Below are 56357 nucleotides of genomic sequence, written 5' to 3' on the forward strand. Positions count from 1 at the left end.
TCGACTACCGCGGCTTCGACACCCTGGGCGAGGAGTTCATCCTCTTCGCCTCGGTCATGGGCGTGGCGGTGTTGCTGCGGCACAGCGAGGAGGAAGACGAAGGCGACGAGCAGGAGGAGCAGGACGAGGCGGGCGATCGCGCCGCGCCCCCCGAGAGCGACGCCGTACGGGTGATGGGTGTCATCCTGGTGGGCATCAACGTCACGTTCGGCCTGTACATCGTCACCCATGGCCAGCTCACTCCGGGCGGCGGCTTCCAGGGAGGCGTCATCCTGGCCACCGCGCCGCTGCTGGCGTACCTCGCCGGGGACCCGAGGAAGTTCCTGCGCATCGCGCCCCCCTGGCTCGTCGAGCTGGGCGAGGCGTGCGGCGCCGCCGGGTACGTGCTGCTCGGGATGCTGGGCCTGATGAGGGGCGGCATGTACCTCCAGAACGTCCTGCCGCTCGGGCCGGCGGAGACCAAGGTGACCTCGGGCGGCACCATTCCGCTCATCAACCTGAGCACCGGCCTCGAGGTCGCCGGTGGCTTCGTCTTCCTGCTCACCGTCTTTCTCGAGCAGGTCATCGCGCGCCGGACGAAGGGGGAAGAGAAGTGAGAGCCCTGCTCGACCACATGCCCTACTACGTGGCCGCGTGGATCTTCGCCTGGGGCCTGTATGGCGTGGCCACCAGCAGGAACCTGGTCCACCTGGTCATCGCCCTGGCGGTGCTCCAGAGCTCCACCTACGTGCTGCTGCTGGCCATCGGCTACGAGCGGGGAGCGATCGCCCCGGTGTTCGTGGACAGGGACCCGAGCACACCGGCGACGGATCCGGTGGTGCAGGCGCTGATGCTCACCGACGTCGTGGTGGAGGCCACGGTGATGGCGCTCTTGCTGGCGCTGGCGGTGCAGGCGCACAAGCGGACGGGAACGCTCGATCCGGGCGCGCTGACGATGCGGAGGATGCGCGGGTGAAGCCCGAGGTACTGGCGCCGCTCCCAGTCGTCCTTCCGCTGCTCATGGCGGCCTTCCTGGCCGCCGCGGGCAAGCACCTGCCCCGGTGGCTCGCGGATGCCCTGGCGCTGCTCACCTCGGGCGCGGCGGCCCTCCTGTGCGGAGTGCTGCTGTTCGCATCCCGGGAGAACCCGCTCGTGTATTGGTTTGGCGGATGGTTCCCTCGGGGCAACCTGGCGATCGGCATCTCGTTCGTGATCGATCCCATCGGCGCGGGGCTGGGTGCGATGACGGGCGTGCTGAGCGTGGCCGGGCTCGTGTTCTCCGCGCGCTACTTCGACACGCTCGGGGCGATGTTCCACGTCCTGCTGCTCATCTTCCTGGCGGCGCTCTGCGGCTTCGGGCTCACGGGTGACTTCTTCAACCTCTTCGTCTTCTTCGAGCTGATGAGCGCCTCCGCCGTCGCCCTGTGTGGCTACAAGAGCGAGGAGCCCTGCCCCGTCCAGGGCGCGCTCAACTTCGGCATCACCAACACCCTGGGCGCGTTCCTCGTGCTCACGGGCATCGCGCTGCTGTACGGCAAGACGGGTGCGCTCAACATGGCGCAGATGGCACGGGGGCTCGGGACGGCGAGGGACGGGCTGGTGCTGGTGGCCTTCGCGTTCGTCACCTGCGGCTTCCTCGTGAAGGCCGCGGCGGTGCCGTTCCACTTCTGGCTGGCGGATGCACACGCGGTGGCGCCCACGCCCGTCTGCATCCTCTTCTCGGGAGTGATGGTGGAGGCCGGGCTGTACGCGGTGGCACGCGTGTATGGCGCGGTCTTCGTGGTACCGCTCGGCTCGCACGACGCGCGGCTGCGCCTGCTGCTGGTGGGCATGGGGGCGCTGACGGCGGTGGTGGGCGGCCTCATGTGCTTCGTCCAACGGCACCTCAAGCGGCTGCTCGCGTTCTCCACCATCAGCCACATGGGAGTGATGCTGTGCGGCTTCGGTCTGCTCTCGGGGCGCGGACTGGCGGGCGCGGCGGTGTACGCGCTCGGGCACGGGGCGGTGAAGGGCTCGCTGTTCCTCTGCGCGGGCGTGCTGCTCCATCGCTACCGCACGGTGGACGAGCTGGCGCTCCGGGGCCGAGGCCGGCGGCTTCGCGTGCTGGGGTGCATGTTCATCCTCGGGGGGTTGGGGCTCGCGGGCCTGCCCCCATTCGGCACGTACCTGGGAGAGAGCGCCATCGACGAGGCGGCGAAGGCGGCGGGCTACGCGTGGCTGGCGATGCTGTTCCTGGCCGTCTCGGTGCTCACCGGAGGCGCGGTGCTGCGGGCCACGGGGCGCATCTTCGCAGGCTGGGGTCCGGCCCGGGAGGAGGTCCCAGGCATCGGTGGCGAGACGACTGAGCCCCCGGAGACGCCCAAGTCCCGCACCATCCCCGCGTCGATGCTGGGAGCGGCGGTGGGGCTGCTGCTCGCCGGGCTGGCGGTGGGACTCTTCCCGGCACTGCGCCACGGAGCAGAGGCAGCGGCGGGCCGCATGTTGAACGCCGAGGGCCAGGCGGCACGGGTCCTCGATGGAGTGCCGCTCCCGCCAGCGGGGGTGGAGCCCTCCGAGCCGCTCGGGAAATCCGCCCTCCACGGACTGCTGTCGAGCGTGGGCGCCACGCTCCTGGCCGAAGTGACGCTGTTCCGCGAGCGCCTGCTTCCGAAGGCGGTACGGGAGGGATTGAAGCAAAGCCTCGGCGTGGCACTGCGAGGCTTGAGGGAGTTGCACAGCGGACACGTCGGCGACTACGTGACCTGGCTCACACTCGGAGTGGCCGGCTTCGGCGGGCTCTGCGCGCTGTTGCTGCGGTGAAGCACCGCGCGTCCATCCAGCGGCCGGGCGAGCGTGACAGCTACCTCACTTCCGAAGTCATGACCCCTCGCTTTCCGGCCCGGGCGTCCCCACCTTGCTCTCGAAATTCCGTCCGCCCGGAGGCAAGCCTTGGGACTCTTCGACCTGCTCTCACGCTGGCCCTTCATCCGCCAGTTCCAGGAGAAGGACTCCACTGCCCTCGGAGACACGGCCATGTCCGAGCGCAGCCGGCAGCTCGAGCCGCGCACCGTCCAGGCCGACAAGGTCGTCCCCTCCATCTGCCCCTACTGCGCCGTGGGCTGCGGCCAGCGCGTCTACGTGAAGGACGGGAGGATTCTCGACATCGAGGGCGATGAGGACTCGCCCATCTCGCGCGGCCGGCTGTGCCCCAAGGGCGCCGCCACCTTCCAGCTCGTCACCGGCAGCCACCGGCTCGACCACGTCCTCTACCGCCGTCCCGGCGCCATGCAGTGGGAGCGCCTCCCCCTCCACAAGGCCATGGAGATGGTCGCCGAGCGCGTGAAGAAGACGCGCGATGCCACCTGGGAGGCCAGGGACAGCAAGGGCCAGTGGGTCAACCGCACGCTCGGCATCGCGCACCTGGGCGGCGCCACGCTCGACAACGAGGAGAACTACCTCATCAAGAAGCTCTTCACCGTGGGGCTCGGCATCGTCCAGGTGGAGAACCAGGCCCGAATATGACACTCGTCCACGGTGCCCGGTCTGGGCATCTCGTTTGGCCGAGGCGGTGCCACCACGTTCCAGCAGGACCTGGCGAACGCGGATTGCATCATCATTCAAGGCAGCAACATGGCCGAGTGCCACCCGGTGGGCTTCCAGTGGGTGATGGAGGCACGTGAGCGCGGCGCCACCGTCATCCACGTGGACCCGCGCTTCACGCGCACGAGCGCCATGGCGGATGTCCACGTGCCCATCCGCCCGGGCTCGGACATCGCGTTCCTGGGAGGCATCGTCCACTACATCCTGGAGAACGAGCGCTACTTCCACGACTACGTCGTCCACTACACCAACGCGCCCGCCATCCTGCGCGAGGACTTCCAGGACACCGAGGAGCTCGACGGCCTCTTCAGCGGCTACGACCCGGAGACGGGCAAATACAGCCCGCACACCTGGCAGTACGAGAACATGGACGGCGTGGTGCCGGCCGCGGGCCACAAGGAGATCTTCGCCGAGCCGGGCGCTGGTGGTGAGGGGAAGGTGCGGGGCAAGCACATCACCGAGGTGCCCAAGGACAAGACACTCCAGCACCCGCGCTGCGTCTTCCAGGTGCTCAAGCGCCACTACGCGCGCTACACGCCCGCCGTCGTCTCGCGCATCTGCGGCGTGCCCGAGGAGCTCTTCCTGAAGGTGGCGAAGACGCTCTGCGACAACTCGGGCCGCGAGCGCACCAGCGCCTTCTGCTACGCGGTGGGCTGGACGCAGCACTCGGTGGGCGTGCAGTACATTCGCACCACCGCCATCATCCAACTGCTGCTCGGCAACATCGGCCGGCCCGGCGGCGGCATCATGGCCCTGCGCGGCCACGCCTCCATCCAGGGCTCCACGGACATCCCCACGCTCTACAACCTGCTGCCCGGCTACATCCCCATGCCGCACGCGCCGGACGCGCAGCGCTTCGAGCAGTACGTGCACAACAACGAGTCCGCCAGCGGCTGGTGGAGCGAGTTCCCCAAGTACGTCGTCTCGCTGTTCAAGGCGTACTACGGCGACGCCGCGACGAAGAAGAACGACTGGGGCTTCCATTGGATACCGAAGCTCACCGCGGACCACTCGCACATGACGACCGTGGCCGACATGGCCGACGGCAAGGTGAAGGGCTACTTCGTCCTGGGAGAGAACCCCGCGGTGGGCTCGATGAACGGGGCCCTCCAGCGCAAGGGTTTGCGGAAGCTCGACTGGCTGGTGGTGAGCGACTTCACCCTCACCGAGACGGCCGAGTTCTGGCGCACCGCCCCCGAGGTGGTGCGCGGCGACGTGCGCCCCCAGGACATTCAAACCGAGGTCTTCTTCTTCCCCTGCGCCGCGCACACGGAGAAGGACGGCTCGTTCACCAACACCCAGCGCCTGCTGCAATGGCACCACAAGGCCGTGGAGGCGCCCGGCGAGGCGCGCAGTGATTTGCACTTCATCTTCGACCTCGGGCGCCGGATGAAGCAGCTCTACGCGGCCTCCACCGAGGACAAGGACCGCGCCATCCAGGCCCTCACCTGGGACTACCCGACGATGGGCCCGAAGGAGGAGCCCGACGCCGAGGCCGTGCTGAAGGAGATCAACGGCTGGACCGTGGCGGACGGAAGGCCGGTGAGCGGCTACACGGACTTGAAGGACGATGGCTCCACCGCGTGCGGCTGTTGGATCTACTCGGGCTGCTACAAGGACGGAGTGAACCAGCCGGCACGCCGGAAGCCGGGCCGCGAGCAGACATGGGTGGCCTCCGAGTGGGGCTGGGCGTGGCCGTCCAACCGGCGCATCCTCTACAACCGCGCCTCGGCGGACCCCGAGGGCCGCCCCTGGAGCGAGCGGAAGAAATACGTCTGGTGGAACGAGCAGCAGGGGAAGTGGACAGGCCTGGACGCGCCCGACTTCATCGAGGACCGGCCACCCTCGTACCGCGCCGACAAGGGAGATAAGGGGCTGGATGTCATCTCCGGGGATGATCCCTTCATCATCCAGGCGGACGGGAAGGGCTGGCTGTTCGCGCCGAGCGGCATGGTGGATGGCCCGATGCCCACGCACTACGAGCCGCTGGAGTCGCCCGTCCGCAACTTCCTCTACGGGCAGCAGTGCAATCCGGCGCGCTACGAGTGGCGGCGCAAGGACAATCCCTATCACCGTGCATGGGGCGACCCGCGCTACCCGCACGTGCTCACCACGTACCGGCTCACCGAGCACCACACCGCGGGAGGAATGACGCGCTGGCTGTCGTGGCTGAGCGAGCTGCAACCGGAGCTGTTCGTCGAGGTGTCTCCGGAGCTGGCCGCCGAGGCGGAGCTGGAGAACGGCGGCTGGTGCACGGTGTCCACGGCGCGCGGAGAGCTCGAGTGCCGGGTGCTGGTGACGGAGCGCATGCCGCCGCTGCAGCTCGACGGCAAGCGAGTGCACCAGGTGGGCCTGCCCTACCACTGGGGCTACACGGGGCGGACGAAGGGCGAGATAAGCAATGACCTGATCGCGTTCTCGGCGGACCCGAACGTCTCCATCCAGGAGTCCAAGGCGCTCACGTGCAACATCCTCCCGGGAAGGCGCAGCCAGGGCCGGCGCGCGGCCGTTGGATGGGAGCCGTGGCCCCTGCCGCCGGGCGTGGTGGAGGTGCCGAGGGACCTCGAGGGCGTGGGCCCGCCCACGGACCAACCCCGGCAGGAGAAGAAGGAGTAGCGCTCCATGGGACAGAAGGGCTTCTTCACCGACACCACGCTGTGCATCGGCTGCAAGGCCTGCGAGGTGGCCTGCAAGCAATGGAACCAGCTTCCGGATGACGGCTTCCGGTTCACCGGCATGTCGTACGACCACACGGGGCACCTCGGGTCAGCCACCTGGCGGCACGTGGCCTTCGTGGAGCGGCCGGTGCCGCTGCCAACCCAGACGATCGGCCGGGTGGACTTCTCGTGGTTGATGAGCTCGGACGTGTGCAAGCACTGCCAGCGCGCGGGATGCCTGGAGGCCTGCCCCACGGGCGCCATCATCCGTACCGAGTTCGACACCGTCTACGTGCAACCAGACGTGTGCAACGGCTGCGGCTACTGCGTGGCGGCGTGCCCCTTCGGAGTCATCGACCGGAGCCAGGACGACGGGCGCGCGTGGAAGTGCACGCTCTGCTACGACCGGCTGGGTGAGGACATGACCCCCGCCTGCGCCAAGGCGTGCCCCACCGCGTCCATCCAGTTCGGAGACGTGGATGAGCTGCGCGAGCGGGCCGAGCGCCGGGTGGAGCAACTCCATGACAAGGGATTGGAGCAGGCCTACCTGTACGGCGCGGACGCGGAGAACCAACCGGGCACCGGAGGGCTCAACGCGTTCTTCCTGCTCGTGGACAAACCCGAGGTCTACAACCTGCCGCCGGACCCGGTGGTGCCGACGATGAAGGCGAAGGAGGCCTGGGCGTCGATGGGCTGGGGAGCGCTGGGCATGGCGGCGCTGGCGTTTGGGGCGGTGCTGTTCGGACGCGAGGTGACGCGTGGGTGACATCCGGCCCGAGGACCTGGAGAAGCGGCGAGACGGGCGAAACATCGACTCGCGGCTGGGAGTGCTCGCCGGCGAGGGCGCACAGCAACGAGTGAGAGACATCGGCGCGGCCAATCCCGCTCGCGAGGTGTTGAGGACGAGGCCCTCGCAGTCGGGAGTGTCCGCTGAGTCGCCGAGCTACTACGGCCAGCCGGCCATCAAAGAGCCGGTGTGGATCTGGAGCATCCCGCTCTACTTCTACGTGGGCGGAGTGGCGGGAGCGGCGAGCGTGCTGGGCGCGGCGGCCGATTCAGCGGGCGGTGACGGGCTGAAGGCCCTCGGACGCAAGTGCCGGTGGGTGGGCACGGTGGGAGACATCGTGAGCTCGGGGTTGCTCATCTACGACCTGGGTAGACCCGAGCGCTTCCTGAACATGCTGCGAGTGTTCCGGCCCACGTCCCCCATGAGCGTGGGCTCGTGGGTGCTGGTGACCTCGGGGGCGATGAACACCGCGTCCCTGTTGTTCGCGGGCCGGCGCGGCTGGCTGGGACGCTCGGGGGAATGGGCCGCACGGATGGCGGGCCTGCTCGGGCTGCCGCTATCCGGGTACACGGCGGTGCTCATCTCCAATACGGCGGTGCCTGTGTGGCAGGCCACGCGCAAGACGCTGCCGTTGCTCTTCATGTCCTCGGCGGCGGCGGGCGTGGGAAGCCTCCTGGAGCTGCTGCCACACTCGCGCGAAGAGGAGCGGGTGCTGCGCCTGTTCGGCACGGTGGGCAAGGTGGGCGAGCTGATGGCGGGCGTCGCGGTACAACACGATGCCTCGCGGCTGGAGGTGCTGGAGCGGCCGCTGAAGCACGGGCCCTCGGGGCGGATGTGGATGGCGGCGAAGGCGTGCACCGCGGCGTCACTCGTGCTGGGCCTGTGGCCGGGACGGCGGAAGTGGACGAAGGTGGCGGGGGCGCTGCTCGGCACGGCGGGCGCAGTGCTGACGCGCTTCGCGGTGTTCCACGCGGGCAAGGCGTCCGCGAGCGACCCGCAGGCCACCTTCCAGCCGCAGCGACAGGGACTGGGTGCGGCGGAGGTGACGGGGCATACGCACGCCGCGGATGGGAAGCCACTCAAGTTCCCGCTGTCCGTGCTGCACGAGGCGCCAAGAGAACCCCAGCAGCCCACGCCGCCGGCCTGGGCAGAGGAGCCGAAGGTTCCCGCCCCCTGAGGCGCATCACGCGCGTGTCAGGTCGGCCGCTTCATCTTCTTCCCTGAAGCGGCCCCAACCAGCCACCGCAGCTGTTACTGCGTACTGTCCGCGAACTGTGCGGTCGTCTGCTGGATCCACTGAGAGAAAGCGGAAACGTTGGTGTACACACCGTACTTCTTGGGACGACCACAGCCCGCCCCCCAACTCACCACTCCAGCCAGGTACTTGTTGGCTCCCTCCTTGACGACAAGGGGGCCCCCGCTGTCACCCTGGCAGGAGTCATTCTGACCGTCGCCCGCACAAAGCATACGCTCGGTGATCACCCCACCGTAGCTCTCCGGCGCATTGCACTGTGGGTTGCCGACGACCTTCACTGTATTGAAGAGCAGCTCATCCGGCTTCTGGCGCCCCCCTTCACGCGTAGCGCCCCACCCCGAGATGACCACGCTCTTTCCAGCACCAATGAGGTTCTGCTTCTCCGTGGGGAGAGGCGCAATGGCGAGGCTCGAGTCCAGCGGTTCGGCGAGACGAAGCAGGGCGATGTCGTTGTCCATCGTGCCAGGATTGAACTCCTTATGCCGGTAGATCCTGGCCAGATTCACGAGCCGCCCGCCAGCTGACAGCTTCGCAGAGCCCACATAGACCTGGAAGTCCTCGGGCTGGGAGTCCGCATCGATGCAGTGTGCTGCGGTCAGTACCCAGTAGGGGTTGATGACCGTCCCACCACAGAACTGTCCCATGTAGGAAGTGAATGCGCCGGAGAGGACGATGGCCACTTGATACCGGAACTGATCGGATGGAGCTGGCTGTGCACCCGGGCCTACGATTCGAGGATCCGGAACATCGACGAGCAGATCGAGTTGTCTTTCCGTGCGCTCCATATTCGCCAGCGCGGCATTCAACTCATCCGCCTTGTTCTCGCGCCTGGCCGAATCAGCGAGACCCTTGAACCCCTTCTTCTGATAGACCAACTCGAGCAGCAAGCGCTCTTTGACGGAGAGCCGCGACGAAGTGACTTCCTTGTGGGCCTTCTCGGCAACAGTACGCGCCTGGCTCTGCAGGAAACTTTTGCCTGCCGGCTCCGCAACCGCCGAACCAGCAACGAGCAGCGGAAGCATCCACAATCTCATGCCATTTCTGTTCATTATTCCCCTCAAAACATTCTCAAACAATGAATCACAAACAAATACCATGCATCTGCCCACCACCTGCTGCTCGAAGAGTCATTATCGTTACCGGGAGAGCTTGAACCCCTTCCGCGCGCTGCCAGCGGAGACCTCGAGATAGAGACTCTCCACCCCATCCGGCACCCGCAGCAGGGTCTCTCCCTTGCCGGTACTGTCGGTCATGACGCTGCTCGGGAAGAACTCAGCGCTGGGGAAGGTCCGGAACTGCAAGGGGATGTTCGAGGCTGGCTCCGTGCCCGTATTGGCGAAGGCCTCCAACTGGACAAGGCTTCCCGCCGGAGGCAGCGTCACGAGTTCGGGGGGATTGGTCCTCAAGAGCAGACTCAAGGCCTTTGGCTGCACGTTCACGGTCTGCGCGACATCAGCGGTCGTCCCATCGAGCCGTGCCCGGAGCACAAAGGTGGGTGCTGACGTGGCCACGAACAGAACAGCATGGGAGTCCCCATCGCCCAGCAACCGCGAGGGGCAGGGACTGCCGGACTCCAACCCGAGGAGACCTTCCGCCGGTACATCGAGCAGAGTGGCTCCCTCGGCCCATATGCGCAGCTTGCCGGCGTGAGCGCTGGTCTCCACGCAGACCTTGAACCGCGGGACCGCGGAGGCCCACCCTTCCTGAGTGGGCTGAGGCTGGATGGCGACCTTCGGCTCCTTGATGCGGGCATCGCCAGTCGCCTCCATGCCCACCACCGAGGCCCGGACATGCACCCTTCCCGCGCCCGGCGCTCGAAGTTCTACCCTGCCGGCATAGGTGTCTTTCCCTCCATCCGCCTCCAGCCTCGCCAGACGGATGGTGGCGACCCGGCCCTCCACCCCATCCTCCGCGGGAGCCTCGACCGAGACCTCCGCCAGGGGAGCACCATTGAGTTGCGGAATGGTCGCCCGCACCTCTGCGATGAAAGAGAACGTTTCCGGTCGCAATGGAAGGAAGACTTCCCCACTCCCCGCTTCGCTCTCGGTCATACCTTCCGGGAAGCTCACGGCAACCGACAGGGCCTCCTTGTCGAAGGAGGTAATCGGAGTGGGCTCACCACATGCCGCCATCACGAGTAGCGTGGCGACACTCATGGTCGAACGAAAGATCTTCATTTCTTGAACCCCAGGAGCTTCAGCAATTCCTCGCCGCCTTCGGCGAGGAGGCCCATGTCGAGCGCGAAACCAACATTCAGAACAGCCGTGGGCACGCGACGCTGATCCAGGTCTGGAAGCTTGTCATCCGCGCCTCGTGCGACGAGCTGGAGCTCCCCTTCGCGCTCCGGTTGCACCGGAACATCCTCGAAGCGAACCCCGCCGCCGACGGTGAGGTGGAAACCCTGCTTGAAGGCCAGCACACCATGCACCGTCCACTGCCGTAGAGGCTGCAGCTCCGTCCCTACGAGCAGGCTGGGCCCGAAGGCGACACCGACCTGTCCCGAGCCGATGTAGCTGGGGGAAAGGAAGGTGAGCAGCACCGAGGCTGAGGCGTGAGCCAGAGGGTCCTCGACCCGGGAGTATTGGTAGATCTGTTCGGAGCCCGTTGTGCTCCCCACGGGCCGCCAACGCCAACTCTGGAACGGGTGCGACTTCCGGTCCGGGCCGTCATTCAGCATGCGTGCATGAAGGTTGAAACCAAGCGAGAGAGTCATGCGCCAGCTTTCAGCGCGCGTGTGCACCTCCGCCTGCGCGAGCTCCTTCTCGGGCGCCTTGTCCGTGCACTCCTTACCCAGACAGGCCTTCAGGTCATAGACTTCGTGCCCAAGCAGCGGCTCTGCGACATGCACGCGGCTCCCCCTGCTCGCCAGGACTGGTTCTTTGATGTCCAGGTCCTTGGAGTCACAAATAACACGGGTCTCCATCCGCCCCGCGGATTTCATCAGCCCATCGCCGTCCCGGAGTGCGGCCTGGGCAACGAACGTAATGAGTCGGATGAGCGGCTCAAGCGACGAAGTCCGATTTGCTCCGTTCACCTTCCAGGTCACGTCGTAGCTGGAATTGACGGGAACGTCCAGGAGCCAGGTAACCACGGGTTCGCCGACAGGAGCCAGGTCAATGACCCGCTTGGGCTCGCCGAACCTCAACGTATACGTGTCACCCGGCTTGCTCACCGGAAGCTCATTGACGGAGAGCAACACATGCGTAGAGGACTCCATCTGCTCGATCCTCTCCACCGTGAGCGCTTCCTGGCAAAACATCTTCTTGCTCTCAGGGGTGATGCGGGGCAGGCCCTTGAACAACTGGTCATAAGCCTTCCGCCGCTCCTCGAGGGCGGCCATCGACAAGACCTCTCGCAACCCCCGCCCCGCGGCGCAGAACCCCCGGATCTCGGAACGGTCCAGAGCAGAGCAGGACTCTTTCTCGAATGCTTCGAGCGTACCCTTCAATGAGTCTCCGGGCGGGAGCAGTGCTCCATTCGCAGCAAAAAGCTCCTCGGGCTTGTGCTCTCCAAGCAAGAGAAGGGCTTGCTGCATCCATTGCCTTTCAACCTCTGCCAGCCGGCCTTCTGTCAGCTCCCGCTTGCGCATCGCCGCGATTGATGCCTTGTCCCGCTTTTCCTTGTACTGGCCAACGACGGAGACCCTGAGGAAATCTGTCTCTTTCATATGCTCCATCGGCAATCGGAGCATGCCGTTCGCAGGAACCTCCGCGCACCACTGGTTCTTGTTCTTCTCCAGGAGAGGAACGCGCTCGACCAGGACCCAATAGCGATCGCCCTGCTCGCCTGAGAGCTCGAGAGAGCCACGATACTCGACCTTCGTGTGCCGTCGTGAGACAGAACCGTCCGGTTGGATGCGGAACTCTGCGAGTGGAAAATCCACCGGGAGCAGCGGCTCCGCATTCTGGGGACAGGGAGTCGGCGGGGCCGCTTGCGCCACTGCAAGAGGAACCAGAAGCAAATACATCCATACACCAAGGCGAGCCAGGGCCCACCCGCACAACCGGATCTGGTTCAGACTCATCCTCGCTCCAAGTATTCCATGGGCAATCAGACAGGCGCCCTGGTGCACGGCTCCGCCGACTTTCATTCAAGGGGCCTGGAGGTTTTGTGCCAGCATGTCGTCGGAAGGGCGATTACACGCCATTACACGCCCGCCCCAGGAGATCGCAGCTCAGCGCGCCTCTCCGGGCAGGGCGCTCGGGGTGGGCGTGGCCACCGTCTTCTGGCTGGCCTCCTTCGTGGGCAGGGCGCGCAGGACCTCCACGCCCGGCTGCCGCTGGGCGTCCTGGGCCACGCTGGCGCCATCGAGGCCGTTCTTCAGCGCGGCCGGGATTCGCACGGCGGTCTCCAATTGAGCGTGGGGGGCAGGGTCCGTCACGCCGCACGCCGTGAACAGCCCGAGCATCGCGAGCAGCCCGCCGCGCCGTGCCACCTTCGAACCCGCCGCGCCGCGGCGCCGATGGAGCAGACCGAGAATCGTGAGCACGAGGGCCGCTCCCGTCATGTTGGACGTCCCCGCGCCACCGATGGAGCAGCCCTTGAGGGACTCGCAGTACTCCACCGCATCCTCCGCGGCCGATTCACAACTGTACGCATTGCACCGGAAGATCTTCCCATCGGCGTCGTAGTACGCGCCGGCCGCGTTCGCGCAGGCCTTCAGGTCGGTGCATCCTTCAACGTACGTGCTCTCACAGATGGTGTGATCCCCACCCGTCGAAGGAGGCGGAGAGCTCCCGCCACCACCGCAGCCCGAAGCACTCGTCGCGCACTGGCCATTGGAGCAGCACACCGGGTACGCGTTGGAGCAGCAGTACCCGTTGCCGCAGTCCACCGGGTAGCCGGACGGACAACCACCACCACCTCCTCCTCCGCAACCCGAGGAGCTGGTAGCGCACTTACCATTGGAGCAGCACACCGGGTACGCGTTGGAGCAGCAGTACCCGTTGCCGCAGTCCACCGGGTAACCGGACGGACAACCACCGCCACCACCGCCTCCGCCACCGCAACCCGAGGAACTGGTGGCGCACAGTCCATTGGAGCAGCACACCGGATACGCGCTGGAGCAGCAGTAGCCATTGCCACAGTTCACCGGGTAGCCGGACGGACAGGACTGTGCACCCGCGTCACCTGCCACCAACCACACGAAGATTCCCAGCACGGGGACAAGGAAAGACACTCCACGGGCAGCAGGCATGCGGCACCTCGGTTCTTCACTTGCGGATGGATGGAACAGCACACACGCCGCCCCGGCATCGGTAGAGGCGGGAGGGGCCCCCTCCGGCCTGGTACCAGATGCCCATGTTCTGGCTTCCGTCTGGAATGGCGTGACCCTGGCCATGGCTCCCCCCCTCGTACGACCCGGTCACTTCCCGAGGGACGCGGAGAATCTCCGAAGGAAGTCCTCCTCGGAGCGGCGCCCAGGTGAACGAGTCGTACCTAGCGTCCCTCGCTCATTTCGCAAGAGACGAGAGAGTTCTGACAGCAATCACCCGAGAAGGCGATTACGCGCCATTACACGCCGCGCCCGAAGGGCACGGGCAACCCTCACACCGACGCGATGGTGACTCCCATCCCGGGCAACACCTCCGTCCAGGACACCGTGGAGAATCCCGCCTCTGTAAAGAGTTGCAGGAATTCCTCGCCCGTGCGGTGGCGCACGAATCCCGGGTCCGCCAGCACCGAGATGGGCCGGGCCAGTTCGACGAACCACCTGGGCCCCCCGTCCGCCACGAAGACCCGCCCGCCCGGTGCCAGCACCCGGCGAAAGGCTCTCACCGCGGCCTCCCCATCCGGGTAGTGGTGGAAGGACAGGCAGCAGACGATGGCGTCGAAGTACCCCTCGAACGCCTCGGGCGGCTTCCCCACGTCCGCCTGGAAGAAGGCCATGTTGGGGTGGCACCCCGCCTGCCGCGCCACCTTCCAGGCCGTCTCCACCATGCCTCGCGACAGGTCCGCCGCCACCACCTCTCCCTCCGGCACCAGCCTCGCCAGCCTCAGCGCCGCCTCTCCCGGCCCCGCCGACGGATCCAACACCCGGGCGCGCGGCGACAGCGGCTGCATCAGCGCCACCACCTCGTCGATGATGGGCTCGGAGAACGGGCGCACCACCGCCTCGTACACGCCCGCCATCCGGTCGAACTCGCGCACCTCGTGGTAGCCGGCCGGCTCCCCCGGGAGCAGCACCGGCTCCCGGTGCCTCCTCGACAGCTCCGGTCCTCCCCCGCCCGGCACTCCGGGCACCAGCGCCGCTCCCAGCGTCGGCGCCCTGTACAGGCCCAGCCGTTTCAACGCTCGCGCCGGCTCGAAGACATGCACCCGCCATGACAACAGCGACAGCGCCATCGCCTGGTCCAACAGGGGGCGCGCCCAAGGCATGTCCATCACGAGCTCTCCCGCGGGTCTTCCGCCCAGACACGGCGGGAACTCAATGTACCAGGAAGACCCGGGCCGGGTTTCCCTCAATGGCCGCGGAGCTCCGACTGGGGTTCCATTGCACCGCTGTAATGCTTCGGGCAGCCTCTTCTCGTCCCGTCGCCCCCGCCTCCTCACATGCCGCCATCCGACTCCTTCGCCGGTACCAACCGTTTCGAGGTGCGTGCACTCCTGGGCGAGGGAGCCACGGGACGGGTCTATCGGGTCCTCGACCGCGAGATGTCCCGGGATGTGGCCCTCAAGACGCTGCGTCTACCGGCCGCCGAGGCCCTCTACCGGCTCAAGCGGGAGTTCCGCGCCCGTGCCGGCATCGTCCACCCCAACCTCCTCCAGCTCCACGAGTTGTTCGTGGAGGGGGACTCGTGCTTCTTCACCATGGAAGCCATCGACGGCGTGGACTTCCTCCAGTGGGCCCGCGGGGGCCTGGGCCTGGGCGGCACGCGGGGCTCGACGCTGGAGGCCTCCACCGGGGACACGCCGGGCTCGAGCACATCACCGGCCCAAGCGGAGGCACCCGCCCGACAGCCACCGCCCCCGGGCCCGCCCCTGGAAGCGGACGCGGGCTCCTGGGAGCGGCTGCGTCATGCACTGGTGCAGCTCCTCCAGGCCCTGCAAGCCTTGCATGCGGCGGGTCTCGTCCACCGGGACATCAAGCCCGCCAACGTCCTGGTCACCCCCCAGGAACGGGTCGTCGTGCTCGACTTCGGGCTCGCCGCCGCGCTGCATGCGCCGGGCCCCGAGCGCTCACGGCCCCACCGGCCCGTGGGAACTCCCTTCTACATGGCGCCCGAGCAGGTGACGGGCGGCGCGGTGACTCCCGCGGCCGACCTCTATGCCGTCGGGGCGATGCTCTACGAGGTCCTCACCGGGGCACCTCCCTTCGCCGCCCTGGGAGGCAGTCCCCTGGAGCACAAGGTGCACCGGCTGCCGCCGCACGTGCTCGAGCTGGCGCCACAGGCGCCCGAGGACCTCGCCGGACTGGCCATGGAGCTGCTCTCGCCCGACCCGGGGCACCGGCCAGGGGTGAACCCGTGTGGGGCCCGGTTGGCTCCCGCTCCGGGTGGGAGCCCCCGCCCGGTTGCCGCCGCCGAGCAGGGTCAGGGCCAGCTCTTCGTGGGCCGCGCTCGCGAGCTGGAGGCACTGACCCAGGCCCTGGACGAGGTCGCCGGACAGGGTCGCCAGCTCACTGTCCACATCCATGGCCCCTCGGGCATCGGCAAGTCCACGCTGGTGCGGCACTTCCTCTCCCTGCAATCACGGGCCCGCGCCCCCCTCGTGCTCCACGGCCGCTGCCATCCCCAGGAGAGCGTCCCCTACGAGGCCCTGGATGCCTGTATCGACGCGCTGGCCCGGCACCTGGAGGCCTTGCCCGCCGCGGAGGCCGCCTCGCTCGTGCCCGCACGGGCCTCCGTCCTGGCCCGGCTCTTTCCCGTGCTGGGGCGGCTGGCGGCCTTCCAGCGCGAGCCCCTCCCCACGCCCCTGCCGGATGTGGCGGAGCTGCGGCGACAGGGCGCCCAGGCCCTCCGGGAGCTGCTCGAGCGCCTGGCCCGGGGGACCCGCCCCCTGGTACTGTGGGTGGATGACGTGCAGTGGGGGGATGCCGACTCGGCGCCCCTCTTCGAGGAGCTCCTCCGGCCGCCAGCGCCGCCCCTGTTGCTGGTGCTCACCTGGCGCGGCGAGGACCGCGACGCGAGCCCGCTGCTGCGCCGCCTGCTGGAGCTGACACGGCCTGGCGAAGGCTCCCGGCCGGTGACGCGCGAGCTGGCGCTGGGGGCACTCCTGGCACGGGAGGTGGGCACGCTGGCCTCGGCGATGCTCGGCGACCCCGAGACCAGCGCCCAGGTCCAGGCCGTGATTGCCCAGGCCGAGGGCAACCCCTTCATCGCCCGGGAGCTGGTGCGCCACGTCGGCGCGCACGCCGCCCGCGAGGGCGCTGGTACCCTGGGAGCCCAGGTGGACGTGGCCCGGCTGGTGGTGGAGCGCATCCAGGCCCTCCCGGAGGAGGAGCGCGCCCTGCTGGAAGTGGCCTCCCTCGCCGGGCGGCCCCTGGCGCGCGGCGTCGCGCTGAGGGCCGCGGGGCTGGGCGAAGGCGGACGGGGGCGGGTGGCCTCGTTGAGGGACTCGGGCCTGCTGCGTGAGGTGCCCGGAGACGGAGAGCCGGGCCTTGGTGCCTACCATGAGCGCATCCGCGAGGCGCTGCTGGGCGCACTGCCGGCCGAGACCCGGGCGCGGCGGCATCGCGCCGTCGCCGAGGCCCTCACCGCGCGTGGCTCCGAGGACGAGGAGGCGCTGCTGCTGCACTGGGAGGGCGCTGGCGAGCCGCTCCAGGCGGGCCACCACGCGGTGCGCTCGGCGAATCGGGCCGCCCGGGCCCTCGCCTTCGAGAACGCCGCCACGCTCTACCGCAAGGCGCTGGAGCTGCTGGGGGCGCGGGCGGATCGCCCCCTCCTGCTGGAGCGGCTCGCCGAGGCGCTCGCCAACCTGGGCCGGGCGGAGGAAGCGGCCCGGCACTACCTGGAGGCGGCCCGGGCGCTGGGCGGCGCGCTGGAGCGGCCCCAGGTGAGGGATCTCCAGCGGCGTGCTTCCGAGCAGTATCTCAAGAGCGGCCGCTTCGCCGACGGCTGGCGCGAGATGCACGCCGTGCTGCAAGCGCTCGGTGTGCCCGTGCCCGGATCCTTCTTCTCTGCGGTGTGGGCGGCCACCTGGCGCCGCGTGCTCTTCCTGGCCCGCCGGCTGGATGCGCCATCGGCAGCGACGCCCTCTCCCGAGGAGCGCCACCGCCTGGAGGTGCTGTGGACGGCCTCGACGAGCTGGGTGATGGTCAATCCCATGCTGTCGGACGCCTTCCGGACGATGCACCTGCTGGGAGCGCGGCGGCTGGGGGAGGACCACCTGTACCGGGCGCTGGCGCTGGAAGCGACCATGGAGCTGCACATCGGCGGCCGGTGGATGGAGACCATCGCCGGGCGGCTGTTGGACAAGGTGCGGCAACGGGTGGAGCGCACGGGGACGCCGTATGACCAGGCCTGGTACGCGCTGGCGCTCGCCAACCGGGGCTACACCCTGGGACGCTGGCGCGAGGTGGTGGAGGCGGGCGAGCGCGCCGAGGCGCTCTTCCGCGAGCACTGCCCCGGCAGCGCCTGGGAGCGTGTCACCCTCGCCATCTTCCACCACCATGCCCTGGCCATGCGGGGGCAGTTGCGGCACCTGGCGGCGCGCCTGGAGTCCTTCGAACGGGAGGCCCTGCAGCGGGGAGACCTCCATGCGCGCTGCGAGGTCTATCTCGGCGAACCGGTGGTGGCGTGGCTGGCGAGGGACCGGGCGGATGAGGCGCGGGCACGCGCGGAGGAAACCCTGGCCGCCCAGTCTCCACGGACGTCCACCTGGCCCGAGAATGCCTACCGGCGCCAGCAGTTCGCGAACCTGATCGCCGCCGTGTACACCGCGCACTACCGTGGCGAGCCCTGGCCGGCCTGGCGCGCGGTACAAGAGGGGTGGGAGCCGCTGCGGGGCTCCTTCATGCTGCCGCTGCGCACCACGGGGCTCAACCTGCGGCACATGCGTGCCCGGGCGGCGCTGGGGGCCGCCTCCACGCTGCCCCACACGGACAGCCCACCGCCCTCCGGGGTGGACGCACGCTGGCGGAAGCCCGCGCTGCTGGCGGACGTGCGCGCCCAGTTGCGCGTCATCGACCGGGACTCCCTGGGCTGCGCGCGTCCCCTGGGCCACCTGGTGCGCGCGGGGCTGGCGTGGCAGGAGACGGACGTCCCCGGAGCCCGGCGATGGTTGGAAGAGGCCGTGACGGGCTTCGAGCGGGAGGACATGGCGCTCTACCGGGAGGCGGCGAGGTACGCACTGGGAGCGCTCCGCGACGGGCACGAGGGCCAGGCGCTGCAACGCCAGGCCCGCGAGTGGATGGAGGCGGAGGGCGTCGTGCGGCCCGGAGCACTGACGGCCTCGCTGGTGCCAGGAATCACTGCCTGGCACGAGGCGATGCCCGCTCAGCGGGCATGAGGCGGTCGCGTCCGAGCCAACATCGTCCGGAAGTGCCGCAATACTGTCAGCAGCCCGTGCGTGGCCTGTGGCGAGGCGTTCTGTCCCAGCACGTTCACCAAGCTCATCATCACGTTGAGGGCGTCTCCCGAGCCGGGCACCTTCGTGAGCAATGAGGGGAGCACCTCCAGACCCAGCACGTCCCACGGGTGGGGCCGGTCCTGGAGGAAGTTCTTCTCGTCCATCCGCTGGAGCAACTCGAAGTCCGGCAGCTCATTGCGCTCGGGATTCCAGATGCGGCAGTAGTCTCCATAAGGCGTAGTGGGGAACAATCCCTTCTCATACGGATCCGACGGGAAGGGGCTGCCGACGGGACGCGGACGCGGGGTCCGGAGCTGCCGTTTCGCCAGGTGCACAGTACAGTGGTCGAGGATGGCGTTCACCGCGTGCCGGGCGGACTCGTTGGCGGACTCCATGGTGGTCAGCCGCGTGAATGTCCTCAGCCACGTGCCGGCGAACACGAGCCGATCGTAGTGCACCGGGTAGCCGCCATGTGGGGCTTGGCTGACATTCTTCGGAGAGGACCAGGGCGGTGGTGGCGGGGTGTTCGGCGTGGGGTCCCACGGCTCGGGGCCGGGCCGGTTCTTCCAATCCCCGACAATGGGCACCAGGTAGGGCGTCTTGTTCCTCAACAGGCGCGGCTGCTCCTTGCTGCTGTCGTACTCGAGGCCCTCGTCGATGTGGACCCAGTCCGGCTCCGGCAAGACAAAGTCGACGGGCTCTTCATCGGGCCCGCGGGACTTGAGTGACTCACAGATCTGGTGGAGCACCTCCTCCTGAAGCTCCTGGGGTGAGCAAGCCCAGGCCGGCTTCTTCAGCCGCTTCGATTCCGTGTTCCAATCGCCGATGTCCACACTGAGGATGGACTGATAGGAACTCAATTGCCCCTCGGGACGCTCCTGCCAGACGAGGTGACTGCAAATGGCCGACAGCCCCCATTCCGCATCGACGCAGTAGAGGTAGCCATCGAAGACGTTCACGTGCCTCTTGAAGAAGTACTGGATGCCCGAGATCGTCTGGAGCCTATCCCATTTGTGTCGGCCAGACTTCTGTTCAGGCTCTCTCGTGACGAGTCGAGAGGACCCCTGCTGCTCCGGCATTTGGGAGACATAGTCCTGGAGCCCCTCGGACACCCCCAGACCCAAGCCCTTGGACACCCGCGCGGCCGAAAGCACGTCCGTGGCCACGACGAAGTAGACGTGCTCACCATCCTCCTTACCACCGTGCGTCAGGTTCCAACGCTCACCAGCCATCCCGCTACCGGCTGCCGCTTCGTCGGCATTGTTCTCCGATGCCTGATCGGAGGCGCGATACACACGGGCGACGAGCCGCTCGCCCTTCTCGTCCCTCTCAAGCTCCAGCTTCTCAAGCTCTCCGAGTTGGAAATCCACGCCCAGACGATTCAGGTGCTCACGCCAATGGAAGAACCAAGACTCGCTCGTCGGACCGTTCAGGGTGCAGTTGTTCCGCGCGGTCGGGACGAGCGCCTCGGCCAGGAGTTGGACGTAGGTATTACCGCAAGTGCGCGCATCTCCATGCGCTCCGTCGAGTGCCGCCAGCACCCGACTCGAGGACTGCACCAGCTTCATGAAGGCATCGCTGTAGCGGTACAGGCGCGCACCGGTCCGCTTGTCATGACCTTCGAGGTAGTCCCACCAGGATACGTCTTCCATTTCGGCGGCCCGGCGCTGCGAGCAGCTGGTCATGTAGCGCAGGACTCGCAGCGAGAACTGGACCAGATCCTGGGAGGTAATACGCAGGTTCCGCATGTTACTCAGGCCGTAGTCGGCCCGGGACAAAGCATCTCCCGCGCGCAGAGGATCCCAGCTCATGATGAAGGGAGCGTTGCTCTTGCTGAAGATACCGATCTGCGGAAGGGGAACGAGGTTCTCCAGTACGGAGCCCCCCACCGGCTGTCCAGCGAAATCATGCAGTGGGATGCGCTGCATGGTATCAAAAACATGGCGGTAGAAGGAGGGAAAGAAGCGGTAGCCATGCTCTCCGGGTAGTTGGGGACGGTAGACGATGACACGCACCCAGTTGCGCGCCACGGGCGCCAGTCCCAGCCAGGAAGAAGCCCGGAGTGGCACCCCCGATTCTTCCGTGTAGACCTTCACCCAGTCAGCAAGCGGCTCACCGAGCAGATCCTTGAGCCGCTTCTCGGTGGCTTTGGCCAAGTTGATGGCCGTCTTGTCCTCAGCCATCGCCCCCGGCAGGCCAAGCCCGGATGCGACAATTGTCCCCTTGGACTGAGCCGGATCGGCGAACGCCTGGACATAGATTTTTACGTCATGAAGCGGGCCCTGCTCCGTATGAAAGTATCCCTTGTCGAAGAGGGTTTTGACGAAATCGGCGGACTCCTCCAGCATCTGCTGGGACTGCTCGGTGAGTCGACGCGTGGCACCGGCGTTCTCTGGCTGCTCATACTCGAGCCAAAGTTCCGGAAAATACCCATGTGATTGGGCGCCCTGACCACGCGCGGTTCCCAGTACGTACTCGAAACCGGAGCGGCCCACTGAGAACCCAGGGAGGAATCCGATCTTCTCGCGCAACCAATTGCGCTCAGGGAGCGTCTGCGTTCCTCCTTGCATGTGGTAATAGAGCGGCGGTTTCTGCCCCCTGGAGATCGCGAAGTACTGGGTCCGGGCCAGACCACCGAGCGACGGCAGATCCAACATGCCCTGGATGCCCAGAGCCCGCTCGCGCTCGACGACACACACCTTGAAGCCCCGGATGGCCAGCTCGTGAGCCGCCGTCATCCCAGCCACACCGCCTCCGTAGACATAAACCTTGGGCCTGTTCGGGTCCCCCTTCTTGGGGGATGCATCCGGCTGCTTCTCGTCCATGATTGCTCCCGTGAGCGGAATGGAACGAAATCATGCGCCCAAAACGCAGCTCTCGCGCAAGCGCCGCAGCAAAAAAGCAAAACCGTGACACCGCACGGCGCCCTGCACATAGAGCGACAGTCCCTCGTGGAGCCGCAGCAGGGTGTCAAGCGGACCCACCACCTGTACGGCATCTGCGAGTATGGCCTCGGTGAGCGACTGCCGGTCGTCCAGAATTTCAAGCAGGGTGCACCGTCTGGTGATGACCCGCGCCGGCTCGTGACCGGTGACGGGGCGGACGCGGGCACTGCGAAGGGAGAAGCCAGCGGCGAAATGCTCCTCGTCCACCATCACTGCTACCGCCAAGCCATCCAGGTGCGCGCACATCCGTACGTGGGCCTCCGGCTGCTCCCGGACGAGCACCGAGAAGGACTCAGCCAGCAGAGTGGCCACCAGCCTCTCAGCCACGAACGAATTCGAAGACACCGGAGCCATCCATGTCCACCGGCTCGCCACACACCCGTCCCCGCAGTTCCCCCTGACCGAGCACCTCGTGGATGATGACGAGCCGCTCCAGAGAGTCCTCGGCGGGAAGCAGGAGCCGTGCGGCATTCGCGGGAACGAATGTCAGTTGGAGCGCGTCACCCCTGCCCCGAGCACTCACTTCTACCCGGCGGGGCAGATCCGCCGCCGAGCCAGGGGCCAACAGCGCCAGCGGACGGGGCAGGTTGAAGGAGCGCTCGGGCTGGAAGCAGCAGGGTGTGGAGAACCGCAACTCCTCGTCACGGAAGACGCGCAGCGGCTCACTGCCGTACCAGAGGAAGAGGGCTTGGTAACGCGCGGCGGTGCGACCACGGTCCGCCATTCGCACCAGCACCGCGCTCCAGGGATTGGACTCCCCCCGCGGGAGGAGCGAGCCCCATTCCCAGCTGAAGTCATCCCCCCAGTGGAAGTGGCCCCAGTTGTGGTCATGATAGGCCGGTGCACCCTCCACGCGTATGGTGCTACCTCCCAGGGTGATGGTGCCCCGAGCCTCCAGCCGCGGGAGGAAGAGCCAGGAGATGGGACGCCGAGGGGCGAGCAGGTGTTGCGCCGACAGCACTGGCAACGTGATGGGGACGAACTCCAACTCAGCTGCCAAGGGGCGCTCGCGCAACGCCACCGAGAGGCGCCAGACCCCATCCTCGAAACGCAGCGTGTTGCGGCCAAAACGGGCATGGAGGCGGCCGGCCTCCACAGCCACCTCCTCGGCCTCGAATCGCTCCACGTCTCCGTCCCACCCCTCTCCATGCGCCAGTACGATGAGGCGCGCCACCTCGGCCGGCTGGGTCATACCCGGCCGGCTCTCGTCCAGGAGGCTGAAGTTGACGAGCAGGTGCACGTCCCCGGCGTGGACGATGAAATGCTGCCACTCCTTGTGGTCCCCCCGCCCCCCCAGGCGCGAGGGCGAGCGCCGAAAATAGTCGAAGCCCGCCAGCATCGTGGCGAGACGTTTCGTGTCGAGATGGGGAGGGACCATGAGGATCGTCGGGGAGGGCTCAGCGCAGCAGTTCGCGAAGCCGTGAGAGTTCCGCCTCCAATCCAGAGGAGATGGTACTCGCGGGTGACCTGCCCGTGGCCCGCAGCGGCTCGAGAGCGCCCACCAAGGAACGGTGCACCGAGATCAGCCCGAGCAACAGCAAGACCAAGCGCTCATCCTCACCGGCTGGCGCGGCGGACCCCTCGCCAGGAATACTTCGAGACGAAGGCAGCAACCGTTCGAATCGCTCCGACAGCGAGACGAGCCCCAGCAGCAGATGAAGGAAGGCATCGTGCTCATCGAAGTCGCCGCGCAATTCCTCAAGGAGCGCCATGGAAATCTCCCGTTTGCACGTCGCGCAGGTGACGCACCAGCGCCTCCATCTCCGGCGAGGACGCTGCCTGGAAGATTGCCTCCAGGTAGGTGGAGGGCACTACCGTGGACGCATCCTCCTCCAGCAGATTGAGTGCAAGTGCAGCCCAGAGCTGGCGACCGTTGCGCACCAGTTCCGAACCGGACAGCGCGGCCTTCCACGCAGCGCCCTCGGGAGTGGTAACGAAGCGGCGGCCCTCTGCCACGAGCGCGGAGAAGGCCGACTGGGCCGCAAGGGGATGCTGGAGCAGTATCAACTGCAGCCGCCGTAGCACGCTAACTAGCTCGCCACCCCCAGGTTCTTCCATCGCACCCGGCTCCTGCCTCGTCGTAGGCGAAACCAGGTGCTCAGTGAGAAGCTGCTGGATGCGGCGCAGTTCCTCGAACACCAGAGCATGCATGCGCATGGAATCGAAGAGGGATGAGGCTGGAGGAACGCCGGAGTTGGCCATCACTTCACGCGCTGGAGGACGTAGGTGAGCAGCACTTGTAACAGATTGCGATGCTCCGAAGGAAGCAGCCACCCCTCGCAGGCGGCGAAGGACGCCTCGGCCCGCTGCAACCACGTCCGGGCACTCTGACGGGCGTAGTCCAGACTGCCGTGACGATGGATGAGTTCGAGCAGGAAGCGCACCTGCTCCGGCGTCTTCTCCTTCATGGGAGGTTGGGACTCGGCCAGCGCGCGGCGCAGGTGCTCGCGGCCTCCGTGGGTGAGCTCTCCCCGGGTCACGAGCTCGTCGAGCAGAGGCTCGAGCGTGGGGCCTCGCGGCAAAGGCTGCGCACCGGGGCGAGGCAGGGCGAGGATGCGCTCGGCCTCGGCCCGCTCCTCCGCGCTGGCGTGACGCATCATGTGCAACAGCATGAGGGTGCGCTTGCCCTCCCACAGGTCGCCCCCAATCTCCTTGCCATACGCCCCCACCTCGCCGCTCAGATTGAGCACGTCATCCTGTATCTGGAAGGCAATGCCCAGACAGCGGGCGAACTCCGCGAGCTGCCCGGTGCGTTGCGCATCCTGCCGGGCGGCGATGGCGCCAAGGGTGACGGGGGTGATGAAGCTGTACCAGCACGTCTTCTGCTCCACCATGCGGACATAGTCCTCGTCCTTCAGCGCCCACTGTCCGCGGCGGATCCACTCCAGTTCCAGCGCCTGGCCCTCTGCGGACTCGCGCGCCATGCGCGCCACTGCCTGGAGGATGCGCAGCGAGGGCCCCAACCCGATGAAGCCAATGTTGTCCAGCAGTGGCTGCAGCGAGAGCGCCAACATGGCATCCCCCACGTTGATGGCCACTGGCACTCCGTGCAGGTGGTGCAGCGTGGGATGGCCCCGGCGCAGCTGGGACTCATCCTCGATGTCATCGTGGATGAGGAAGGCATTGTGGTACAGCTCAAGCGCGGCTGCCGGGCGCAGGGCTGCCTCCAGTGTGCCACCCAGCGCACGGCAGGTGGCGATGCAGAGCGCGGGCCGCAGTCCCTTGGCCTCGCGCAACGGGTACTCCAGCATCAGCTCATAGAGGAAGGCGGCCTGGGGGCGCTCCGAGGGCACCATGCGGCGGATCTCCTCGATGACCCGGGTGCGGCACGCCTCCAGGTAACTGGTCAACAAGGCGCTCGCGCTGGCTGTGTCGGGCACAGCGGAGAGGCTAGCATGGGATGGAGGGACCGGAAGCACTTCACCGCACCATGGGAATTCTCGAGCAAACAGAGCGCAGGCGCAGGATCTCGCTCGGAGGCAGATGCCTGCTGGGACGGCACCACGCATGTGACGTGCGCCTGGAGGATGCACGTGTCTCCGTCGATCATGCCAGTCTTCACTGGCGGGGAGACGGGTGGGAGCTGCGGGACCTGAACAGCAAGAATGGCACCTTCCTCGAGGGCCGGCGGCTGGTGGCCGGGGAGAGGGTGTTACTCCAAGCGGGGCAGTCCTTCCTGCTGGGCCCCGGCGGTACAAAATTCCAGCTGGTGGATGCGAGCCCCCCTGCGGCACGGGCCCGGCATGCCATGAGCGGGCGGGTCCAGGAGTGCTCGGGCTCACTGCTGGTGTTGCCAGACGATGAGCAGCCCCTGGCCAGCCTCTTCCTGGATGGGAGTGGCCGCTGGGTCCTGGACTCGGGGGAGGAGCAGCGTCACGTGGCCGACCAGGAGCGGGTCGCACTGGGAGGGGAGAAATGGGTGCTGGAGCTCCCATCGGCCACCACGGAGACACTGGAAGGAGAGGAGCCCAGCCTGGAAGGCATCCACCTGAAGATTGGTGTCAGCCGCGACGAGGAGCACGTGGTGGTGACCATTGTGCACGGCAACCAGCACACGGTGCTGCCTTCCCGCTCCCATCACTACCTGCTCGCGACGCTGGCGCGCGTCCGACTCAGGGAGCACGCGCTCTCGGAGGCCGAGCAGGGCTGGGTGGACCGGGACACGCTGTGCCGGATGCTCGCCACGGACAGCAACAAGCTGAACGTGGACATCCACCGGTTGCGCAGGCAACTGAGCACGCTGGGCATCCAAGATGCCGCGAGCGTGGTGGAGCGGCGGCCGGGAACCGGACATCTGCGGCTCGGCGTGCGCAGCGTGGAGGTCTTCCCCCTCTGATTCTCGGAGTACGCTCGCGCGCCATGAGCACTCGAGCGACGAGCGTCTGGGGCTGGGGTTACGCGGACAAGTTCCCGGATACCGAGGCACGGCGTTCCCTCGCGGAGCAGGTGTCTCCGCTTCTCGGTGGCCCCTCCCTGGAGCCCCGCGAGCCCGCTGCGCTGCGGCTCCCGCGTCCCCGGGTCGCTCCACCCGCCACCCTGGCGGAGCTGTGCTCGGTGGAAGAAGCCGACCGCGCGGCGCACACCTATGGCAAGGGCTATGGGGACCTCGTGCGGGGGTTCCACGGGGACTTCTCTCCCGCTCCCGACTTCGTCGCGCGCCCCCGCACCGAGGAGAACGTGCGGGCCGTGATGGACTGGTGCGCGGAGAACCGCGTCGCCCTCATTCCCTTCGGTGGCGGCACCAGCGTCGTCCGCGGTATCGAGGCCTCCATTGGCCAGGGGTTCCAGGGCGCCGTGTCGCTCGACATGCGCCGCCTGGACCGGGTCCTCGAGGTGGACCCCCTCTCCCGAGCCGCCCGCATCCAGGCCGGTGCTACCGGGCCCGTGCTCGAAGCGCAGCTCGCCTCGCATGGCCTCACGTTGCGTCACTTCCCCCAGTCCTTCGAGTTCTCCACGCTCGGTGGGTGGATCGCCACGCGCGCCGGCGGCCACTTCGCCACGCTCTACACGCACATCGACGACCTGGTGGAGTCCACCCGCATGCTCACGCCGCGCGGCGTGTATGAGACGCGCCGTCTGCCCGCCTCGGGCGCAGGCCCCGCTCCGGACCGGCTCGTGCTCGGCTCCGAGGGCACGCTCGGCGTCATCACCGAGGCCTGGGTGCGCGTCCAGTCCCGTCCCCGCTTCCGCGCCAGCGCGAGCGTCCACTTCTCCGAGTTCGACTCCGCCGTGCGCGCCATCCGCGAGCTCTCTCAATCCGGCCTCCACCCCTCCAACTGCCGCCTCCTCGACGCGCAGGAGGCCTTCCTCAACGGCGTCGCGGGCGATGGCTCCAGCGTGCTCGTGCTCGCCTTCGAGTCCGCCGACCACCCGCTGCAACCGTGGATGGAGCGTGCGCTCGCCATCACCGCTTCCCACGGTGGCGAGTGCCGCGAGGGAGCGCGCTATCGCTCCGATGAGCCGGGCGCCCAGGCCCGCGCCAGTGGTGCCGCGGAGAGCTGGCGCTCGGCCTTCATCGAGGCCCCCTACATGCAGAACGTCATGGTGAGCCTCGGCGTCATCGCCGACACCTTCGAGACCGCCTGCACGTGGGACCGGTTCGACACGCTGCATGGCGCCATCCTGGAGTCAGTGCGCGGCGCGCTGGAGCGCGTCTGCGGTGGAGGGCTCGTGAGCTGCCGCTTCACCCACGTCTATCCGGATGGGCCCGCGCCCTATTACACATTCATTGGCCCGGCTAGGCGTGGCGGCGAGCTGGAACAGTGGATGGAGCTCAAGCGCGCCGCCAGCGACGCAGTGAGCTCACACGGAGGCACCATCACGCACCACCACGCCGTGGGACGGCTGCACCGCCCCTGGTACGACCGCGAGCGTCCCGAACCCTTCGCGCTCGCATTGAAGGCCGTGAAGGGGGCGCTGGATCCACGGGGGATTCTCAACCCGGGCGTCCTGGTGGGGCCCTGAAACGCGCTCACTCCTCGTAGAGGACCTCGACCGGTTCACCCCGGATGAAGGCGTCGAGCTTCTCCCGGCTGGAGACAGTGAAAGCGTTGTATGTCGCCTCCACACCGTCCTCGATGATGTCGTTGTCTCCGGAACTGCCCCCGATAGCTGGGGCACAGGTGAGGAGCTTTCGGATTCCACCGAACACCAGCCTCGCCGGCTTGCCGTCCAAGGTCAGGGTGTCGTCATCTCCTTCCTCCAGCTTGCCGAAGTGCTCAGCCTTACGACGCGCCTCGGCGCCATTGGGGGCCTCGAGCAAGTAGACGTTCTCCCAGATGTAGAACTCGTCCTGCGGCTCGTTCTTGAGCTGGAAGTACATGACGGCACTGGCCGCATACCATCCCATTGTCCGCTCCTTCCCTGTCAAAAGCCATTGGCGTTGGGACGACATCCCAGCGCCTTCTGCGCCTGCTTGATCTTCTGCTCCTCTACCGTGTCGCCACTCGCGGCCGCAGCATTCTGTAGACCCCGAAGGAACTCGCAAGGATCCGCTCCCTTGGGTAGCTCCTTGGCCTCACGCACATATTCATTGTCGATGTTCTTCTTGCCTCCCTTCGCGCAGAGGACCTCGTACTTCTCGCAGAAGTCCTCCATCGACAGGCCTTCATGGAGGGCGATGGCCTCAATGGCCGCGGCCAGGCTTCCCGTGATGGTGATGAGAGTCTGCCCGCACGCGTAGGTGTCGCCCACGACAGCGCATCCAGGATAGCAACTCATGGTCTCCGACGGACAGGCGTGCAGCCCGCGCGGTTGTGGATCGCTGCTCGGGTGCAGCACCTCGTACCCGGCACCTCCAGGAGGCTCGAGCATCCACGGCACGGGTTCGCGCGCGGCGACTCCCATGCAGGCCTGTAGTCCTGGCAGGAAGAGGAAGAGCACCAACCGCTGACGCAGCCACATCAGTCACCTCCTCGAATACGCGCAGGATAGGCCCTCGTCTCCGCCCCCTACCGGAGCCGGCGGGATTGCGTTCAACCGTTATCAGTAGAGAGCTCCTGCTCCGGACGCGGTCGCGGCCCCACTCGCGCACGTCGAGGCTCCGAACACGACCTGGCCTGCGTCGAACACGAGGCCCTGGAGTGACTGCGGCGAGCCGGACATGGGACGAGATCGGAGAGCGCGGTGGAGTGCACCGCCCCCACACGCCCCGGTTCCTCCACCGATTGTCCGGTAACGAGCAGACTTCCGCCCGCCCGGAGCGCCAGGACAAACCACCTCCCTGCGCCTACACGGCCGGGTCGTGGAGAATACCCCTGCCGCGTGGCTCCCACCCGGTGGGGGGATGTCCGGTGTGGGCATTCCGTGGGACCATTCCTCTCCGCATCGATCGCCGTCCGTGCCATGTCCAGTGAAGCAAACCCAGACAAGCCAGAGGCGCTCCGCGAGACGCTCGAGCCCTCGATCAACAGAGGCCACGAGCCCGGGAGTGATCCGCTGCTGGGCACGTGTATCGGCAGCTTCCGGCTCACGCGCAGGCTGGGCCAGGGGGGCATGGGCGCGGTGTACCTGGGCGAGCACGTGGACATTGGCAGCCGCGTGGCCATCAAGGTGCTCCACGGACGGCTGGCCTCCTCGCCCCAGGTGCTGCGCCGCTTCCACATGGAGGCGCGCGCCGTCAACCTGATCGGCCACGAGAACATCGTCAACATCATCGACATCAACCCCGCGCCTCCCCTCCCCTACCTCATCATGGAGCACCTGGAGGGCGAGCCCCTCTCCGCGCTGCTCGCTCGGGGCCCGGTGCGCGCCGAGGTCGCCGTCGCCCTGCTCGCCCAGGTGTGCGACGCGCTCGAGGCCACGCACGCGCGCGGCATCGTCCACCGGGACCTCAAGCCCGAGAACCTCTTCCTCCTCCAGCGCGGCACCGGCCCCGCCTTCGTCAAGGTGCTCGACTTCGGCATCGCCAAGCTGCTCGACGCCGAGGAGCCCAACACCGACACCGCCGAGGGCGCCATCATCGGCTCGGCCGACTACATGGCGCCGGAGCAGTCGCGGGGAGATCCGCTGGACGGGCGCGCTGACATCTACGCCCTGGGCGTGATCGCCTACCAGCTCGTCACCGGGCGGCTGCCCTTCGTGGAGAGGTCCCTCACCGCGCTGCTGCTCGCCCACCAGACCAAGCAGCCCATCGCGCCCACCGCGCTCTGCCCGGACGTGCCGCCCGCGCTCTCCAGCGTCATCCTCCAGGCACTCGCCAAGGACCCCGAGGCCCGCTACCAGAGCGCCTCGACGATGCGCGGCGCGCTCCAGGTGGCGCTCGACATGGTGCGCTCGCCGCCCGGTCCCGCCCGGACGCCTCCGCCCATCGGGCCCTTCGCACAGCGTCCGGCCACGGCCCTGCCCGTGCTCGTAACGGCGGGCCCCGGCGCCCCCACCGAGCAGCTCACGTGCACGGACCTGACGCGCGGGGGCATGTTCCTGTGCACCGACCAGGCGCTGCCGCCGTTGCTCTCCCGGGTGACGCTGGCCCTGGAGCATCCGGATGGCGAGCTGACGTGTGAGTGCGAGGTGGTGCGGCACGTGAAGGCCGAGGAGGCGAGCACCTGGGGCATGGCGGCGGGCTTCGGCGTGCAGTTCGTGGAGCCGTCCATCTCCTTCAAGGCCGCGGTGGCGCACCTGATGCTGGGGCAGCCGCTCAACACGCTGCACCCGCCCACGGACCCGGCGGCGGAGGCCGAGGTGGAGCAGGTGCTCGCCCCCTACCGGGAGCGGGGCACGGAGGACCTGTACGCCATCCTCGCGCTGCCGCCAGACACGGGCTGTGAGGAGCTGCGGCTGCGCGCGCGCCGGGCCTGTCACGCGCTGGAGCGGCTGCGCGCGCGCCCCATCTCCCCGCCGCTGCGCGCCAAGGTGGACATGGTGCTCGAGCGCGTGCGCAAGGCCTCCGAGACGCTCGGCCACCCGCAGCGCCGGGCCGCCTACGACGCCGAGCGGGGCAACTTCCACGGCGTGGCGCGCTGCCTGTACGCGGGGCTCACCCCCACGCAGCTCGAGGAGCTGCGGCGCGACTTCCTCGCCCGCCGCCCGCACACGCAGGGGCCGCTGCGCGTGCACCTCGCCACCGCCCAGGCCCACCAGCAGGCCGGGCTGCTCGGCCATGCACGCGAGGCCTACGAGCGGGCGCTCATCCTGGACCCCCTGTCCCTGGAGTTGCACAAGCAGTATCTGGCGGTGTGCCGCGCGCTCGGCGGCGCGGGGCGTCCGGGGCCGTGACACGCCTGGTACCTCGGACGGCAGACGGGCCTCACGGTGCGGGCGTGGCCGTGCTAACTCACCCCTGACACCTATGTCCGCCCAGGCATCACCGTCTTCCCCGTCCGCCGTGCCCCCGTCGGTGCAGCGCGTGGCGCTCTACGCCGTCGCCTCCGGCCTCACCCCGCTCATCCCCGTCCCCTTCCTCGACGAGTACGCGCTGCGCCGCGTGCGCGAGCAGATGGTGCGCAACATCCTCCGCGAGCGCTCCTTCTCCGCGCCGGACCGCACGGTGACGGTGCTCGCCGGCCTGCACCCGCGCGAGGGCAGCCGCCTCCAGCAGTTCGCCGGCAAGGCCGCGCTCTTCTCGCTCCGGCTCACCTGGCGCAAGGGCTTCCGGCGTCTGGCCACGGCCCTGTGGGTGAAGGACTGCGTGGACATGGCCTCGCTCTCCCTGCACCACGGCTACCTGTTGCAGCACGCGCTCGACCGGGGTGACCTCGACGCGCGCACCCTCGCCACCGAGGACGTCGCGCGTCGCGTGCACTCCGCCATCGACGCCGCGTGCAAGGAATTGGACGCGCGCCCGGTGAACCAGGCCCTGCGCCGCCTCTTCGCGGGCAGCCGGCTGCTGCTCGACGAGCTGTCCAAGGCCCTGGAGAACTGGACTGGCGCGCCTCGCACGCCCAAGGAGGGGGAGGCGCAGGAAGTGGCCTCGCTGGCCGAGCGGCTCGCCGACGCCATGTGGGAGGAGCGCGGCTATTTCCAGTCGCTCGAGTCCCTCTACGCGAAGCACCTCGGGGGTTCCCCGTAGGCGGACGGAGGGCACCGCACCCGCCCTGGTGCGCGACGTTGTGACCATCAGAGGGCCCGCGCGTCACGCGAGAGCGAGAGGACTTCCAGTTCATTGACTTGAACCTGGAATTCCAGAGCATGCACGCATGCCTCTGCACCCCGGCGCCTGCTGGCCGTAGCGGTACCGGGGCGGAGGCGGCGCTTGCTCGTGGCGACGCCTCCGCCCTTCTCTCGGGGAGCCCCCATCCGACACCTCGTGGAGCCCTTCATGGTCAACCTCATCGACGCCATCCGACGCGGAGACACCTCCACGGTGGAGGCCCTGCTGGACACCGAGCCCCGGGCGCTCGGCCGCGGGGATGCCCAGGGCATGACGCCGCTGATGTGGGCCGCCTGGCATGGACACTCCGCCCTGGTTCACCTGCTGCTGGGGCGCGGGGCGGTGGCCTCGGTGAAGGATGCGCGAGGGGCCACCGCGCTGATGCTGGCGGCCGAGCGCGGCCATCTCGAGGCCGCACGAGCCCTCGAGCCGCTGGCCAGCTCGAACGAGCGGGGTGAGGCGCTGCGGTATGCGGCCAGCTCGGGCCGCATCGAGCTGGTGGCCTGGCTGTTGGACGAGGCGGGTGCGGAGCTCGAGTACGGCGGAGCGGATGGCAAGACACCTCTCACCTGCGCCGCCCTCGGAGGCCACGCCGCGCTGGCCGAGGAGCTGCTGCGCCGCGGGACGAATGTGGAGGCACGCAGTTCCAGCTTCCTGCCCTTCGAGAACCGTGACGACTTCGGCTGGCACCCGCTGCACTACGCGGCGGACCGACGGCACGTGCTGCTGGTGCAACTGCTGCTCGACGCCGGGGCCTGCGTGGATCCGGAGACCACCGAGGGCACCACGCCGTTGATGATCTCCGCCCGGCGGGGAGACGAGGACAGCGTCCGCATCCTGCTGCGGGCCGGGGCGGATCCACTCCGGGAGAACGCGCACCACGCCAGCGCGCTGTCGCTGTCGCGCACGAGTGGCAAGCCGAACATCACCCGGCTGCTTGAGCGCCGCGTCGAGGACAGGCCGCTCGCCCCGGTGCTCCAGTGGCCGTGGAAGCCGGGCAACGGCCGGAACTGAGCGCCCGGAGCGAAGCGCTCACCCCGGGAGCGCGCGAGCGGCGCTCCGGACCATGCCGCCCACCACCAGGTGGTGGAAGGGCCGGATGACGTTGAAGTACACGGGCCCCGCCCAGTTGCGGTAGCGCACGATGGTGGCGACATGGAAGCGCCGCTGCTGTCCACCGCCGGGCTCCACGGACACGGCCAGGAAGGCCTCGAGGTGCGAGTCCTCCGCGCTGACGACCCAGACGCGCTCCTCCTCGGCCTGTCGGACGGTGAAGAAGGCGGCGGCGGCGCCCTGCTGCATGGGGACATCCTCGGGGAGCAGGAGCGTCTGCCTGGGGACTCCAATCTGACGCAATCCCAGCAACCGCACGAAGACGCCTCGCACCCGGTACAAGGCCGACACCCAGGCGGGCTGCCAGGACATGAACCGGGCGATGAACTCGCGCAGCGAGACATCCGTCTCCACGGTCTTCACGTCCACATGGTCGGCCCCCGAGGCGAAGGGCCGCAACACCTCCGGCAGCACGGTGCGCTGGCGAGCGTCGAGCAGCACCCGAATTCCGAGCGGGAAGAACAGCCACGCCCCCGTGATGGGCATCGGCACCACACAGGCCACGCCGAGCATCACCAGACCCCACCCGAGGCCCGCGGGCAGCGGACGCGCCAGCTCGAGCTCCACCCAGCGGCACAGCCAACCGAACAGCACGAAGCCGCAGCCCGAGACGAGGAACCAGAACGCCGCCGCGCGGGGGCCGGAGTCGTCTCCCACGCTGTTGAAGACGCCGGCACGCAGCATCTCCGCGAGGGGCCCCCGGAAGAGGATGACACCCACCACCTCGTGAAGCACCCCCGTGAGCATGAGCAGCGTCCCTGTCGTGATTCGCATGTCCCGCCTCCTGTGAGCAGCTCCGTACGCTAGCGTATGTCCATACGGTGGCGTATGGTGCAAGCGAATCGACGGTGTCGGGTGCTGGACTCCGGTGCGAGCGTGGGCCAGAGTGACCCCCACGATGAGACGTGCTTCTCCTCCCCGGGTCGATGTGACTCCCCCTCGAGAGGTGGCGGAGATCCGCCGCCGGCGCCGCACGCAGGGCCTGTCGCGCGAGGACTGGGCCGACGCCGCGCTGTGGAGCCTCCGCGAGGGAGTCGAAGCACTCTCGGTCGAAGCGCTGGCCCGGCGGCTCGGCGTGACGAAGGGCAGCTTCTACTGGCACTTCCGGGACAGGTCGGAGCTGCTCCAGGCCGCGCTCGAGCGCTGGGAGCAGCTCGCCACCGAGAACATCATCGCCAAGGTCGAAGCCATCGAGCAGCCTCGCGAGCGGTTGCGCGCATTGCTGATCACAGCCTTCAACGAGGACCCGGGCCAGAAGGTCGAGGTCGCCCTCGCCGCCTCGGTGGACCACCCGTTGCTCAAGCCCGTGCTCGCACGCGTCTCACGCCGGCGCATCGAGTATCTGGTGAGCCTGTACCAGGCGCTGGGGATGCCCGCGGCGGAGGCACGCTGCTGGGGTCTCCACGCCTACTCGACCTTCAGTGGACTGCTCCACCTGGTGCACTCGGCCCCGGAGGCACTGCCATCCGGAAAGGGGCGGGCACGCTACGTGGAGCACCTGATGCGGACGCTCGTACCGGGCAGCTAGAGGCCGCACCTCCCGGCCGCGCCCTCAGTGCAGCAGCCCGCCGGCTCCGCCCCCGCTCACATCCGAGCGGCCCTGGATGCGCGCCACCGCTTCCTTGAAGCTCGCCATGTACCGGCGCAGCTTCGCGTCCATCTCCACCGACGGGCTGTCGTAGCGCGCCAGGCACAGCATCACCGCCCGCCCGTGCACCGGATCCTCCCCCGGCACCAGCGTCGTCTCCCGCACGTCGCCGAACACCAGCCAGTCCAGCTTCCACAGCGCGTCCAGCAGCTGGCCGAAGTGCTCCTCCATCTCCTGGCGCAGCGCGTCCGGCAGCCCCTGCACATCGCTGTACTCCGAGCAGTCCCGCAGGAAGCGCTCCACCACGTCGACTTCCTCGGGGCTCTCCGGCACCTCGTGCGAGAAGGAGCACGCCATCGCGCCCTCCAGCAGCCGCGCGAGCTCCTCGCCTCGCGTCACCAACGCCAGACGCGGCCCGTCCTCGGACTCCGGGCCGTCCTCGGGAACCGGCCCGTCCATCCGGAGGAACGTCTCTCCCGCCATCGTGTCGAGTCTCATCCTGATCGCCACGTACCCCTCCCGGATCCGCGAGCCCCCGAGAGTATCGGTCCCTGGCCCCCGGTGGCAGTCCATTCCGCGGCCCCCATTTCAACGCCGAAAGGGCGAGGTGAGGAAACTTCTTCCCGCCACCTACGAAAATAGGACTGGATTTCCCACTCTAGACCGCGAGCCAGCCCCCCCATGGTCGCCATCTCCCGCTCCACCGCCGTCGCCCCCCGCCTCGCCGCCAGCTCCGCTCCCGCCACGCTCCGCGAAGGCGCGCACGGTTCCTCCGTGGTGACGCTCCAGAAGAAGCTGAAGTCCGCGGGCTTCGACCCTGGCGCCGCCGACGGCTCTTTCGGCCCGAAGACGCTCGCCGCCGTGAAGGCCTTCCAGAAGGCCCGCGGCCTTGCCGCCGACGGCGTGGTGGGCCCCAAGACGTGGAGCGCCCTCAACTCGGCCACCGCTCCCAAGCCCTCGACGGGCGCCTCCTCCGGGGGCTCCGGCCCCACCCTGAGCCTGGGCGCCCGGGGCGAGCCCGTGAAGGCCCTCCAGAACCGCCTCAACGCGCTCGGATTCAACGTCGGCGCCGCGGATGGGGACTTCGGCCAGAAGACGCTCGCCGCCGTGAAGGCCTTCCAGAAGGCCCGCGGCCTCACCGCCGATGGCGTGGTGGGTCCCAAGACGTGGGACAAGCTCGGCATCAAGGTGCAGACGCCCTCCACCCCCTCGGGCGGCGGCCGCGCCGTCAACGGCTACGTCAACGGCGTGGCCCGTCAAATCACCGTCTCCCCCATCGCCGGTGGCAAGGAGCTGCGCTCCGACGCGGCGGCCGCCTTCAACCGCATGCACGCCGCGGCCCGCGCCGCCGGCATCAACCTCACCGTCAACAGCGCCTTCCGCACCATGGAGCAGCAGCGCGCCCTCTATCAGGCCTACCTCAACGGCACCGGCAACCTCGCCGCCAAGCCCGGCTACTCCAACCACCAGGGCGGCATCGCGCTGGACATCAACGTGGGCGCCACCAGCTCCGCCACCTACCGCTGGCTGGCCGCCAACGCGAGCCGCTTCGGCTTCGCGCGCACCGTCCCCTCCGAGCCCTGGCACTGGGAGTACCGCCCCTGATTCCGTAAGCCCCCCCGGCACCCCACCCCGCCCCTCACCTCGAGGGCGCGGGGTTTTTTTTCGCCCGAACCCCGGCCCGCCGCGACTGTCCTGAAACCGTTCATTATCTGTCCTTATTCAGGACAGTTCACCGGATGCCCCGGCAACCCCTTGGTTTTCCAAGACTCTTAGCCTCCGGGAGGCCTCCGGGGGCGTGAGCGCCAGGAGTTGACTGGAGCATCAATGCTCCACTTTCCCTACGTGACGCATCGCGTCGTCCCCGCTTCGATGACGCACCGGGTCTGGCGCGGCGATTGCTGTGTATGCCATTGGCTCGGGGACAGCCTGAACCCCCCGGGCTCCGCACCCCACCCCCACTGCCCTGACCGGAGCCCTCCGGCAGGGACACCGCAAGGAGTCCCCATGAAGAAGCTGCACACCCTTGTGCTGGCGCTGTGCGCGCTCGGGCTCACCACCGAGGCCCGCGCTGGCGCGGCGAAGACGACGTACCCCGTGGTGTTCGCCCATGGCATGGCGGGCTTCGACGACATCCTCGGCTACGACTACTGGGGCGACGACTACGGCATGTACGTCGGTGACACCTGTCAGCTCTTCGAGATCGGCTGCAACGAGGACATCGACGCCAACCAGCAGTCCTTCGTGGCCCAGGTGCAGCCCTTCCAGAACTCCGAGGTGCGGGGCCTGGACCTGGCCAATGACATTGAAGGCTACATGGCCAGCGTGGGCGCCACGCGCGTGAACATCATCGGCCACTCGCAGGGCGGCCTGGATGCGCGCAAGGCGGCCAAGGTGCTCTACACCCGCAAGGGCTACACCGTGGTGCCCGTGCTGGTGAGCGTGTCCTCGCCCCACCGCGGCTCGCCCGTGGCCAAGTACATCCTCGACCTGAAGCCCGGCGTCACCAGCGTCATCGCCGCCCTGGCTGAAATCTATGGCAACGTCGTCAACGGGCCGGGCAATGACGCCTACGCGGGCGCCAAGCAGCTCGTCTACAACGACTACAGCGCCAGCGACGGCATCACCACCGGAGCCAAGGCCTTCAACGTCAACAACCCCATCGACTCGCGCTACGCCTCGCGCTACGTGTCGCTCCTCACCGCGCAGAACGGCCTGAGCGTGAACCCCGCGCTCTTCCTGGTGAGCGAGCTCTTCTACGACATCGACGGCGACGGCTACTGCGTCGACGACTGCGACAACGACGGCGCCGCGGGCAAGGGCGACGGCATCGCCAACGAGGCGGATGACGACGGCCTGGTGGGTATCAACTCGCAGCAGATGGGCTACCGGCTGAAGTACACCGAGTCCACCTTCGGCTTCGACTCCGTCACCAACGACTCCAACGTCGCCTACCTGGGCACCATCAACGCGCCCACCTCCGCGCAGATGACCTCCACCTCGAGCGTCATCAACCAGGACCACCTCGACGTGGTGGGCGTGGGCCCGGACACCTTCGACGAGCCCGAGTTCTACGCCGCCATCTTCAACTACATCGCCACCTACGACTGACGCACACGCACCACCCCCCGGAGCGTGCCCCCTCGTCCGAGCGAGGGCCCTCCGGGGGTTGCCGTTTCCCTCCTCTTGCGCCCCCTCCCCGGAGATGCGTCGCCCATGAACCGTCGGAAGGCTCCCCTGCTGCTGGCCCTCGTGCTGCTGATCGCCGCCTCGGCCCTGCTCGTCTTCAAGACGCGCTCGGAGGAAGGAGCGGCCCCGGAGACCGCCGCCGCGCGGACCCAGGCGAAGAGCGACCCCCAGGCGCTGACGGCCAGAGCCCGGGGCTCCACCGCCGGGACCGGCACGTCGCAAGAGGGTGAGGATGGAGCGGAACCACCCGCGGGAGACCTGGTCTCGTACCTGCGCTCGCGCTACGGGGCCCACATCCGCGACCCACACACGCAGATGCGCATGCTGGAGCAGCTCATGCGCCACTTCCAGAAGCTCAACCCCACGGGCTGGGAGGCGGACCTGCTGGCCGTGCTCAAGCAGGCCTTCCCCGAGCTGTATGACGAGCTCGCCCAGCGGCTGCACCAGCGCCTGGACTATGAGCGCTGGGTGAAGGAGCACCACGCGGAGCTGCGCGACAAGCCGGAGAAGGAACGCCGCGCCGCCCTCTGGGAGGAGCGCAACCAGCTCTTCGGCAAGGAGGTGGCGGAGAAAATCTGGGCCGCCGAGCTGCGCAACTTCGCCGTGGCGGACTCGCTGGCGTCCATCGACGCGCTCCCCAACGCCACCGTCCAGGACCGGATGGCGCAGTACAAGCAGAACCTCACGAAGACGTACGGCGAGCACACCCAAGCCTATGTGCAGGCGCACCAGCAGGAGCTGATGAACCGCTTCCTGGACCTGGGCTCGGTGCAGAAGGACCTCGGGACGATGACGCCCGAGCTGCGCGCGGAGAACCTGCGCTCCATCCGCAAGGAGATGGGCCTGGACGAACAGGCCCTCCAGCGCTGGAACGAGCTCGACAAGGTGCGCGACACTCGCTGGGAGCTGGGCTCGCAGTACATGTCCGAGCGCGAGCTGCTCGCGCAGCAGTACTCGGGGACGGAGCTGGAGGCGCGGCTCACGGAGCTCCGCTCGCGCTACTTCTCCGACGAGGCCCAGACGATCGCCGAGGAGGAGGAGAGCGGCTTCTTCCGCTTCACCCGCCCCCGGCAGTGGGGCCGCAACTAGCGCGCGGTGTAGCCGCCGTCGACGACGATCTCCGCGCCAGTGACGTAGCGCGAGGCATCCGAGGCCAGGTAGAGGATGGCCTCGGCGATGTCCTCGGGCTCGCCCATGCGGCCCAGGGGCGAGGCGGCCTCGAGCTTCTTCCAGGCCTCGGCCTCACTGCCCACCTGCTCGACGAAACCGTCCCACCAGTCCGCGTGCTGCCAGATGGGCGTGCGCACGCCGCCGGGGAACACGGAGTTGACGCGGATGCCGTCGGGGGCGCACTCCATGGCCACCGCCTTGCTGAGCATGCGCACCCCGCCCTTGCTGGCCGAGTAGGCCGCCGTACCGGGACTGCCCACCAGCCCCGACACCGAGGCCACGTTGATGATGGAGCCCCCGCGCTTGCCCAGCCGCATGGTGCGCACCGCGTACTTGGTGCCCAGGAAGGTGCTGTCCAGGTTCACCGCCATCTGCTCGCGCCACTCGGCCATGGACATCTCCGCCACCGCGCGCGAGATGGCGATGCCCGCGTTGTTCACCAGCACGTCCAGCCGGCCATAGACGTCGAGCGTGCGCGCCACCACCTTCTGCCAGGTGACCTCGTCCGTGACGTCGTGCACCACGAAGAAGGCCTGCCCACCGGTGGCGCGAATCTCCTGCGCCACCTGCTCGCCCGAAGGAGCGATGTCCGTCACCACGACCCGCGCGCCCTCGCGGCCGAACAGCAGCGCCGTGGCACGGCCAATCCCCGAAGCCGCCCCCGTCACGAGGGCCACCTTGTCCTTCAGTCGACTCATAGGCCTGAACGCACGTTACCCGACTTTCTAGCCTTTCTCGCTCTGGAATTTGAGAGTGGGGCGGGAAAGCTCATACACGGAGTGGAACCCGCGAGGCAGGGCGTGTGAGCCGGAACCTCCCGGAGTACCCCCCAGGGAAACACGTCCCCTCTCCGGGTCCTTTCCCCGAGCGGGCCGGGGAGCAGGCCGGGGACGCGCGCCCTCACCCGGAGCGTTTCCCGAAAGGCGGTGGGAGCGTGGCGCCGTGGCGCGCCAGGTCCTCCGGCGTGTTCACGCTCACCACCGAGCGCAGCTGTGCGTCCACGGCGCGCAGGGCCTCCTCGGGAAGGAGCGCCGCGCGGGCACGGGACAGCAAGCCGCGCAGCGAGGGCTCCCCGGCTTTCAGCGCCTCGCCCCACGAGGGCGCCAACGTCCTCCGGTAGAGGGCCAGCAGCGGCTCCACCCGGCCTCCCACCGTGAAGCACACCGCCTCCACCTCGGGCCCCCGTGCGCCCAGCAACACCCGCACCGCCGCCTCCGAAACGAAGGGCATGTCGCATGCCACCGCCAGCACCCACTCCGTCCTCGCGCCCACCAGCGCCGCGTGCACACCACCCGGCGCGCCCCGCCCTCGCACCACGTCCTCCACCGTCCGCACACGGAAGCGCGCATAGGGCTCCGGGTCGTTCGTCACCAGCAGCCCGTCTCCGAATAGCCCGCCCAGGTCCAGCACCCGCGCCAGCACGGGCCGGCCCTCCACCTCCAGCAGGCCCTTCGCTACCCCACCCAGCCGCTCGCCCCGCCCTCCCGCGATGACCGCCAGTGTTACGTCCGGGTACTCCGGCCCCTTTCGTTCCCCATTGCTCACACCGTGCCTCCTCGTGCCTCGTCTCTCCCCGTGCTCCGTCCGCTGGTGGAGGCTACCTTCTCGCCCTCCACCTCCCGGCGCGTCCTTGCGCTAAAGCCCGGTGGACGACGCCTCCGCCATGTCCCTCGCCCCACTCCCCACCGCCCGGAAGGCCGCACTCGACGCGCTCCGCCCCGCGCCTCCCCTGAGCATGCCGCTGCTGGAGGCCCTCGGCCGATTCCTCGCCCGGGATGTGGTCGCCTCGCGCTCGCTCCCCGGCTGCCCCGTCTCCGCCATGGATGGCTATGCCGTCCGCGCCGAGGACACCGCCCACGCCCACCGCGACCGCCCCGCCCGCCTCCGCGTCGTCGACACCCTCTACGCCGGCCACCTGCCCTCGCGCTCCGTCCAGCCCGGCGAGGCCTCGCGCATCTTCACAGGGGCTCCGCTCCCAGAGGGCGCCAACGCCGTCGTGCGCCAGGAGGCCACCTCCGTCCCGGGAGAGGGGCTCGTCGACGTCTGTGTCTGCGTCCCCCCGGGCAAGGACATCCGCCCCACGGGAGAGGACCTCCTCACCGGCACGCCGCTGCTGCGCGCCGGACAGCGCCTCGAGGCCTTCGCGCTCAGCGTGCTCGCCTCCATGGGCGAGACCCACGTCCTCGTGCGCCCGCCTCCGCGCATCGCCGTGCTCGCCACCGGGGACGAGCTCGTGCCCCCCGGTGCCCCCGCGCTGCCCCACCAGGTGTACGAGAGCAACCTCGTCCTCGTCGCCGCCCTGGCTCGCGAGGCGGGAGCCCACGTGGTGGCGCTGGAGCGCGCCCGGGACGACGATGCCGAGCTGCGCTCCACCGTGCGGCGGCTGCTCGGCGAGGCCGACGTGCTCGTCACCACCGGCGGCGCCTCGGTGGGAGAGAAGGACCGGGTGAAGCGCGTGCTCTCCGAGCTGGGGGCCTCGTTCCTCGTGGACGGCGTGGCGCTCAAGCCGGGCAAGCCCGTGGCCGTGGCGAGGCTCGGCAGCACCGCCGTCGTCGTGCTCCCCGGCACACCGGGCGCGGCCACCGTCGCCTTCGACCAGTTCGCCCGCCCACTGCTCTTGCGCCACCAGGGCGTCACCGAGGAGCGCCAGCGGCTGCGCGTCCGCCTCGACGAGGGGCGTCACAAGCAGGCCGGCTTCACCTACCTCATCAGTGGCACCCTGGAACTGCGCGAGGAGGGCCGGGTGTGGGCCCGCATCCGCGCGCAGGACGCCGGGCAGTCCCTGCAGAACATCGGCGCCGAGGGCTATGCCGTCCTCCCGCCGGGCCGCGCCGACTTCGCCTCTGGCGACGAGGTGGAGTTCGAGCGCTTCGACCGACCCCGCTTCCTTTCCGTGGAGCCGTGATGCGTCCGCCCGCGCTCGCTGTGGTGGGCTGGTCCGGCTCGGGGAAGACGACGCTCCTCGCGAGGCTCGTGCCCGAGCTGCGAGAGCGGGGCCTGCGCGTGGGCGTGGTGAAACACTCGTCGGATGAGCACCCGCTGCACCGGGAGGGCAGTGACACCGCGCGCTACGCGGAGTCCGGCGCGGCGTTCGTCGCCTTCGCCAACCCGGCCGGCGTGCAGCTCACCTTCCCAGAACCTCCCGAGCACGTGCTGTCCTTGCTCGAGCGCTTCGCCGGCACCGTGGACCTGGTGCTCATCGAGGGGTGGAAACAGGGGCCGCTGCCCAAGATGGAAGTCTGGCGCGAGGGACTCGGGCCCATGCTCGCGGCGACGCGGCAGGACGTGCTCGCCGTGGTGGGCACGGCTCCAGTGCCCGAGGGAATGAAGCGGTTCGCTCCAGAGGACGTGCAAGGAATTGCCAGCTTCATCCAGCAATGCCTCCGGGACGGAGTCCTGAGCGCAACGGATTGAACCCGAGACTCAAGGAGGATGAGCTGTCAGAGCGGCGGTGCGGATTGGCCCCACTTCTTCCGGCAGATCTGCAACGTGCTGTACAGGTTGTCAGTGGGACTGATGTGCCAGTCCTTTATCAACCTGCCTTGCTCATCCCACCTTTTCTCCGCGATGGCGATTCCAAGCTCACCGAGCACTTCGGCGACGAGGTGGCCCTGTTCGTCCCACTCACGCCGATACCCGTGAAGACCTCCGTACCAGAGGTTCGATTCCTTCCTGAGCTGGCCCGAAGGATGCCATGCACGCACCAATCCATGCCTGATTCCGTTGACGTGGGGAACCTCGCTCTGGAGAGTGCCATCCGGGAAGAACTCGACGGCAATGCCCGTGAAGGGCTGGCCCTTCCAGAACATATATTGATCATCACTGACCACAAGCTCAAGCTCATCGAAATGAACACAGGGAAGGACTGTCATGACAGGCTCTTGATTCCTGGGGAAGGAGGAAGAACCATCAGAGAGGTGGTGCGAACTGGCCCCACTTCCTTCGTTTGATTTGCAGGATGTCATACAAGTTGTCCTTAGGGCCGATGTGCCAGTCCCTCGTCAACCGGCCCTGCTCATCCCATCTCTTCTCCGCGATCGCGATCCCCAACTCGCCGATTCTTTCGGAGATGAGGCGACCCTGTTCATCCCACATACGTTCATACCCGTGGAGACCTCCGTACCAGAGATTCTCCTCCTTGCAGAGCTGGCCCGAGGGGCGCCACACACGCACCAATCCATGCTCGATTCCGTCAACGTGGGGAACCTCGCTCTGGAGGGTGCCATCCGGGAAGAACTCGACGGCAATGCCCGTGAAGGGCTGGCCCTTCCAGAACATATATTGATCATCACTGACCACAAGCTCAAGCTCATCGAAATGAACGCGGGGAAGGTCTGTCATGGCAGGCTCCTGACGCTTGGGGGGAGGATTGCCTCGCAGTTCGGACAAGGCGGTGGAATGCCCGCAACCTTCGTCGAACCTCGGAGGGAGCGGTTGTGGAGAACGAACTCGGAGAGTTCCCGAGGTTGTACCGGACGGCCCAGCGCCGCTTCCCGCTCATAGAGGGCCCGCTTCAAGGCAATAATTTCGGAGTGTGTGCCCGGCTTCCCTGCGCGCGCGGGTGTAAGACCCTTCGTTGCGTCGAGATAAGCAGCAAGTCTTTGCTTGAGAAGCGGATGCAGGCCGAGAGGTGGCTCCGGATGGTTGACCCCGAAGAACGTCCTCCCAGTCCGCGTATCGAGAACGCCCGTCACGACGGGGCCACGCTCCTCATTCGAAAGGACCTTGACCATATTGGCGGCGCGCACTCGGACCGTCTCGACGAAGACTCTCTCCACCTCCGGCGTCAGATAAGGCGCGGAGCCACCACTCGTGTTCAGCGGATGGGCGAGGCCCAGCCCTTTCTCCACCGCCACTCCCACGGCCAGCGCGGTGAAGAACTCCGCCGCCGCGCCGAGCCGGGACACGTCCCGCTCCGTGAACATCTCCTGGCCGCGGGCGACCTGCCAGCACCGCTCGAGCACGAAGTGGAGCGGATTGGAGTCCCTGGCCAACCCGTACAATCCCAGTTGGAGCCGGATGGTGGCGGGATGCGTGAGCACGTAGTGCGCGACCATCCGCCGCCTGTTCTCGAAGTGGGCGTACCTCCGCGCGGCGTCCGCACCCGAGCCCACGAACTGCACTGCTTCTCTCGCTTCCTGGAGGGTCAGATTCTCTGGGTCGACCTGTGGCCGCATGCGTAGGGGTCCAGGCACTGTAGGCGAAGCCATGGCCTTGATGTACTCGCGCTCCCAATTAGAGAGCGGATGGAGCCACGAATCCGGATGCACCCTGGGCTCCGAGGCCCACCAGGCCGCGACGTCCCCTGGCTTCTGCAGACGGACGATTTGTTGGACCACGTCCCGCCCGTTGAAGACGCGCGCTCCCTCGGCAGGCGGCGCTTCGACCCCCTGGGAGCCGCTCGCACTCTCGCTTCCCCGGGTCAAGAAGGTCGCAGCTCGAATACCCGTGGCAGCCGTCTCCACGCGAAGAGGAATGAAACCAGGCAGGAACTCCCATGCACCCCTGGAGACCCGTGGCCACTGGTCCGCCGAGAGGTACGGAGCCACGGCCCGGCACCAGAACAGCTCGCACTGTTCCGAATCGCAAAGCGCGAGCACGCTCCTCTCGCCGCATTCCTGGTCCAATGCCGTGAGACCCTCTTGCTCCTGATGGAAAGGCCTCGTCGGCGCGCAAGCGACCAGCAAGCCGCACAGCATCCATCCCACGTGCCGCATGGCTCCCCCTGAACAGAAGTGACCAGAACCTGCCGGGCAGATTGTACGACGCAAACCGGCTGGTAACGTTCAGGCAAAGGGCCTTGCCCAACCACCGCGATGACCGAGGAAAAACGCCACCCTCCGCTTCCCACCGGGGTTACCCGGCGGCCCGTGCGGCGCTACACCACAGAGGGCCGGCTCGCACCCGCCGAGCCAGACACCGTGGCCCTCGAGGAACCGCTCGATATCCGCATCAGCGGCGACACCGTGGCCATCACCATGCGCACCCCGGGCGCAGACCGGTTCCTCGTCACGGGCTTCCTCTTCGCCGAGGGCCTCATCCACTCGGCCGAGGACCTTGGCGGCCTCACCCACTGTGGCAGGCCCGGCGAGGAGGGTTACGGCAACATCGTCGAGGTGACGCCCGCCCCCGGACTCGTCATCGACCTGGAGCGCATGGGCGTCTCGAAGCGCGGCACGCTCACCACCGCGGCCTGTGGCGTGTGTGGCCGGCGCAGCGTGGATGACTTGATGGCCACGTGCGCTCCCGTGCCTCCGGGCCCGGAGATCCCCGCCTCCGTGCTCGCCCGAGCCACCGAGCACCTGCGCACCGTGCAGCCCAACTTCGCCCGCACCGGCGGAGTCCATGCCGCCGCCGCGCTCGACGAGACAGGCTCGGTGCTCGCGGCCTTCGAGGACGTGGGCCGCCACAACGCCGTGGACAAGGTCGTGGGTGCACTGTTGCTCGAGCACGGCCTGCGCTCGGCGAGGGCCTCGCTGCCCACCGCCATGCGCCCCACCGTGCTCGTGGTCAGCGGACGCGTCAGCTTCGAAATCGTCCAGAAGGCAGCCGTGGCCCGCTGCCCCGTCGTGGCCAGCGTCTCCGCCGGCAGCTCCCTGGCCATCGACCTGGCCGAGCGCGCCGGCATCACGCTCGCCACCTTCGTGCGCAATGGGCGCTTCAACGTGTACACGCACCCCGAGCGCATCCGCGAAGGATGAGGCCCGGCCCCCACGCTGATAGAAGGCGCCTCATGGACAACCCCGAAACCTGGCCCTCAGGAATGCCCGTCACGCAGGTACGCTTCGCCCGCCCCACCGACAAGTTGGAGGAGGTCGTGCGCTTCTACGTCGAGGGGCTCGGCTTGAGACACCTCGGCGGCTTCGAGGCCCACGCCGGTTACGACGGTGTGTTCATCGGGCTCCCCGGGTACGGCCTCCACCTGGAGTTCACCCGGCACGCCGCGGGCAGCCCGTGCCCAGCACCCACTCGGGACAATCTGCTCGTCCTCTATGTGCCGGACGTGGCCGCGCGAGATGCCATCGTGGCGCGGCTCTCCGCCATGGGCTACCCGCCCGTCGAGCCCGAGAATCCCTACTGGGCCTCGAACGGGGTGACGATCGCGGACCCCGATGGCTGGCGCGTGGTGCTGCAGAACACGCGCGGCCTCGGGCCTTGAGTCGGCGCTCCCTGTGAGGACTCACGCCGCGCGTGAGCGCTTCGGAACCTCGACATGGTCCAGGTCCCGCACCGCCACCACGTCGGCCACCAGGCCCTGGGCCTCCTGGACGAACGGAGCCGTGTCCTCGTAGCGCTGCGAGAAGTGCGTGAGCGCGAGCCGGCGGACCTTCGCGTCCCGGGCGATCTCCGCCGCCTGCCGCGCCGTCATGTGGAAGTGGTCGTGGGCCTCCTGGCGCTCGCTGTCGAGGTACGTCGACTCGCATACCAGCAGATCCGCGCCCTCCGCCAACCGCGTGGCGTTCGCGCACGGACGCGTGTCCATGACGAACGCGAAGGACTGTCCCTCTCGCTTCTCGCCCACGTCCTCCAGGCGGATGGTCCGCCCGTCGACCACGAGCGACCCCCGCCGCTGGAGCTCGCCGATGCGCGGGCCCGACAACCCATGGGCCGCGAGCCGGCTGGGATTGAGCTGCACGCGCGCGTGCTCCTCGAGCCGGAAGCCGTAGGTGTCGATGGAGTGCTCCAGCCGCGCCGCGGAGAGCTTGAAGCCCTTCGTCTCGGCGAGAGGGCCGTCCTTCGTGATGGGCTTGGGGATGATGCGCGCCTTGTCCATGAACGGCGTCGCGTTCCGGAGCCGCTCGTAGAAGACCTGCCCCGACGCCGGATAGTAGACCTCGACGGGATGCGACACCGAGTCCAGCGAGAGCCGCTGGATGATGCCGGGCAGCCCGAGCGCATGGTCCCCATGGAAGTGCGTGACGCAGATGCGGGTGACCTGGGTCGCCGACAGCCCCGCGAACGTCATCTGCCGCTGGGTGCCCTCGCCCGGGTCGAACAGGATTCCCTCGTCATCCCACCGGAGGAAATAGGCGTTGTGGTTGCGGTGACGCGTCGGCACCTGGCTGGCGGAACCAAGGACGATGAGCTCTCGATTGGACATACAAGTGCCTCCCGCGCATGGGCGCGAATGCGGGAGCCGGACGGCACCGCTCCCCCACTCCTGACTTGTACCGGGGTAGACTCTCCTCCATGAAGGCCCTGCTCGAACAGTTGGACGCCCTGCCTCCCGGAGACGCCGTCTTCGACCTCGACAACACCCTGCTCGTCGGAGACATCGGCGAGGCCACCCTGCGCCGCCTGCTGCACCGGCTGCCTCCCCGAGCCGCCTCCCTGCTCGGCACCACCGACCCCTGGGGCGCCTACGAGGCCCTCGCGGCTCGCGACTGGTGCGCCGCGGGCGACGTGGCCGCCCAGGCCCTCGCCGGCTTGAGTCCCGAAGAAGTCCAAGCGCTCGGCACCGACGTGCTCGAGAAGGGCGAGGTCCGGCTCAATCCGCACACCGTCGAGCTCGCCCGCCAGCTCTCCCGCCGCCACCGCGTGTGGATTCTCACGGGCTCGGCCGAGCTGCTCGGACGCGTGGCAGCGTCGCGCATGGGCATCGAGCACGTGGTCGGCATGCGTCTTCGCGAGGAGCACGGCCGCCTGACCGACGAGCTCCTGCCCCCCTGCACCTGTGGCGAGGGCAAGGTGAAGGCCACCCGTCAGCTCATCTCCGAGCGCCCCGTGTTCGCCATCGGCGACTCGCCGACGGACCTTCCCATCCTGCGGCTCGCGGCGGTCGCGCGGACGCTCGGGAAGATCTCCGGCCGCGAGTTCCCCGCCCTGGAAGCGCCGTAGCCCGGCTCACGCGGCCCGGGCCAGGGGCACGCTCCGGCCCGTCGGCTTCACGCGCACCTTCAGCCCATACCTCGGGCTCGTCATCGCTCCCGAGTTCGACGCCTCGAGGCGCTGCCCCGGCACCAGCTCGAAGCGGAACGTGCGCAGCAGGAACGAGAGCACCCCCTTCGCCTCGAACATCGCCAGCTCCTTGCCGATGCACGTGCGGTGGCCCCCGCCGAACTCCACCATCGCGTACGGCTGCTTGTGCTCCTCGCGCGGGGGAGCAAAGCGGTCCGGGTCGTACCGCTCCGGCTCCTTGAAGACGTCCGGCAGATGGTGCGACACGCGCGGCAGGTACATCACCTTCCATCCCTTCGGGATGGTGTAGCCCCCCAGCTCGAACTCCTCCAACACCCCGCGCCGCAACAACGACGCCGGGGGATAGAGCCGGTGCGTCTCGCGAATCGCCCGCTCCAGCACGGGCAACCGCTTGAGCGCCTCCGCCGCGATGGGACCGTCCCCCAGCACCTCGTCCTGCTCGGCCAGCACCCGCGCCAGGTACTCGGGGTGGCGCAGCAGCAGCGCCATCGCCCACGTCAGCGACAGCTTGGTGGTGTCGTGCCCCGCGAACATCAACACGAGCACCTGCGCCATCACATCCTTGTCATCCAACCCCGCCTCCAGCAGCCGGCTGATGATGTCGTCGCACGGGTGGGCGCGCCGGTCGGCAATCCACTTCGCCGACATCCGCCCCAGCGCGTCGCGGTAGCGCTGCATGTATGGCAGTCCGGCCGCCTGCATGGCCAGACCCACCGGACGGAACATCTTCTTGTAGATGTCCCGGAAGCGCGGGTAGTCCTCGCCAATCTCCACGCCGAGCAGGAACCCGCAGGCCACGCGGAACGTCAGCTCGCTCATCTCCCCGAGGAAGTCGAGCGGCTGGCCCTCCCTCCAGCCCGCGGACTGTGCGCGCGCCAGTTCCACGAGGGTGTCGCCGAAGGCCGCGATGTTCTGGTGGCGGAAGGCGGACATCATCGGCGTGCGCCGGCGCCGCTGCTCCTCGCCATCGAGCAGGGGCATCGCCGTGGGGCCCATGACGCGCGAGCCCTCCTCGCCATAGGCCGCGCCCCAGGACAGGTGTGGCGTCTCGCGCTCGAGCACGAAGCGGTGGGCCTCGGGCCCGAGCAGCACGGCGAACGTGTCCTTCATGTCCCGCACCGCGAAGACGCGGCCGTGCTGGCGGTAGCCCTCGAGAAAGAAGGCGAACGAGTCCACGCCGAGACCGTGGATGTAGGGGAAGTGGCCGAGCACGGGCAGGCCTCTGCCCATGAGAGGAGGAAGAGGCATGGTGACCGTGAGGCTACGAAGCGCGAGCCCTCCGGGTCCAGCCGAGGGAGTGGATTCCATCCGACTCCGCCAGATTCAGCACACCTCGCGCCGTTACCGGGGCAGGTACTTCTTGAACGCCCGGCTCACCGAGCCGTCATACCCGAGCCGCTCGAAGAAGCCATGTGCCTCCGTGCGCTGCACGCCGCTGAGCAACATGAGCTTCGTGCAGCCGTGCTCGCGGCACACGCGCTCGGCATGCTCCAGCAGCGCCCGGCCCACGCCCCTGCCGCGCGCTCCCGGGTCGACGACGAGGTTCTCCAGCAGTGCGTAGGGCCGTTCCTCGAACATCACGTCCGGGCACAGGTGGAGCAGCACCGTCCCCACCACCTCGCCGTCCCGCTCTTCCACGAGACAGAAGTTCGACGCGTCCTGGCGCAGCCGCTCGAGGCGCTCGGGCAGGACGCGGATGCGTGGATTGTGGGGGACCAGCAGCTCATACAACCGCTGGAGGGCCCCCGCGTCCGCTGGCTCGGCCTCGCGAATCATCTCCGGCCCCGAGGCTCAGCCGCGAGCGAAGGCGTCGCTCACGATCTGACGCGCCTCGTCCACGATGGCGCCGAGGTGCTTCGCGTCCCGGAAGCTCTCCGCGTAGATTTTGTAGACGTCCTCGGTGCCCGAGGGCCGCGCGGCGAACCAGCCGTTCTCCGTCACCACCTTGAGCCCACCAATCTCCGCGTTGTTGCCGGGAGCGCGCGTGAGGCGCTGGGTGATGGGGTCTCCCGCGAGCGAGGTGGCACGCACCGCCTCGGGCGACAGCTTCTTGAGCGCCGACTTCTGCGCCGGCGTGGCCGCCTGGTCGATGCGCGTGTAGAGCGGCGCGCCGAACTTCTTCGTGAGCTCCTGGTAGTGCACACCCGGGTCCTTGCCCGTGCGCGCCAGAATCTCCGCGGCCAGCAGGTCGAGGATGATGCCGTCCTTGTCGGTGGACCAGACGGTGCCATCGCGGCGCAGGAACGAGGCGCCCGCGCTCTCCTCTCCGCCGAAGCCGAGCGAGCCATGGAGCAGCCCGTCCACGAACCACTTGAAGCCCACGGGCACCTCGACCACGCGCCGGCCGAGGTCCTTCCCCACGCGGTCGATCATGCTGCTGCTCACCAGCGTCTTGCCCACGCCGGTGTCAGGCTTCCAGCCGGGGCGGTGGCGGAAGAGGTAGCCGATGGCCACGGACAGATAGTGATTGGGGTTCATCAACCCCACGCTGCGGGTGACGATGCCGTGCCGGTCCGAGTCCGTGTCGTTGCCGAAGGCGATGTCATAGCGGTCCTTGAGCTCGACGAGGCCGGCCATCGCGTACGGGGACGAGCAGTCCATGCGAATCTTGCCGTCGTGGTCCACGCGCATGAAGCGGAAGGTCGGGTCCACGCTCTTGTTCACCACCTGGAGGGACAGGCCATAGCGCGCGGCGATGGGCTCCCAGTAGGCGAGGTTGGCGCCGCCCATGGGGTCCACGCCGATGGACAGCTTCGCCCCGCGCACCACCTCCAGGTCCACCACGTTGCCGAGATCCTCGACGTACGGGGTGATGAAGTCATACGTCTTCACGTGGGACGCGGCGCGGGCGCGCTCGTAGGGCATGCGCTGCACGCTGGCGTTGTCCGCGCCGAGCAATTCATTGGCCCGCTTCTCCACCCACCCCGTGATGCCCGTGTCCGCGGGGCCACCATTGGGCGGGTTGTATTTGATGCCACCGTCCTCGGGCGGGTTGTGCGAGGGCGTGATGACGATGCCATCGGCCAGCCCCCGCTCGCGCCCGCGGTTGTAGGTGAGGATGGCGTGCGAGATGACGGGAGTGGGAGTCGCCCCGTCGGTGAAGCGCACCTGGACGCCGTTGGCGGCGAGCACCTCGAGCGCCGAGCGCTGGGCCGGCTCGGACAGCGCATGCGTGTCCATGCCGAGGAACAGGGGGCCGTCGATGCCTTCCTTCTTGCGGTACTCGCAGACGGCCTGCGTCACCGCGAGGATGTGCGCCTCGTTGAAGCTGCGGCGCGCGGACGAGCCCCGGTGACCGGAGGTGCCAAAGGCCACACGCTGCTCGGCTTCGCGCACGTCCGGCCGCTCCGAGTAGTACTGGGAGCGCAGGGTCTCGGTGTGGATGAGGAGGGAATCGGGAGGGAGTTTGCCGGCGAGAGGATGGGCCACGCGCCCAATCTAGCGCCGCGTGGCCTCCCGTGAGTGCTCCTGTTTTCGCCGATGTGTCGCCTCGTTCACGCCCTCCGCGTGACGCGGAGCGTCCGGGCCGGGCCCGCAGTCCTCGGCCGGGGCGTGGGAGCCACGCTAATTGTCGTCCGGGTCGGTCTTGTTGTCGGTCGGGAAACTGTCGCCACCGAACCGCTCATTCGCATCGAGGCCAGCGCCTCCCCTGCCGGTGGTGTTCCCCCGGGTCTTCTTCTTGGGCTTCTGGCCCTCCTCGTATGGAACCAGCGGGGTGCTCATGTCCGGGGAGGAGTTCGTGTCCGGGGAGCCCTGGATCGTAGTGCCGCTGCCCGTCCCCGTGCCCTGGTTCTCCGGGTTCTGGGTCCCCGTGCCGCCGAGGTCACCCTGGCCCACGTCCCCGGAGCCTCCCGTCCCCGGGCCCTCCGGATTCTGGAGGCCAGAGCCGCCCGTGTCCGGAGCGCGCTCGGGACTCGGGTTGAGGTCGTTGTTGGGGTTCTCGGGGCCGCGGTCGATGTCACTCCCGGCACCGCCCGTGTCCCCCGGAGCGGTCGAGTCCGGCGTGGTCCCGCCCTGGTTCTCGGCGGGGGTGTGCGGAATCGGCTGGATCTGCTCGGGGGTATCCCCGCGCTCGGCCGCCTTGTCCGACTTGCACGCGGTACCGGCCACCATCGCACCCGCGATGAGGCCGGCCAGAAGGAACCTGGTCCTGGTCATGAAGGTGACTCCCTGGTGAGGACTACCGTTGGCTCGCTGACCAGGAACGTGTTCAGCAGGGTCCCCCTCGGCAGGGAGCGTCCCCCTGGCCGCCCGCTCATCGGGGCGGCTCACGAGGGTCCTTGTCCGGGCGCCGGGTGCCACTTCCGCGGCAGCCTCAGCGCTTCTGCGCGTCGTGCTTCTGCGTGGCGATGCGCTTGCTCAGGCGGTCCTGCTGGCGCTCGATGCGGGCGCGCTCCACGGGGTCCAGCTTGCCGTCATCGGCGCGGTCCCGGGCAATCTCCCGCTGGAGGGCGTCGTGCTGGGCCTGGAGACGCACGGCCTCGCGGCCGGAGAGCTCGCCGCTCTTCACTCCCTGGACGATGCGCGCCTCCTGCTTCACCTGCCGCCGGTCCGCCCGCGCCGCGAGCGCCGGAGTGGAAACGACGAAACCCAGAGCCAGGGTCACCGCCAGGGACATGCCACGCACCATGTGTCTTCCTCCGATTCGGGGCCGGACGCGCCGGCCATCTGCACGGATGAACCCGGGAGGGCCCGAGGAGTTGCGGGCGGATTTTCCGGCCGAAGCCTCCTGACGCACCGAGTCGTGGCCCCGCGTCCAACCCGGCCTCCCGTCCCCGAACGAGAAATCCGAGCTTCACGCGAAATCCCCCCTATACTGCCCGCCAGGGGGTTCACCATCGCATGAGCAGCAAGCGCATCCTCGGGATGATTCTCGCGGGCGGTCAGGGCACGCGCCTGGCGCCTCTCACGGCCAAGCGCTCCAAGCCCGCCGTCCCGTTCGGCTCGAAGTTCCGCATCATCGACTTCGCCCTCAGCAACTTCCTCAACTCGGGCGTCTACGCCATCTACGTCCTGACGCAGTTCAAGGCGCAGTCGCTCACCGAGCACATCCAGCGTGGCTGGCGCTTCGGCTCGGGCCTGCTCGCCGACTACTTCATCACCCTGGCCCCCGCGCAGATGTACCTCTACGAGGAGCTGGGCAACGTCTGGTACCGGGGCACCGCCGACGCCATCTACCAGAACCTCCACCTGGTGGAGAACTACCGCGCCGACGACGTGGCCATCTTCTCCGGGGACCACATCTACAAGATGAACGTGGCGCACATGCTCGAGCAGCATGAGGCCCAGCGCGCGGACATCACCATCGCCGCCTACCCCACGCCGCTGGCGGACGCCTCGCGCTTCGGCGTCATGCAGGTGGACGAGCGCGGCCGCGTCATCGAGTTCCAGGAGAAGCCCAAGGACCCCAAGCCCATGCCGGGCAAGCCGGGCATGGCCCTGTGCAGCATGGGCAACTACATCTTCAAGCGCCGCGTGCTCAGCGAGCTCCTGGAGGTGGACGCGCGCACCGAGGGCTCCCAGCACGACTTCGGCAAGGACGTGCTGCCGCGCGCCCTGCGCGATGGCTACCACATCCACGCGTATGACTTTCACTCCAACCCCATCCCCGGCCAGACGCAGGCCAACACCTACTGGCGGGACGTGGGGACGCTCGAGGCGTACCACGAGGCCTCCATGGACCTCGTCTCCGTCAACCCCGAGTTCGACGTCTTCAACCCCGACTGGCCGCTGCGCACCGCCGTGGAGTACAGCCCTCCGGCCAAGTTCGTCCACGAGGCCGGTGAGCGCGTGGGCCGCGCGCTCAACTCCATGGTGGCCGGCGGCTGCATCATCTCCGGCGGCACCGTGCGCGAGAGCATCCTCTTCCGCCGCGTGCGGGTGAATTCCTACTCGCTGGTGGAGCGCTCCGTCCTCTTCGACGAGGTGGACGTCGGCCGGCACGCGCAGATTCGCAACGCCATCATCGACAAGAACGTGCGCGTGCCGCCCAACACGAAGATTGGCCATGACCTGGTGGCCGACAAGGCGCGCGGCTTCACCGTCACCGACAACGGCATCGTCGTGGTGCCCAAGGGCTACAAGTTCGACTGAGCGGGCTTCTCCCCGCCTCGCGCCGAGCGCCGCAGCCAGACGCACCCGAGCGCCAGCAGGGCCGGGTACAGCCACGCCCGCTTCGGCATCTCCGACCCGGGCGCCAGGCGGTACGCGTGCAGCAGCGCTGAGGGATACTCCCAGGCCTGCGCGTGGTAGCAGCGCCAGAGCTCATCGGCGTACTCGGGCCGGTCAAAGCCAGGACATATGCCCCGATCGACGAACAGGGCGCCGAGCAGCTCATTGGAGCGGTAGATGCTCACCAGGTGGGGCACCGAGGCCACCATGAGGGCCAGAGCCAGCAGCGCCGTCCGTACGGGCGTGGCCACCAACGGGCACACCAGGGACTCGGCCGCCCCGGCATACGCATACAGCAGCACCAGCAGGGCCGCCGGCAGCCACGGGAGCACGAGCCGCGAGCCCCACGCCCACCAACCGAACGGCGCGCACCAGCGCGACAGCAGGAGGCAGAACATCCCCACCAGCGCGGCCATGCCCAGCACGGGAAACCAGGAGGGCCGCCCACCGCCTCGTTCCCCCTGTCTCGCCACCGCCACGGGCAGCGCGGCCAGCAGCACCACAAGGAAGGGCCAGAAGAAGAGCAGCCCCGCGTTGGGTGCCACCCACAGCGCGGCGAAGTGCTCCACCTGAACGCTCGCGGGTGGGACCAGGCTCGCCGCATCCAGGTAGGCCACATTGTAGGGCGTGCCGAAGCGGAAGAGGTTGAAGCCCGCCGATAGCACTCCACTCAGCACGACGGCGGCGGCGCTGCCCACCAGACGCCCGCGCTCGGCGCGCAGCAGCTCGCGCCAGGTCATCCCCGGCGCCCGGTGCACCACCGCGCACGTGGCCCCCAGCAGGGCGATGAACGGGAACGCCGTCTCCTTGGTGAGCCCGGTGACGAAGGCCAGCAGGGCCACGAGCCACGGGCCGCGGCGCCGCAGCCAGGCAGCGGCGAAGGCCGCCGTGACGAAGGAGGCCACCATCTCCCCGAAGGAGCGCGTGGCGTAGTGGAAGAGCAGGCCACTGGCCAGCACGAGCACCGCCGCCACCGCCACCGGACGCGAGCGCGCGGCGAGCGTCCACCACGTCATGACGAGCAGCCCGAAGAAGGCGGCGAGGCTCAGGTAGCAGAGCGCGAGCCCCGCGTCCTCCCGCGAGCCTCCGGCCAGACGAACCAGGAGGGCGGGCCCGAATTGCAGCAGGGGCCACTGCCCGGCCTCGGAGCAGCCCGACCAGCGCCCCGCGGACAGGCACGCCCGCACGCCGTCGGCGCACCGGAGCAGATCCTCCGTGTCCCCATCAAGGAAGAGCTGTCTCGCCATCACCCGGGCCAGCGCCCCGGCCCCGAGCAGGACGAGCCCCCACCCCACCCAGGTGAGCAGCGTCAGGACGAGGGAACGAGCAGCGGGCCGTGCCTCGGCGGCGCCGTCGGTGGGAGTCGGGAAAGGGGGTGTTGGGAGTGCCATCGGAACGGGGGGTGCCCACTCATGTACCCCATCCGCGCGCCGGATGCCTCTGGCGAAACGGTCCAAGCGAAGCAGTCATCCCGGCGAGCACTCCCTCCCCTCCCCCCACCGTTCCAGCCGGGGACGGAAGATCTGGAGGCGGGCCACGGCGATCTGTGAGTGGCTCCAGGGCTCCGCGGCCCCTGCGCACCGCGACCTGTGTGAGGAGGATGAACAGACAAGGTGTCAAATACAGCATCTCTCCAGACTGGGTGGATTGACGTGGCCATCAGCCGCTTCCTGTAATCGAAGGGTGCGGATTCCATCCTGCCAGAGGAGGCCTCGTATGAGGTGCGCCGAAGCCGCCATGACCGGACGCTGACACCATGCCACTCTCATCAGAACAACTGGTGGCGATTGCGCGGAAATACTGGCGTGCCGACAAGTCCTACGCCGGTAGCCCCGAGCACAGGAGGCTCACTGATTTGTGGGATCAAGAGTTGAAGAAGCAGGGTCAATGGTGGGCGCTGCTGGATGAGCTCAAGAAGGAGCTTCCTGGTTTCACCATCGGCAATGCCACCGCGACTCCCGACGCCTGCTTTCGCTGTGCGGCGTACTCGCCTGTGGATGATGGTCCCAGCGGGCGCCGCTTTGTTGTCGTTGGGTGCGTCAGCATATTGGCGCCCGTCTATACGGTGTATGGGGTGGAGTACATCAGACGTGACAACAAGCGACACAATCCCAGGGCTTTTTTCGCTCCGCTGCCCGCGGAGATGCAACACCCTGCCGATGTCATTTCCAGACGAATTGAAGCAACTTTCAGGGTGAGTGCACTCCCGCGTGACATCGCCGACATCCGCATTCCTCTCCATGTCGAGCCGGTGGAGCCACCGAACACCACCCTTTTTCATGCACTCTTCACGAGCGAGCCCGGCTCGTTGCCTTGACCTCGAGGGGCTCGAGGTCACGGGAATGCCGACCACGGCCTCGAGAAGCGCCCCCATAAGGTCCGCGCCGAGCAGGCATCCCAGCGCAC

50 protein-coding genes (1 of these 50 running past the window's edge) are annotated in these 56357 nt (G+C 68.3%); 23 read left to right on the top strand and 27 right to left on the bottom strand.

The window, feature by feature from the left end; all coding sequences use genetic code 11:
• The 6 genes from DAT35_RS33115 to nrfD form a co-directional block, all read left to right on the top strand.
• On the top strand, positions 1-596 hold the 3' portion of the coding sequence (locus DAT35_RS33115) for an MnhB domain-containing protein (RefSeq protein ID WP_108072625.1). Its footprint begins 181 nt before the window's first position; the window shows 596 of its 777 coding nt (coding positions 182-777); its start codon lies beyond the left edge, outside the window; its stop codon occupies positions 594-596.
• A complete protein-coding gene (locus DAT35_RS33120; RefSeq protein WP_199243071.1) occupies positions 593-955 on the top strand; it encodes a sodium:proton antiporter in 363 nt (120 codons plus the stop codon). The genes DAT35_RS33115 and DAT35_RS33120 overlap by 4 nt, the downstream gene beginning before the upstream one ends.
• Positions 952-2778, top strand: a complete 1827-nt coding sequence (locus DAT35_RS33125; protein WP_199243072.1) for a complex I subunit 5 family protein — start codon at positions 952-954, stop codon at positions 2776-2778. The genes DAT35_RS33120 and DAT35_RS33125 overlap by 4 nt, the downstream gene beginning before the upstream one ends.
• Positions 2779-2907: 129 nt before the next feature.
• Positions 2908-6174: a formate dehydrogenase gene (gene fdh / locus DAT35_RS33135; protein ID WP_369946227.1), complete on the top strand. Its 3267-nt coding sequence runs from the start codon at positions 2908-2910 to the stop codon at positions 6172-6174.
• Between the two features lie 6 nt (positions 6175-6180).
• Positions 6181-6981 carry a 4Fe-4S dicluster domain-containing protein gene (locus DAT35_RS33140; RefSeq protein WP_108072631.1) on the top strand — a complete coding sequence of 267 codons (801 nt, stop codon included), beginning with the start codon at positions 6181-6183 and terminating at the stop codon, positions 6979-6981.
• On the top strand, positions 6974-8179 hold the full coding sequence (gene nrfD, locus DAT35_RS33145) for an NrfD/PsrC family molybdoenzyme membrane anchor subunit (RefSeq protein ID WP_108072633.1): 1206 nt from the start codon (positions 6974-6976) through the stop codon (positions 8177-8179). Before DAT35_RS33140 ends, nrfD begins: the two co-directional genes overlap by 8 nt.
• A 74-nt stretch (positions 8180-8253) precedes the next feature.
• Here nrfD and DAT35_RS33150 read toward each other — a convergent pair whose 3' ends face one another.
• From DAT35_RS33150 to DAT35_RS33170, 5 genes are all read right to left on the bottom strand, one after another.
• Positions 8254-9279, bottom strand: coding sequence for a serine protease (locus DAT35_RS33150; protein WP_158502001.1), 1026 nt, complete (start codon positions 9277-9279; stop codon positions 8254-8256).
• A gap of 114 nt (positions 9280-9393) precedes the next feature.
• Complete coding sequence (locus DAT35_RS33155; protein ID WP_108072637.1) at positions 9394-10434, bottom strand: hypothetical protein; 1041 nt, start codon at positions 10432-10434, stop codon at positions 9394-9396.
• Complete coding sequence (locus DAT35_RS33160; protein ID WP_108072639.1) at positions 10431-12281, bottom strand: hypothetical protein; 1851 nt, start codon at positions 12279-12281, stop codon at positions 10431-10433. Before DAT35_RS33160 ends, DAT35_RS33155 begins: the two co-directional genes overlap by 4 nt.
• A gap of 150 nt (positions 12282-12431) precedes the next feature.
• Complete coding sequence (locus DAT35_RS33165) at positions 12432-13436, bottom strand: MYXO-CTERM sorting domain-containing protein (RefSeq protein ID WP_158502002.1); 1005 nt, start codon at positions 13434-13436, stop codon at positions 12432-12434.
• A 368-nt stretch (positions 13437-13804) separates the two neighbouring features.
• Positions 13805-14641 carry a class I SAM-dependent methyltransferase gene (locus tag DAT35_RS33170; protein ID WP_233261869.1) on the bottom strand — a complete coding sequence of 279 codons (837 nt, stop codon included), beginning with the start codon at positions 14639-14641 and terminating at the stop codon, positions 13805-13807.
• A gap of 168 nt (positions 14642-14809) precedes the next feature.
• Between DAT35_RS33170 and DAT35_RS33175 the strand changes: the two genes are divergently transcribed.
• The gene (locus DAT35_RS33175) at positions 14810-18706 is read left to right on the top strand and encodes a serine/threonine-protein kinase PknK (RefSeq protein WP_108072643.1); all 3897 of its coding nucleotides are present in this window, start codon (positions 14810-14812) and stop codon (positions 18704-18706) included.
• Here the strand turns inward: DAT35_RS33175 and DAT35_RS33180 are convergent.
• Genes DAT35_RS33180 through DAT35_RS33205 form a run of 6 tightly spaced genes read right to left on the bottom strand, consistent with a single transcriptional unit; the run spans position 18694 to position 25064 of the window.
• A complete protein-coding gene (locus DAT35_RS33180; protein WP_108072645.1) occupies positions 18694-21591 on the bottom strand; it encodes an FAD-binding protein in 2898 nt (965 codons plus the stop codon). The two genes, DAT35_RS33175 and DAT35_RS33180, sit on opposite strands and share 13 nt — an antisense overlap.
• Positions 21592-21621: 30 nt before the next feature.
• Entirely contained in the window at positions 21622-22023 is a 402-nt protein-coding gene (locus DAT35_RS33185) for a sterol-binding-like protein (protein WP_108072961.1), read from the bottom strand.
• Between the two features lie 7 nt (positions 22024-22030).
• A complete protein-coding gene (locus DAT35_RS33190; RefSeq protein WP_108072647.1) occupies positions 22031-23089 on the bottom strand; it encodes a hypothetical protein in 1059 nt (352 codons plus the stop codon).
• 19 nt (positions 23090-23108) lie between these two features.
• Entirely contained in the window at positions 23109-23423 is a 315-nt protein-coding gene (locus DAT35_RS33195; protein WP_108072649.1) for a hypothetical protein, read from the bottom strand.
• Positions 23410-23913, bottom strand: coding sequence for a hypothetical protein (locus DAT35_RS33200; protein ID WP_108072651.1), 504 nt, complete (start codon positions 23911-23913; stop codon positions 23410-23412). Before DAT35_RS33200 ends, DAT35_RS33195 begins: the two co-directional genes overlap by 14 nt.
• Positions 23913-25064 (bottom strand): polyprenyl synthetase family protein, encoded by a 1152-nt coding sequence (locus DAT35_RS33205; RefSeq protein ID WP_233261870.1) that lies wholly within the window; start codon positions 25062-25064, stop codon positions 23913-23915. The genes DAT35_RS33200 and DAT35_RS33205 overlap by 1 nt, the downstream gene beginning before the upstream one ends.
• Positions 25065-25141: 77 nt before the next feature.
• On the opposite strand from DAT35_RS33205, the gene DAT35_RS33210 reads away from it, so the two are divergent.
• Together DAT35_RS33210 and DAT35_RS33215 are read left to right on the top strand one after the other, a co-directional pair.
• Complete coding sequence (locus DAT35_RS33210) at positions 25142-26047, top strand: FHA domain-containing protein (RefSeq protein ID WP_108072965.1); 906 nt, start codon at positions 25142-25144, stop codon at positions 26045-26047.
• 23 nt (positions 26048-26070) lie between these two features.
• A complete protein-coding gene (locus DAT35_RS33215; protein ID WP_108072653.1) occupies positions 26071-27675 on the top strand; it encodes an FAD-binding oxidoreductase in 1605 nt (534 codons plus the stop codon).
• A 7-nt stretch (positions 27676-27682) separates the two neighbouring features.
• Here the strand turns inward: DAT35_RS33215 and DAT35_RS33220 are convergent, their stop codons facing one another.
• Both DAT35_RS33220 and DAT35_RS33225 read right to left on the bottom strand, forming a co-directional pair.
• Entirely contained in the window at positions 27683-28060 is a 378-nt protein-coding gene (locus tag DAT35_RS33220) for a DUF4288 domain-containing protein (protein ID WP_158502003.1), read from the bottom strand.
• A gap of 17 nt (positions 28061-28077) precedes the next feature.
• A complete protein-coding gene (locus tag DAT35_RS33225) occupies positions 28078-28614 on the bottom strand; it encodes a polymorphic toxin type 34 domain-containing protein (RefSeq protein ID WP_108072657.1) in 537 nt (178 codons plus the stop codon).
• A 441-nt stretch (positions 28615-29055) separates the two neighbouring features.
• Here DAT35_RS33225 and DAT35_RS33230 point away from each other — a divergent pair, with 441 nt between their 5' ends.
• The 3 genes from DAT35_RS33230 to DAT35_RS33240 all read left to right on the top strand — a co-directional run bounded on the left by DAT35_RS33230 (position 29056) and on the right by DAT35_RS33240 (position 32815).
• Complete coding sequence (locus DAT35_RS33230; protein ID WP_108072659.1) at positions 29056-30927, top strand: serine/threonine-protein kinase; 1872 nt, start codon at positions 29056-29058, stop codon at positions 30925-30927.
• 130 nt (positions 30928-31057) lie between these two features.
• Positions 31058-31720 carry a hypothetical protein gene (locus DAT35_RS33235; protein ID WP_233261871.1) on the top strand — a complete coding sequence of 221 codons (663 nt, stop codon included), beginning with the start codon at positions 31058-31060 and terminating at the stop codon, positions 31718-31720.
• Between the two features lie 249 nt (positions 31721-31969).
• Complete coding sequence (locus DAT35_RS33240) at positions 31970-32815, top strand: ankyrin repeat domain-containing protein (protein ID WP_146209995.1); 846 nt, start codon at positions 31970-31972, stop codon at positions 32813-32815.
• Between the two features lie 18 nt (positions 32816-32833).
• On the opposite strand, the gene DAT35_RS33245 is transcribed toward DAT35_RS33240, so the two are convergent.
• A complete protein-coding gene (locus tag DAT35_RS33245) occupies positions 32834-33688 on the bottom strand; it encodes a DUF6463 family protein (RefSeq protein ID WP_108072667.1) in 855 nt (284 codons plus the stop codon).
• A 124-nt stretch (positions 33689-33812) separates the two neighbouring features.
• On the opposite strand from DAT35_RS33245, the gene DAT35_RS33250 reads away from it, so the two are divergent.
• On the top strand, positions 33813-34442 hold the full coding sequence (locus DAT35_RS33250; RefSeq protein WP_108072671.1) for a TetR/AcrR family transcriptional regulator: 630 nt from the start codon (positions 33813-33815) through the stop codon (positions 34440-34442).
• Positions 34443-34466: 24 nt separating this feature from the next.
• On the opposite strand, the gene DAT35_RS33255 is transcribed toward DAT35_RS33250, so the two are convergent.
• Positions 34467-35012 (bottom strand): hypothetical protein, encoded by a 546-nt coding sequence (locus DAT35_RS33255; protein ID WP_146209996.1) that lies wholly within the window; start codon positions 35010-35012, stop codon positions 34467-34469.
• Positions 35013-35183: 171 nt separating this feature from the next.
• Here DAT35_RS33255 and DAT35_RS33260 point away from each other — a divergent pair, with 171 nt between their 5' ends.
• From DAT35_RS33260 to DAT35_RS33270, 3 genes are all read left to right on the top strand, one after another.
• Positions 35184-36107: a peptidoglycan-binding protein gene (locus DAT35_RS33260; RefSeq protein WP_108072678.1), complete on the top strand. Its 924-nt coding sequence runs from the start codon at positions 35184-35186 to the stop codon at positions 36105-36107.
• Between the two features lie 402 nt (positions 36108-36509).
• Positions 36510-37613: a triacylglycerol lipase gene (locus DAT35_RS33265; RefSeq protein ID WP_108072682.1), complete on the top strand. Its 1104-nt coding sequence runs from the start codon at positions 36510-36512 to the stop codon at positions 37611-37613.
• A gap of 105 nt (positions 37614-37718) precedes the next feature.
• Complete coding sequence (locus DAT35_RS33270; RefSeq protein ID WP_108072685.1) at positions 37719-38780, top strand: hypothetical protein; 1062 nt, start codon at positions 37719-37721, stop codon at positions 38778-38780.
• Here the strand turns inward: DAT35_RS33270 and DAT35_RS33275 are convergent.
• Together DAT35_RS33275 and DAT35_RS33280 are read right to left on the bottom strand one after the other, a co-directional pair.
• Positions 38777-39559: an SDR family NAD(P)-dependent oxidoreductase gene (locus DAT35_RS33275; protein WP_108072687.1), complete on the bottom strand. Its 783-nt coding sequence runs from the start codon at positions 39557-39559 to the stop codon at positions 38777-38779. The genes DAT35_RS33270 and DAT35_RS33275 overlap by 4 nt on opposite strands.
• A 202-nt stretch (positions 39560-39761) precedes the next feature.
• The gene (locus tag DAT35_RS33280; protein ID WP_108072690.1) at positions 39762-40406 is read right to left on the bottom strand and encodes a molybdenum cofactor guanylyltransferase; all 645 of its coding nucleotides are present in this window, start codon (positions 40404-40406) and stop codon (positions 39762-39764) included.
• Between the two features lie 118 nt (positions 40407-40524).
• On the opposite strand from DAT35_RS33280, the gene glp reads away from it, so the two are divergent.
• Both glp and mobB read left to right on the top strand, forming a co-directional pair.
• Positions 40525-41766 carry a gephyrin-like molybdotransferase Glp gene (gene glp / locus DAT35_RS33285; protein ID WP_108072693.1) on the top strand — a complete coding sequence of 414 codons (1242 nt, stop codon included), beginning with the start codon at positions 40525-40527 and terminating at the stop codon, positions 41764-41766.
• Positions 41766-42275 carry a molybdopterin-guanine dinucleotide biosynthesis protein B gene (gene mobB, locus DAT35_RS33290; RefSeq protein ID WP_233261872.1) on the top strand — a complete coding sequence of 170 codons (510 nt, stop codon included), beginning with the start codon at positions 41766-41768 and terminating at the stop codon, positions 42273-42275. The genes glp and mobB overlap by 1 nt, the downstream gene beginning before the upstream one ends.
• Positions 42276-42301: 26 nt before the next feature.
• Here mobB and DAT35_RS33295 read toward each other — a convergent pair whose 3' ends face one another.
• Genes DAT35_RS33295 through DAT35_RS59305 form a run of 3 tightly spaced genes read right to left on the bottom strand, consistent with a single transcriptional unit; the run spans position 42302 to position 44038 of the window.
• Positions 42302-42733 (bottom strand): toxin-antitoxin system YwqK family antitoxin, encoded by a 432-nt coding sequence (locus DAT35_RS33295; RefSeq protein WP_158502004.1) that lies wholly within the window; start codon positions 42731-42733, stop codon positions 42302-42304.
• A gap of 37 nt (positions 42734-42770) precedes the next feature.
• A complete protein-coding gene (locus DAT35_RS33300; RefSeq protein ID WP_108072699.1) occupies positions 42771-43202 on the bottom strand; it encodes a toxin-antitoxin system YwqK family antitoxin in 432 nt (143 codons plus the stop codon).
• On the bottom strand, positions 43199-44038 hold the full coding sequence (locus tag DAT35_RS59305) for a YwqJ-related putative deaminase (protein ID WP_158502005.1): 840 nt from the start codon (positions 44036-44038) through the stop codon (positions 43199-43201). The genes DAT35_RS33300 and DAT35_RS59305 overlap by 4 nt, the downstream gene beginning before the upstream one ends.
• A gap of 693 nt (positions 44039-44731) precedes the next feature.
• Between DAT35_RS59305 and fdhD the strand changes: the two genes are divergently transcribed.
• Together fdhD and DAT35_RS33315 are read left to right on the top strand one after the other, a co-directional pair.
• Complete coding sequence (gene fdhD / locus DAT35_RS33310; RefSeq protein WP_233261873.1) at positions 44732-45562, top strand: formate dehydrogenase accessory sulfurtransferase FdhD; 831 nt, start codon at positions 44732-44734, stop codon at positions 45560-45562.
• 32 nt (positions 45563-45594) lie between these two features.
• Entirely contained in the window at positions 45595-46020 is a 426-nt protein-coding gene (locus DAT35_RS33315) for a VOC family protein (protein WP_233261874.1), read from the top strand.
• A gap of 21 nt (positions 46021-46041) precedes the next feature.
• Here the strand turns inward: DAT35_RS33315 and DAT35_RS33320 are convergent, their stop codons facing one another.
• The gene (locus DAT35_RS33320) at positions 46042-46962 is read right to left on the bottom strand and encodes a ribonuclease Z (RefSeq protein ID WP_108072705.1); all 921 of its coding nucleotides are present in this window, start codon (positions 46960-46962) and stop codon (positions 46042-46044) included.
• Between the two features lie 89 nt (positions 46963-47051).
• Between DAT35_RS33320 and DAT35_RS33325 the strand changes: the two genes are divergently transcribed.
• The gene (locus tag DAT35_RS33325; protein WP_158502006.1) at positions 47052-47699 is read left to right on the top strand and encodes an HAD family phosphatase; all 648 of its coding nucleotides are present in this window, start codon (positions 47052-47054) and stop codon (positions 47697-47699) included.
• Positions 47700-47705: 6 nt separating this feature from the next.
• Here DAT35_RS33325 and DAT35_RS33330 read toward each other — a convergent pair whose 3' ends face one another.
• From DAT35_RS33330 to DAT35_RS33350, 5 genes are all read right to left on the bottom strand, one after another.
• Positions 47706-49028, bottom strand: a complete 1323-nt coding sequence (locus DAT35_RS33330) for a cytochrome P450 (RefSeq protein WP_158502007.1) — start codon at positions 49026-49028, stop codon at positions 47706-47708.
• A gap of 93 nt (positions 49029-49121) precedes the next feature.
• Positions 49122-49556: a GNAT family N-acetyltransferase gene (locus tag DAT35_RS33335; RefSeq protein ID WP_108072711.1), complete on the bottom strand. Its 435-nt coding sequence runs from the start codon at positions 49554-49556 to the stop codon at positions 49122-49124.
• A 15-nt stretch (positions 49557-49571) separates the two neighbouring features.
• The gene (gene pgm / locus DAT35_RS33340; RefSeq protein ID WP_108072713.1) at positions 49572-51209 is read right to left on the bottom strand and encodes a phosphoglucomutase (alpha-D-glucose-1,6-bisphosphate-dependent); all 1638 of its coding nucleotides are present in this window, start codon (positions 51207-51209) and stop codon (positions 49572-49574) included.
• A gap of 135 nt (positions 51210-51344) precedes the next feature.
• The gene (locus tag DAT35_RS33345; protein WP_108072716.1) at positions 51345-51938 is read right to left on the bottom strand and encodes a hypothetical protein; all 594 of its coding nucleotides are present in this window, start codon (positions 51936-51938) and stop codon (positions 51345-51347) included.
• 157 nt (positions 51939-52095) lie between these two features.
• Complete coding sequence (locus tag DAT35_RS33350) at positions 52096-52410, bottom strand: hypothetical protein (protein WP_108072718.1); 315 nt, start codon at positions 52408-52410, stop codon at positions 52096-52098.
• 212 nt (positions 52411-52622) lie between these two features.
• On the opposite strand from DAT35_RS33350, the gene glgC reads away from it, so the two are divergent.
• Complete coding sequence (gene glgC, locus DAT35_RS33355; protein ID WP_108072720.1) at positions 52623-53873, top strand: glucose-1-phosphate adenylyltransferase; 1251 nt, start codon at positions 52623-52625, stop codon at positions 53871-53873.
• Here glgC and DAT35_RS33360 read toward each other — a convergent pair.
• Positions 53858-55342, bottom strand: coding sequence for a hypothetical protein (locus DAT35_RS33360; protein ID WP_108072722.1), 1485 nt, complete (start codon positions 55340-55342; stop codon positions 53858-53860). The two genes, glgC and DAT35_RS33360, sit on opposite strands and share 16 nt — an antisense overlap.
• Before the next feature lie 365 nt (positions 55343-55707).
• Between DAT35_RS33360 and DAT35_RS33365 the strand changes: the two genes are divergently transcribed.
• A complete protein-coding gene (locus DAT35_RS33365; RefSeq protein WP_146209997.1) occupies positions 55708-56268 on the top strand; it encodes a hypothetical protein in 561 nt (186 codons plus the stop codon).
• The last annotated feature ends 89 nt before the right edge of the window (positions 56269-56357 follow it).

The sequence above is a fragment of the Vitiosangium sp. GDMCC 1.1324 genome (assembly GCF_003044305.1).
GTDB lineage: Bacteria > Myxococcota > Myxococcia > Myxococcales > Myxococcaceae > Archangium.

Excerpts from the sequence above, each read along its gene's own strand:
- glp (WP_108072693.1), top strand. The coding sequence starts at position 40,525 with ATGTCCCTCGCCCCACTCCCCACCGCCCGGAAGGCCGCACTCGACGCG.
- DAT35_RS33265 (WP_108072682.1), top strand. The coding sequence starts at position 36,510 with ATGAAGAAGCTGCACACCCTTGTGCTGGCGCTGTGCGCGCTCGGGCTC.
- DAT35_RS33170 (WP_233261869.1), bottom strand. The coding sequence starts at position 14,641 with ATGGACATGCCTTGGGCGCGCCCCCTGTTGGACCAGGCGATGGCGCTG.
- DAT35_RS33215 (WP_108072653.1), top strand. The coding sequence starts at position 26,071 with ATGAGCACTCGAGCGACGAGCGTCTGGGGCTGGGGTTACGCGGACAAG.
- DAT35_RS33320 (WP_108072705.1), bottom strand. The coding sequence starts at position 46,962 with ATGTCCAATCGAGAGCTCATCGTCCTTGGTTCCGCCAGCCAGGTGCCG.
- DAT35_RS33315 (WP_233261874.1), top strand. The coding sequence starts at position 45,595 with ATGGACAACCCCGAAACCTGGCCCTCAGGAATGCCCGTCACGCAGGTA.
- DAT35_RS33365 (WP_146209997.1), top strand. The coding sequence starts at position 55,708 with ATGCCACTCTCATCAGAACAACTGGTGGCGATTGCGCGGAAATACTGG.
- DAT35_RS33350 (WP_108072718.1), bottom strand. The coding sequence starts at position 52,410 with ATGGTGCGTGGCATGTCCCTGGCGGTGACCCTGGCTCTGGGTTTCGTC.
- DAT35_RS33250 (WP_108072671.1), top strand. The coding sequence starts at position 33,813 with ATGAGACGTGCTTCTCCTCCCCGGGTCGATGTGACTCCCCCTCGAGAG.
- DAT35_RS33230 (WP_108072659.1), top strand. The coding sequence starts at position 29,056 with ATGTCCAGTGAAGCAAACCCAGACAAGCCAGAGGCGCTCCGCGAGACG.
- DAT35_RS33335 (WP_108072711.1), bottom strand. The coding sequence starts at position 49,556 with ATGATTCGCGAGGCCGAGCCAGCGGACGCGGGGGCCCTCCAGCGGTTG.
- DAT35_RS33270 (WP_108072685.1), top strand. The coding sequence starts at position 37,719 with ATGAACCGTCGGAAGGCTCCCCTGCTGCTGGCCCTCGTGCTGCTGATC.
- DAT35_RS33360 (WP_108072722.1), bottom strand. The coding sequence starts at position 55,342 with ATGGCACTCCCAACACCCCCTTTCCCGACTCCCACCGACGGCGCCGCC.
- DAT35_RS33330 (WP_158502007.1), bottom strand. The coding sequence starts at position 49,028 with ATGCCTCTTCCTCCTCTCATGGGCAGAGGCCTGCCCGTGCTCGGCCAC.
- DAT35_RS33175 (WP_108072643.1), top strand. The coding sequence starts at position 14,810 with ATGCCGCCATCCGACTCCTTCGCCGGTACCAACCGTTTCGAGGTGCGT.
- DAT35_RS33155 (WP_108072637.1), bottom strand. The coding sequence starts at position 10,434 with ATGAAGATCTTTCGTTCGACCATGAGTGTCGCCACGCTACTCGTGATG.
- DAT35_RS33200 (WP_108072651.1), bottom strand. The coding sequence starts at position 23,913 with ATGGCCAACTCCGGCGTTCCTCCAGCCTCATCCCTCTTCGATTCCATG.
- DAT35_RS33225 (WP_108072657.1), bottom strand. The coding sequence starts at position 28,614 with ATGTGGCTGCGTCAGCGGTTGGTGCTCTTCCTCTTCCTGCCAGGACTA.
- DAT35_RS33195 (WP_108072649.1), bottom strand. The coding sequence starts at position 23,423 with ATGGCGCTCCTTGAGGAATTGCGCGGCGACTTCGATGAGCACGATGCC.
- DAT35_RS33240 (WP_146209995.1), top strand. The coding sequence starts at position 31,970 with ATGGTCAACCTCATCGACGCCATCCGACGCGGAGACACCTCCACGGTG.
- DAT35_RS33190 (WP_108072647.1), bottom strand. The coding sequence starts at position 23,089 with ATGGTCCCTCCCCATCTCGACACGAAACGTCTCGCCACGATGCTGGCG.
- DAT35_RS33260 (WP_108072678.1), top strand. The coding sequence starts at position 35,184 with ATGGTCGCCATCTCCCGCTCCACCGCCGTCGCCCCCCGCCTCGCCGCC.
- DAT35_RS33245 (WP_108072667.1), bottom strand. The coding sequence starts at position 33,688 with ATGCGAATCACGACAGGGACGCTGCTCATGCTCACGGGGGTGCTTCAC.
- DAT35_RS33210 (WP_108072965.1), top strand. The coding sequence starts at position 25,142 with ATGGGAATTCTCGAGCAAACAGAGCGCAGGCGCAGGATCTCGCTCGGA.
- glgC (WP_108072720.1), top strand. The coding sequence starts at position 52,623 with ATGAGCAGCAAGCGCATCCTCGGGATGATTCTCGCGGGCGGTCAGGGC.
- DAT35_RS33180 (WP_108072645.1), bottom strand. The coding sequence starts at position 21,591 with ATGGACGAGAAGCAGCCGGATGCATCCCCCAAGAAGGGGGACCCGAAC.
- DAT35_RS59305 (WP_158502005.1), bottom strand. The coding sequence starts at position 44,038 with ATGCGGCCACAGGTCGACCCAGAGAATCTGACCCTCCAGGAAGCGAGA.
- DAT35_RS33150 (WP_158502001.1), bottom strand. The coding sequence starts at position 9,279 with ATGCTTCCGCTGCTCGTTGCTGGTTCGGCGGTTGCGGAGCCGGCAGGC.
- DAT35_RS33325 (WP_158502006.1), top strand. The coding sequence starts at position 47,052 with ATGAAGGCCCTGCTCGAACAGTTGGACGCCCTGCCTCCCGGAGACGCC.
- DAT35_RS33345 (WP_108072716.1), bottom strand. The coding sequence starts at position 51,938 with ATGACCAGGACCAGGTTCCTTCTGGCCGGCCTCATCGCGGGTGCGATG.
- DAT35_RS33140 (WP_108072631.1), top strand. The coding sequence starts at position 6,181 with ATGGGACAGAAGGGCTTCTTCACCGACACCACGCTGTGCATCGGCTGC.
- DAT35_RS33160 (WP_108072639.1), bottom strand. The coding sequence starts at position 12,281 with ATGAGTCTGAACCAGATCCGGTTGTGCGGGTGGGCCCTGGCTCGCCTT.
- DAT35_RS33295 (WP_158502004.1), bottom strand. The coding sequence starts at position 42,733 with ATGACAGTCCTTCCCTGTGTTCATTTCGATGAGCTTGAGCTTGTGGTC.
- DAT35_RS33275 (WP_108072687.1), bottom strand. The coding sequence starts at position 39,559 with ATGAGTCGACTGAAGGACAAGGTGGCCCTCGTGACGGGGGCGGCTTCG.
- mobB (WP_233261872.1), top strand. The coding sequence starts at position 41,766 with ATGCGTCCGCCCGCGCTCGCTGTGGTGGGCTGGTCCGGCTCGGGGAAG.
- DAT35_RS33220 (WP_158502003.1), bottom strand. The coding sequence starts at position 28,060 with ATGGGATGGTATGCGGCCAGTGCCGTCATGTACTTCCAGCTCAAGAAC.
- DAT35_RS33300 (WP_108072699.1), bottom strand. The coding sequence starts at position 43,202 with ATGACAGACCTTCCCCGCGTTCATTTCGATGAGCTTGAGCTTGTGGTC.